This window comes from Buttiauxella sp. B2, assembly GCF_006376615.1.
Taxonomy (GTDB): Bacteria; Pseudomonadota; Gammaproteobacteria; order Enterobacterales; family Enterobacteriaceae; genus Buttiauxella.
Window position 1 is genome coordinate 173,015 of sequence record NZ_VEXQ01000005.1, and the last position, 57,671, is coordinate 230,685.

Consider the following 57,671-nt stretch of genomic DNA (forward strand, 5'->3'; position numbering starts at 1 on the left):
GAGGACTACACCTATCACTTCGAAAACGGCAACGATATGGTGCTCGGTTCCCATATGCTGGAAGTTTGCCCTTCTATCGCAGTGGCAGAAAAACCAATTCTCGATGTGCAGCATCTGGGGATTGGCGGCAAGGAAGATCCTGCACGGTTGATCTTCTCCACCAAAACCGGCCCTGCGCTCAATGCCAGCCTTATCGATCTCGGCGATCGTTTCCGCCTGCTGGTGAACTGTGTCGATACAGTCGAAGCACCGCATCAGTTGCCAAAACTACCTGTCGCTAATGCGTTGTGGAAAGCCCAGCCTGACCTGCCGACTGCATCTGAAGCGTGGATACTTGCAGGTGGTGCGCACCATACGGTGTTCAGCCAATCCCTGACGCTCGACGATATGCGCCTGTTCAGCGAACTGCATGGTATCGAGCTGACTGTTATCGACAACGAGACTCGCCTGCCTGCGTTTAAAGATTCTCTGCGCTGGAACGAGGTTTATTACAGCTTTAAACGCTAATTCCCCTGTCTTGTTTGTAGGGCGGGTAAGCGTCGCGCACCCGCCGGTAAGGTGAAAGTGGTGGATGGCGCTTATCCACCCTATAAGACCAAGGATCCAATATGTTAGAAGATCTGAAACGCCAGGTGCTGGAAGCTAATCTCGCATTACCCAAACATAATCTGGTGACACTCACCTGGGGTAATGTCAGCGCCGTTGATCGTGAACGCGGCGTGTTAATCATCAAACCTTCCGGTGTCGATTACAGCATCATGACCGCAGAAGATATGGTGGTGGTGAGTTTGGAAACCGGTGAAGTGGTTGAAGGCGATAAAAAACCCTCTTCCGATACTCCAACTCACCGCTTGCTGTATCTGCAATTTCCACACATCGGCGGCATTGTCCACACCCATTCCCGCCACGCAACTATTTGGGCGCAAGCTGGGCAATCAATCCCTGCAATGGGAACAACTCACGCAGATTACTTCTATGGCACCATTCCCTGCACTCGCAAAATGACCGATGAAGAGATCAATGGCGATTACGAATGGCAAACCGGCGAAGTAATTGTGAAAACTTTTGCTGAACGTGGAATAGATGCCGCACAAATGCCTGGCGTGTTAGTTCATTCCCACGGCCCATTTGCCTGGGGAAAAGATCCCGTCGATGCCGTACACAACGCTATCGTGTTGGAAGAAGTCGCCTATATGGGCATATTCTGCCGCCAACTCTCACCAGAATTACCTGATATGCAACAAACGCTACTGGATAAACATTATTTGCGTAAGCACGGTGCGAAGGCTTATTACGGGCAGTAAGCACTGTATATAAAAGCAGTAATCCCGCGCGAAGTGGTCTATAATCAGACCACTTTTCCATTTATGAGAACGCAGCGTGTCGCAAGCTCGTCAGGGGTTTCTGTTAACACGTCATTGGCGAGATTCCCCATTCGGTACTGAAGTAGAATTTTGGCTAGCAACGGACGATGGCCCAGTGAAAGTGTGCCTGCCGCGCCAGGAATCGGTAGCGTTTATCCCCCAATCCCAGCAATCCGAAGCTGCACGTCTGCTCGGCCGTGAAAGCCATTATCGCCTCACGCCGTTACCACTCAAAGATTTCCACCGTCAGCCTGTTTCCGGCCTTTATTGCCGCCAGCATCGTCAACTCATGCGCATCGAAAAACTGCTGCGTGATGGCGGTGTACGGGTTTATGAAGCGGATATTCGCCCGCCAGAACGTTTCTTGATGGAGCGTTTCATTACCGCTCCGGTCTGGTTTAGCGGTGAACCACAAAATAATGTTGTGATTGAAACCAAGCTGAAACCCGCACCGGACTATCGCCCACAGCTGAAATGGGTGTCATTGGATATCGAAACCAATCGCCACGGTGAGCTGTATTGCATCGGCCTGGAAGGTTGCGGGCAGCGTCACGTTTATATGCTTGGCCCGGAAAATGGCGATGCCAGCGGGCTGGATTTTACGCTGGAATATGTCGCCAGCCGCCCGCTGCTTTTAGAAAAACTTAATGCCTGGTTTGCCGAACATGACCCTGACGTGTTGATTGGCTGGAATGTGGTGCAATTCGACTTACGTGTGCTGCAGAAAATGGCTGATCGTTACCAAGTCCCGTTGCGTCTCGGGCGTGGTAACAGCTTGCTGGAATGGCGCGAGCACGGTTTTAAACAAGGAGTGTTCTTCGCGCAAGCTGCTGGCCGCGTGATTATTGATGGTATAGAGGCCTTGCGATCCGCATTCTGGAATTTCTCTTCTTTTTCTCTTGAGACAGTCTCACAGGAGCTGCTTGGTGAAGGCAAAGCAATTGATAATCCCTGGCAACGTATGGATGAAATTGACCGGCGCTTTGCCGAAGATAAACCAGCACTGGCGAGATACAACCTTAAAGACTGTGAGCTGGTGACACGGATTTTCCATAAAACGGAACTGATGCCGTTTCTGCTCGAACGGGCGACGGTCAATGGTTTGCCACTGGACAGGCACGGCGGGTCCGTCGCTGCATTTGGTCATCTTTATATACCGCGAATGCATCGAGCCGGTTACGTTGCACCAAACCTTGGAGAAGTGCCGCCACAAGCAAGCCCGGGCGGTTATGTGATGGATTCACGTCCTGGACTCTATGACTCGGTATTAGTGCTGGATTACAAAAGTCTTTATCCGTCGATTATTCGCACTTTTCTTATCGACCCGGTTGGCCTGGTAGAAGGTATGGCGCATCCGGAACCCGAACATGCCGTTGACGGTTTTCTTGGAGCGCATTTTTCCAGGACGACTCATTGTTTGCCTGAAATCGTCGGGCAAATCTGGTCAGGTCGCGACCAGGCAAAACGCCACAACAATAAGCCGTTGTCACAAGCATTGAAAATCATCATGAATGCCTTTTATGGTGTGCTGGGCACCAGTGCGTGCCGCTTCTTTGATCCTCGTCTTGCATCGTCGATAACCATGCGTGGGCATCAAATAATGCTGCAAACCAAAGCGTTGATTGAAGCTCAAGGCTTTGACGTGATTTATGGCGACACAGATTCCACGTTCGTCTGGCTTAAAAAATCACATTCGGAAGAAGATGCCGCACGTATCGGCCAGCGATTAGTCGCCCATGTGAATGAGTGGTGGAAAACCCATCTGCAAGAAACTCAGCAATTGGACAGCAAGCTTGAGCTTGAGTTTGAGTCGCACTTTTGCCGTTTCCTGATGCCAACGATTCGCGGCACGGTTGAGGGTTCCAAAAAGCGTTACGCCGGAATGATTCAGGAAAATGGTCGGCAAAGAATGGTGTTTAAAGGGCTGGAAACTGTGCGCACAGACTGGACTCCGCTAGCTCAAGCGTTCCAACAAACACTTTATTTACGCGTATTCCGCAAAGAGCCATATCAAGATTTTATTCGTGAAACCATCGCCAGTTTGATGGCCGGTGAACTGGATGAGCAGTTGATTTACCGTAAACGGCTGCGACGACCACTGAGTGAATATCAAAAAAATGTGCCACCGCATGTACGCGCTGCTCGCCTCGCGGATGAACATAATCAACGACTTGGCCGCCCAGCTCAGTATCAAAATCGTGGCACCATCAAGTATGTGATTACCACCAACGGCCCTGAGCCGGTGGATTATCAAGAATCACCGCTGGATTACGATCACTACCTGACTCGCCAACTCCAACCGGTGGCTGAAGGAATTTTGCCCTTCCTTGAGGATGACTTTGCTACACTAATGACAGGGCAGTTGGGGTTATTTTGAGAAACTCTAAATAATTCAAAGTGCAACCAGGCGGCAAGGGAACGAATCCCCTGGAGCTTACTAGAGTAAGTGACTAGGGTGAGTGAGTGCAGTCAACGCAGTTGCAATTTGAAGTATGACGAGTTGGTGACGAATGCGTTTCCTTCCAGTACCATAGCGCCCTCCTGAATCATCCTTAAATCTACTTTTGAGCTACCGCCCACTTTGCGCGCGGTCGTTTTACTATTGCCTGCAAATCTTAGTAACTGATAATAGAGCCGAAATCTTATGCCTTTTACACTTGGTCAACGTTGGATCAGCGATACAGAAAGCGAACTGGGACTGGGAACTGTGGTCGCTTTAGACCCACGAATGGTAACCCTGCTCTACCCTGCCACCGGTGAAAATCGCCTGTATGCCAGAAATGACTCGCCTATCACACGCGTGATGTTTAACCCGGGTGATACCGTCACCAGCCATGAAGGCTGGCAACTAAAAGTTGATGAAGTTAAAGAAGAAAATGGTTTGCTTGCCTACATCGGTACTCGTCTGGATACAGAAGAAGCCGGTACGATGCTGCGCGAAGTTTTCCTGGACAGCAAATTGGTGTTCAGTAAGCCACAAGACCGTCTTTTTGCCGGCCAGATTGACCGGATGGACCGTTTTGCCCTGCGTTACCGTTCCCGCGTTTACCAAAGCGAGCAGTATCGCCAGCCGTGGAGCGGCCTTCGCGGCATGCGCACCAGCCTGATTCCGCACCAGCTCAATATCGCCCATGATGTGGGCCGTCGCCATGCGCCACGTGTATTGCTGGCTGATGAAGTAGGTTTAGGTAAAACAATTGAAGCCGGGATGATTTTGCACCAGCAACTGCTGGCGGGTAGTGCTGAGCGCGTGCTAATTGTGGTGCCAGAAACCCTGCAACATCAGTGGTTAGTTGAAATGCTCCGCCGCTTCAACCTGCGTTTCGCCCTGTTCGATGACGAGCGCTACGCCGAAGCCCAGCACGACAGTGATAACCCATTCGAAACAGAACAACTGGTTATCTGCTCGCTGGATTTTGTGCGCCGTAGCAAACAACGTCTTGAGCATCTGTGTGATGCCGAATGGGATTTGATGGTGGTCGATGAAGCTCACCATCTGGTGTGGAGCGAAAAAGCGCCAAGCCGTGAATATCAGGCTATTGAACAACTCGCCGAACACATTCCAGGTATCTTGCTGTTAACCGCAACACCTGAACAGCTTGGTATGGAAAGCCACTTTGCGCGTTTGCGTTTGCTGGATCCAAGCCGCTTCCACGATTTCGAGCAATTTGTTGAAGAGCAGCAGCATTATCGTCCAGTGGCTGATGCCGTTGCACTGCTGCTGGCCGGTAATCACCTGACCAACGATCAGCTGAACATGCTAAGTGAACTGATTGGCGAGCAGGATATCGAGCCTCTGCTGCAAACCGCGAACAGTGACCGTGAAGGCAGCAATGCGGCGCGCCAGGAACTGATTTCCATGCTGATGGACCGCCACGGCACCAGCCGCGTGCTGTTCCGTAACACACGTAATGGTGTGAAAGGCTTCCCGAAACGCGAACTGCATACCATCCGTTTACCTCTGCCGATGCAATATCAAACTGCGATTAAAGTCTCCGGCATAATGGCGGCGCGTAAGTCGGTAGACGAGCGTGCTCGCGACATGCTCTACCCTGAGCAGATTTATCAAGAATTTGAAGGCGATAGCGGTACATGGTGGAACTTCGACCCACGCGTTGAATGGTTGATGAGCTACCTGACCAGCCACCGCTCTCATAAGGTGCTGGTGATTTGTGCGAAAGCCGCCACCGCATTGCAGCTTGAACAAGTGCTGCGTGAACGCGAAGGTATTCGTGCAGCCGTGTTCCATGAAGGCATGTCGATTATCGAACGTGACCGCGCCGCAGCCTGGTTTGCCGAAGAAGATACCGGTGCCCAGGTGCTGTTGTGCTCCGAGATTGGTTCTGAAGGACGTAACTTCCAGTTCGCCAGCAATCTGGTGATGTTCGATCTGCCGTTTAACCCGGATTTGCTGGAACAACGTATTGGCCGTCTGGACCGTATCGGCCAGGCGCACGATATTCAGATTCATGTTCCATATCTTGAGAAAACCGCACAGTCCGTGCTGGTGAAGTGGTTCCACGAAGGTCTGGATGCATTCGAGCACACTTGCCCAACCGGGCGTGCGATTTACGACAACGTGTATCCGCAACTGATTGAGTATCTGGCCGCGCCTGAAAATACAGACGGTTTCGATGCGCTTATCAAGCAATGCCGTGAACAGCATGATGCGCTAAAAATTCAGCTCGAACAGGGCCGTGACCGCCTGCTGGAAATCCACTCCAACGGTGGCGAAAAATCACAAGCGCTGGCTCAGGCTATTTCTGAGCAAGATAACGACACTAATCTGGTGAGTTTCGCACTAAACCTGTTCGATATCGTTGGCATTAATCAGGATGACCGTGGCGACAATATGGTGGTGTTAACACCAGGCGACCACATGCTGGTACCAGATTTCCCGGGCCTTCCTGAAGATGGTTGCACCATTACGTTTGAACGTGATGTCGCGCTGTCACGTGAAGATGCGCAATTTGTGACCTGGGAACACCCTATCATCCGTAATGGTCTGGATCTGATTCTTTCTGGCGATACCGGTAGCTGTGCGCTGTCTTTGTTGAAAAACAAAGCACTGCCAGTCGGAACGCTGTTGCTGGAGTTGGTGTATGTCGTGGAAGCCAAAGCGCCGAAACAGTTACAGCTCAATCGCTTCTTGCCGCCAACACCGGTTCGTATGTTGGTGGACAAAAATGGCACCAACCTTGCGGCTCAGGTCGAGTTTGAAAGCTTCAACCGCCAGCTCAGCACAGTGAATCGCCATACCGGTAGTAAGCTTGTGAATGCGGTTCAGTCTGACGTCCATGCCATTTTGCAACTGGCGGAAGAGAAAGTGGAAGCAGCAGCCCAGGTGTTGATTAAAGCTGCTCGTGAAGAAGCAGATGAGAAACTGAGTTCAGAACTTTCTCGCCTGGAAGCACTGAAAGCCGTTAACCCAAACATTCGTGATGATGAACTCGAAGCTATCGAAAGCAATCGTCAGCAAGTGTTGGAAAGCCTCGCGCAGGCTAACTGGCGACTGGACGCGTTGCGTCTGATTGTGGTGACACACCAGTAATGATTATGGAACCCTATAACCCGCCGACCGAGCCCTGGCTGGTCATCCTTTATCAGGATGAGCACATTATGGTAGTCAATAAACCTTCGGGTTTGTTGTCCGTACCAGGACGACTGGATGAGCATAAAGACAGTGTGATGACGCGTATACAGCGCGACTTCCCGCAGGCTGAATCTGTACATCGTCTGGATATGGCGACTAGCGGCGTAATTGCTGTTGCGCTGACCAAAGCTGCAGAACGTGAACTGAAGCGCCAGTTTCGTGAACGTGAGCCGAAGAAGCAATATGTGGCGCGGGTATGGGGTCATCCTCAGCCAGAAGAAGGTCTGGTGGATTTACCGCTAATTTGTGACTGGCCGAATCGGCCAAAGCAGAAAGTGTGTTATGAAACCGGGAAAGCGGCGCAAACGGAATATCAGGTTCTGGAGTATGCGGCAGATAACACCGCTCGGGTGCAGCTAAAACCGATTACCGGGCGCTCGCATCAATTACGTGTTCATATGTTGGCAATGGGTCACCCCATTCTGGGAGATCGCTTCTATGCGCCACCAGAAGCGCTGGCATTAGCGCCACGCTTACAGCTGCATGCCGAAATGCTGACCATTACTCATCCTGAGTATGGAACGCCAATGACGTTCCGCGCGCCTGCTGACTTCTAAAAAAAGCCTCTCAATCGAGAGGCTTTCCTATTATTTAAATCCTTTTGACGTCTTGATCAGATCATAAGCTTTCTGGATGTCCTGCGCCTTCTGCTTAGCCATCTCCATCATTTCTGGCGGCAAACCTTTCGCGACCAGTTTGTCAGGGTGATGCTCACTCATTAACTTACGGTACGCGCGCTTAATAGTGGTGGCATCATCACTACTTTTGACGCCCAGCACATTACAAGCATCTTCAAGCGTTGGTCCACGTTGTTGCTGAAAACCACCCTGCGATTGGTTGTAACCACCACCGAACTGCTGGCCGCCTTCCATCATGCGTAAGAATTGATCAAACTGGATGCGTGAAATACCCAGCTCTTCCGCAATAACGTACAGCACTTCCCGTTCATTAGGATGAAGCGAACCATCAGCAAATGCCGCCTGAATTTGAATTTCAAGAAACATCCGAATCAGGTCAAAACGCCCAAAACATACGCTGCGTAACTGACGCATTTTTTCACGAAGTGGGTAACCATTCTCTTTACCGACACGAAACGCATGCTGAGCCGCGCTGCGTGCATCACCATGTAATTGCATACGATCCATTAATAGCGATGCAATCTGGATATCCGCTTCCGTTACACGACCTTTTGATTTGGTCAGATGGCCCATCACTTCAAATGTGGTACTAAAGAACAGTGACTGACGTTGTTGCTGGTTAGAAAACCAGGATTGACGACGGCTGCGCACCTTGTCGATGGCATGGCCAATCAGTAATCCTATAACCACGCCCCAGAAGCCACCGCCCATAATAAGTGCTATTGCGACACCGAGTACTTTTCCCCAATACTGCATATACTCCCCAAATCGTCATGCCGTCGGCTAGAATTTGCTTTATCATACCCGTCATTGACAGCAGTGCCTAACGGCAGACTGCTGAACGGACAGGATTAACACTAGCGCTGTGGTGATGAGTACGTTAGTCTCAGAAAGTTTGCCGACGCTAAGCCATTGATGATGGAACAACGAATAACACGTATGAAAAAACGTATTCCCACCTTGCTGGCCACCTTGATTGGCGCAGCGCTGTATAGTCAACAAGGTATGGCTGCCGATCTTGCTTCGCAGTGCATGCTTGGTATCCCAAGTTACAACCGCCCATTGGTTGAAGGGGATACCAACAATCTACCTGTTACTATAAATGCCGATCACGCAAAAGGAAATTATCCTGACGATGCGGTGTTTAGTGGCAATGTTGATATACAGCAAGGCAATAGCCGTCTGCTAGCTGATGAGGTTCTGCTGCATCAGAAGCAGGTTGAAGGCCAACCCGATCCTGTTCGTACTGTCGATGCCGTTGGCAACGTACACTACGACGATAATCAAGTCATTCTAAAAGGCCCAAAAGCCTGGTCAAACCTGAATACCAAAGATACCAATGTTTGGAAAGGTGACTACCAAATGGTAGATCGCCAAGGGCGTGGTACTGCCGATTTGATGAAGCAACGTAGCGATAATCGCTACACCATTCTGGAAAATGGCACATTTACATCCTGTTTGCCGGGTTCGAATACCTGGAGCGTTGTGGGAAGTGAAGTAATTCAGGACCGGGAAGAAGAAGTCGCGGAAATCTGGAATGCCCGTTTTAAATTGGGCCCGGTTCCGGTCTTTTATAGCCCTTACTTGCAGTTACCTATTGGTGATAAACGCCGTTCAGGCTTCCTGATCCCAAATGCGAAGTACAGCTCTAATAACGGTCTTGAATTCACGCTACCGTATTACTGGAACATTGCACCAAACTTTGATGCCACGATCACCCCGCACTATATGGAGCAACGTGGCACGCAATGGCAGAACGAATTCCGTTACCTGACCAAAGCGGGTGCGGGCATCATGGAATTCGACTATCTGTTGTCAGATAGCGAATACAAAGATGACACGGCTAAAAATCCTGAAGGGGATGAACGACGCTGGTTGTTCTATTGGAACCATAGTGGTGTGATGGACCAGGTGTGGCGTTTTAATATCGACTACACCAAAGTCAGCGATCCAAGTTATTTTAATGACTTTTCCTCGCAATATGGTTCAAGCACCGACGGCTATGCTACGCAGAAATTTAGTGTTGGTTATGCTGTTGAAAACTTTGACGCTACTCTAGCGACAAAGCAGTTCCAGGTCTTTGATTCCCAAAGTGGAAATAACTCATACAGTGCGCAACCGCAACTTGACCTGAATTATTATCAAAATGATGTAGGGCCGTTTGATACGCGTATTTATGGCCAGGCAGTACATTTCACCAACGTGAGTAGTGACCAGCCAGAAGCTACCCGTCTTCATATTGAACCGGTTATTAGTCTGCCGCTGTCAAATGGCTGGGCAAGTCTGAATACCGAAGCCAAATTGATGGCGACGCATTACCAGCAGACCAATCTGGATACTTACAATGCAGCTAACCCGAACAATCAACTTGATGAATCGGTAAACCGTACCCTGCCGCAGTTCAAAATGGATGGTAAGCTGATATTTGACCGCGATATGGACTCTGCCGCAGGCTGGGCTCAAACGCTTGAACCACGCGTACAGTATCTGTATGTGCCATACCGCGATCAGAGCAACATCAACAATTACGACTCTGCACTGTTGCAGTCTGACTACAACGGTTTATTCCGTGACCGTTCTTACGGCGGTCTTGACCGTATCGCATCCGCCAACCAGGTAACGACCGGCGTAACCACGCGCATTTATGATGATGCAGCCGTTGAACGTTTTAACGTTTCGGTGGGTCAAATCTACTACTTCACGCAATCTCGTACTGGCGATGACACAATTAATGGTGAAAAAAGTGACCAAACAGGGTCAGTGGTATGGGCTGGTGACACTTATTGGCGCATGACGGACCGTTGGGGTTTACGGGGTGGCTTGCAGTACGATACGCGTCTGGATAACGTAGCGACCGGCAACGGTGTTATTGAATACCGCAAAGACAACGATCGTCTGGTGCAATTTAACTACCGTTACGCAAGCCCTGAATATATTGGCGCTACAGTTTCTAACATCAATATTGATGCACCTCAGTACAAAAATGGCATCTCGCAAGTAGGGATGACAGCAAGTTGGCCGATTGTTGATCGTTGGTCTGTCGTTGGTGCATATTACTACGACACCAAGGCGCAACAAGTCGCTGACTCCATGCTGGCAGTGCAGTACAACTCTTGCTGTTACGCTATTCGTGTTGGTTACGAACGCAAAATTAACGGCTGGGAAAACGACCAAAGCAAATACGATAACGTAATTGGCTTTAACGTCGAGTTACGTGGCCTGAGTTCCAACTACGGCCTGGGCACACAGCAAATGTTGCGTTCGAACATTCTGCCGTATCAGAGCTCGATGTAATTCACTTTGACTAGAATTAGCAACCCGCTTTGCGGCTAAGTAAAATGGAAAAAGTATGAAGAATTGGAGAACGCTGCTCCTCGGTATCGTCCTGGCGACGAATACCTCTTTCGCGGCCCCACAAGTGGTCGACAAAGTTGCAGCAGTAGTGAATAACGGTGTGGTACTGGAAAGTGATGTTGACGGCATGATGCAGTCAGTTAAAACGGGTGCCCAGCAAGCTGGCCAGCAACTTCCTGATGATGCAACTCTGCGCCACCAGGTTCTGGAACGTCTGATCATGGACCAGATTATCCTGCAGATGGGTCAGAAGATGGGCGTCAAAGTGACAGACGATCAGGTTGATAAAGCCATCGCAGATATCGCAGCCCAGAACAAGATGAGCATGGATCAGATGCGTAGCCGTCTGGCTTATGATGGCGTCAATTACAATTCTTACCGTGCTCAGATCCGTAAAGAAATGACGATTTCAGAAGTACGTAACAATGAAGTTCGCCGCCGCGTTTCTATATTGCCGCAAGAAGTCGAATCTCTTGCTCAGCAAGTGGGTAGCCAAAACGACAGCAGCACCGAACTTAACCTAAGCCACATTCTGATTCCATTACCGGAAAACCCAACCTCTACTCAAGTAGACGATGCGGAAAAACAAGCACGTGATATTACTTCACAAGCGCAAAACGGTGCAGATTTTGGCAAACTGGCAATCACCTACTCTGCTGACCAGCAAGCCCTGAAAGGCGGTCAAATGGGTTGGGGACGCATTCAAGAATTACCGTCTATTTTCGCTCAAGCTTTAACCACTGCGAAAAAAGGTGATGTCATTGGCCCGATTCGTTCAGGTGTCGGCTTCCACATTCTGAAAGTGAACGACCTGCGTGGCCAGAGTCAGAGTATTTCTGTGACTGAAGTCCACGCTCGCCATATTTTGCTGAAATCGTCCCCAATCATGAGTGACGATCAGGCACGCACTAAACTGGCGCAAATTGCTGCTGATATTAAAAGCGGTAAAACGACGTTTGCTGCCGCAGCAAAATCATTCTCGGAAGATCCTGGTTCAGCAAACCAGGGCGGCGATTTGGGCTGGGCGACTACCGACATCTACGATCCTGCTTTCCGTGATGCGCTGTCAAAAATGCACAAAGGTGAGTTGAGTGCACCTGTTCATTCCTCATTTGGCTGGCATTTGATTGAGCTTATGGATACTCGTAACGTTGATAAGACTGATGTTGCGCAAAAAGATCGTGCATACCGTATGCTGTTCAACCGTAAGTTCTCAGAAGAAGCGCAGACCTGGATGCAGGAACAACGAGCATCCGCTTACGTGAAAGTTATAGGTAGCAATGGTTAATATCCATCGAGTGGTCATCACTCCCGGCGAACCTGCCGGGATTGGCCCCGACCTGGTCATCGCGCTGGCGCAGCGCGATTGGCCCTTAGAACTGGTTGTCGCTGCTGCGCCAGAACTCATCCAGGAACGAGCTGCCCTCCTCGGCCTTCCTCTCAAGCTTAAAACGTATCAACCCGGTACACCCGCAACCCCGCAAACTGCTGGCACACTTACCGTTCTCCCCATCAAATTACGCACCCCTGTGATCCCAAGGCAGTTGGATGTGAAAAACAGCGAGTACGTAGTGGAAATGCTGGCTCGCGCTTGCGATGGCTGCATTAGTGGCGAATTTGCCGCACTTATTACTGGGCCAGTGCACAAAGGTATCATTAACGACGCTGGAATCCCGTTTATCGGCCATACCGAGTTTTTCGAAGAGCGATCTCACAGTAGAAAAGTCGTCATGATGTTGGCGACCGAAGAACTGCGCGTGGCGCTGGTGACAACACATCTGCCCTTAAAAGCCATTAGTGACGCAATAACGCCAGATTTATTACGCCAGATAATCACCATCCTGTATCATGACCTGCAAACCAAGTTTGGTATCGCGCAACCGCACGTGCTGGTTTGTGGCCTGAACCCCCATGCAGGGGAAGGTGGCCACATGGGCACTGAAGAGATTGATACTATCATTCCAGTACTGAATGAAATGCGTGGTCTGGGGATGAATCTTTCTGGCCCACTACCGGCAGATACACTGTTTCAGCCTAAGTATCTCGATAACGCCGACGCAGTACTGGCGATGTACCACGATCAAGGCTTGCCGGTACTCAAATACCAGGGCTTTGGCCGTGCGGTCAATATCACGCTAGGCTTACCTTTTATCCGCACTTCGGTTGACCATGGAACCGCGCTAGAACTAGCCGGTCAGGGGAAAGCCGAGGTCGGCAGTTTTATTACGGCGCTTAATCTCGCCATCAAAATGATTGTTAATACTCAATGAATACTCGTGTCCACCAGGGCCATTTAGCCCGTAAACGTTTTGGACAAAACTTCCTTAATGACCAGTTCGTTATCGACAGTATTGTCTCTGCTATTAATCCACTAAAAGGCCAGGCGATGGTTGAAATCGGCCCTGGCCTCGGTGCGTTAACCGAGCCTGTGGGTGAACGCCTGGATGAAATGACCGTCATCGAACTGGACCGCGATCTTGCAGCCCGTCTGCAAACGCACCCGTTCCTGGCTCCAAAGCTGACGATTTATCAGCAAGATGCTATGACGATGGATTTTGGAGAGCTTTCGCAAAAAATCGGCCAACCGTTGCGCGTATTTGGCAACCTGCCGTATAACATCTCCACGCCATTAATGTTCCATCTGTTTAGCTATACTGATGCCATTGCTGACATGCACTTTATGCTGCAAAAAGAGGTGGTAAACCGTTTAGTGGCTGGCCCTAACTGTAAAGCGTATGGTCGTTTAACCGTCATGGCGCAGTATTATTGTAATGTGATCCCAGTGCTTGAAGTGCCACCAACAGCCTTCACACCTGCACCAAAGGTTGACTCAGCCGTTGTGCGCCTGGTCCCACACGCAGTAATACCGAACCCAGTTAAAGACCTGCGTGTATTAAGCCGCATCACTACTGAAGCGTTTAATAAGCGCCGCAAAACGATTCGTAACAGCCTTGGTCATCTGTTCAGTGCAGAAGTGATGGCGGAGCTGGGAATCGATCCAACCTTGCGTGCTGAGAACATCTCAGTCGCACAGTATTGCCAACTGGCAAACTATTTGGCTGATAACCCGCAGCAGCCGAAGGAGAGTTAACGATGTTAAATTCGCCCCGCGTATGCATTCAGGTACAAAGCGTTTATATCGAATCACAGTCCTCCCCGGAGAACGAACGTTTCGTCTTTGCTTATACCGTCACCATCCGTAACCTGGGGCGAACACCGGTGCAATTGCTTGGCCGTTATTGGCTTATCACCAATGGTAACGGCCATGAAACTGAAGTTCAGGGTGAGGGCGTGATTGGCGTCCAGCCTCATATTGAACCGGGCAACGAATACAGCTACACAAGCGGTGCTGTTATTGAAACACCGCTTGGTACCATGCAAGGCCATTATGAAATGGTCGACTCTCAGGGCGATGCTTTCCGTGTCGCTATTCCCGTATTCCGTCTGGCTATCCCAGCCTTCATTCACTGATACGATGTCTACATACCTGATTGGTGACGTTCACGGTTGTTATGATGAACTGGTCGCCCTACTGCAACAGGTTGAATTTACACCTGGCAAAGATATTTTATGGCTTACGGGCGATCTCGTCGCGCGTGGACCTGGTTCGCTTGAAGTGCTGCGCTACGTGCGTGGGCTTGGTGATAGCGTGCGTATTGTGCTCGGCAATCATGATCTGCATTTACTGGCGGTTTATGCAGGCATTAGCCGCAATAAACCGAAAGATCGCGTATCTCAATTGCTTGAAGCACCTGATGCAGACGAACTGCTGAACTGGTTACGTCGCCAGCCTCTACTTCAGGTTGATGAAAAGAAAAAGCTAGTGATGGCTCACGCAGGTATTACACCACAATGGGATTTGAGCACCGCTTTAGCCTGTGCACGTGATGTCGAAGCGGTGTTATCAAGCGACAGCTATCCTTTATTCCTCGATGCCATGTATGGCGATATGCCAAATAACTGGTCACCAGAGCTCTCAGGGCTTGCTCGCTTGCGGTTTATTACTAATTCTCTGACCCGCATGCGTTATTGCTTCCCGAACGGGCAACTGGACATGTACTGCAAAGACACACCAGAAAGCGCACCTGCACCACTGAAGCCATGGTTTGCTATTCCAGGACCGGTGACGAATGAGTACTCCGTTATTTTCGGGCACTGGGCATCACTGGAAGGTAAAGGAACGCCAGAAGGGATCTATGGGCTGGATACCGGTTGCTGCTGGGGCGGTGAGTTAACCTGCTTGCGCTGGGAAGATAAAACTTATTTTGTTCAGCCATCAAATCGCCAGCAGGATGTTGGCGGTGGAGAAACGGCTATCGCTTCATAATAAAAAGCCCGGTTAACAAACCGGGCTTTTTATTTAACGACGCTCCAGAACTTCGAAGCAGTAACTGTGTGAGTTACTTTCGTCCGCATCATGGAATTCACTGAAAGTAGACTGCCATTCATCTGGTTCATAATCTGGGAAGTGCGTGTCCCCTTCTACTTCCGCATCAATATGCGTCAGATAAAGGCGCTGCGCCCTCGGCAGGAACTGTTCGTAAATACGTCCACCGCCAATCACCATAATCTCTTCCGCATCGCTACAGGCCTTAATAGCATCCTCAACGGATGAAACCCACTCAACACGCTCATCGGTGCCAGGTTTGCTGCTAATGACGATATTCTTGCGCCCTGGAAGCGGTCGACCGATAGATTCCCAAGTCAAACGCCCCATAACGACAGGTTTATTCAGTGTATTACGTTTAAACCAAGCCAGATCGGCAGGCAAGTCCCAGGGCATGGCGTTTTCCATGCCAATTACACGATCTACCGCTAATGCAGCAATCAGACTGATCATTCTATTAACCCAAGGGTGGTGAAAAAATTGCCGCCACTATACGGAAAGCGCATTCTTTCGTCGACTGTCCGCATGCCTGTCCGTGAGAATTTTTTTGTTCTGCTACTGTAAACACGTAACGTATTGCTTCCTGATACAGCAGGAACAATGAGTTAGCGTAAAAACGTCAAAAAGAGCGTAAAAAATTCTTAACCGGGCTGCCATCCACTATAAGTTTACGCAATTGCTGCGGTATAGTTCCTCTTTCTTCATCTCTGCCGGATAAAACCATGCTAGAAACCACGCTTTTCGTCGCTACCCTTGCCACTTTGGGAATGCTCTCTCCGGGGCCTGATTTCTTTCTGGTAATCAAGAATGCGGCTCGTTATCCACGCGCTGCGGCGATGATGACTTCATTGGGTGTCATTGGCGGCGTTGCCACGCACATGACTTATTGTGTCGCTGGTTTAGCAGTAGTGATCACGACCACACCGTGGTTGTTTGATGTCCTCAAATATGCCGGTGCCGCATATCTGATCTGGATTGGTTTACACGCGCTATTTTCTCGCGGCGGTAGCAAGATGGATGTCAGTAATGTTGAACGCCAGCAAACCACGCTTAAAAAAGCTTTCTTACAGGGTTACTTGTGCAACCTGCTGAACCCGAAAGCGACGCTCTTTTTCCTGTCTGTTTTCACTCAGGTATTAAGCGTGAACTCCGGTACTATGGAAAAACTCTGGTATGCAGGTGTGATTCTGATTCTGTCCGTAGTCTGGTGGCCGCTGTTGGTCGTATTGATTCAAAGCGAACCAGTTCGTCGTGGTCTGGCTAAGGCTCAAAAGATTGTCGATAAGCTATTGGGTGGAATGCTGATTGGGCTCGGAATTAAAGTTGCGTTGAGCTGATTTTTGGGCGGGATTGACCCGCCCATTGTTATTATTCTGCTAGTATCACGGGTGGATCATCAGCCAGTTTTCCCGAATGAATCCCCTCTTCCGTTCCTTGCCAGCCATGGTACTGGATCATCTTCAGATGTGGAAAATGCTCCTGCTGTTTTTGTGCTAAAATCACGTAACAGAAATGACAATTATCGCTTATATTTTAACCGCTCGATAACCTTAAGAAAAAATTATAACTCTGTGTTTTTCATAGAGACGACTTTAAAAAACATGATATTAAAGACATGTTGTTAATAACAGTATTGACACACGCATAAAAATGAGTAGATTAGATTTCAACGGCAGAGAAACTTAATTTGTCGTTGATATAGAAAGTGTTCAATATGTTCTTTAATAATATTGCGATAAAGGCCACGAAGTATTTTTTGTATGGGTTAATCAATGCGGGGAAAAAGTAACCGTCTCGCTTGATGATGCTTTAAGGCCACGTAGTCAGTAACGACAATCGCAAGGTGTGGACCAATGCGCGATGATGTAAGGCCATGATTTAATCTATATTGTTGCGAGTAAATTGAGTTAGTATTAGGCAGTAAATAGCGCAACAGCAGTCAGGCAACGCATCAAAAGTTTATATCGCGCCGGAAGATGTACTTGTTTAACCCGCTATGTTTTCAGGCAACCTGAATACCTGCGGAGTGTTCAACCGATAACTAATGGGAGGAGTTTTCATTTTTCAGTACCCAATATTATCAGTGATAAACGCGTACATTTAAGGTTGTACAAATAGCAGTACGAACCATTTAAGTGTATTAATGTTAAATTTTAGTTTAGTTGTAACGTAAAAGCCCTGGCATCTACCGTCAGGGCTTTTTTATTTATGCAGCAAACACATTGATAATAAAGACTCTATTGTTTGCCGTGTCGCAATCGAGGTTCATACCTCCAGAATGATGACCTGAACCCGGTCTCCCCCTTCTCTATAGACCAAACGATACCCATCTCCCGCAGGAGAGGTGATATGCAAAACCGAGGTTGTTTGGTGGCTCTTGTTAATTGTGGTGATTCGACGTGAACCGGTTCGTCGTGGTCTGGCTAAGGCACAAAAGATTGTCGATAAGCTATTGGGTGGAATGCTGATTGGGCTCGGAATTAAAGTTGCGTTGAACTGATTTTTGGGCGGGGTTGACCCGCCCATTGTTATTATTCTGCTGGTTTCACGGGTGGCTCATCAGCCAGTTTTCCCGAATGAATCCCCTCTTCCGTTCCCTGCCAGCCATGACGCTGGATCACGTTGAGATGCGCACGGTCTTCGTTGATCACCTCAGTCAGCCTCGCGCTGGTGCGTTTAAGCACATCTGCCCGTGATGTCCAGTCTGGCGCTGGCACCATTTCTTCCACCATCTGCGTATTGAAGCGGCGGAAATGATCGGCCCGTTCACGCGCTTCGTAGCTTCCCACACCTAAACCTTCCAGCGCCCTGCGCCCAACTTTCAACGCACCTTCAAAGGTTTCACGTTCTGGTTGTTCAACACCGGCAAGTCGCAGCCGAATGAAGTGGTCAAGATCACGTGCACGTGCAATCACTGTCAGATGTGGAAAATGCTCCTGTACCAGTTCTGCTAACTGCATATTGGCATCAGGGTCATCGATGGCATTGATCAACACCTCGGCTTTTGCCGCTCCGGCAGATTCCAGCAAATCCACGCGAGTTGCATCGCCATAAAAGACTTTAGTTCCAAACTTACGCAGCGTTTCAATGTGGTCAGGATCATGGTCGAGAACCACCATCTTCACACCGCTGGTTAGCAGCAAACGCCCGGCAATTTGTCCAAAACGCCCGAAACCTGCAATTATCACTCGCGGCTGTTCTTCGTCGATTTCATCCGCTTCGCGTGCCTGCTCTTTACCTGATTTTTCCAGACGATTTAGCATCACCAGCAACAGTGGCGTTGCCGCCATTGATAATGCAACGGCAAGGGTGAGCGATTTTGCCCAACTGTCGTCCAACACCTGTGCCATTTTCGCTGTTCCAAAAATAACAAAGGCAAACTCACTACCCTGCCCCAGTAGGACGGCAAACCAGCGCCGTTGTTTACGTGGCACATTAAGCGGTTTTGCTACGATCCATAACGTGATGATTTTAATCGCCAGGAAGCCGAACAGCAGCGCGATAATTCGCAGCGGATTTTGTTGTAGTGTTCCAAAATCTATCGACATCCCAACGCCAATGAAAAACAACCCTAACAGCAAGCCTTTGAAAGGTTCGATATCACTTTCCAGTGCATGACGATATTCCGAGCTTGCCAGTAGAACGCCTGCGAGAAACGCACCCATGGCCATTGAAAGCCCAGCTTCTTCCAGCAATAAACCAAAACCAAACACCATAAATAATGCCATGGCACTGAAGACTTCACGCAGGCCAGAGCGTGCAACAAATCGCAACAGCGGGCGCGTTACATAACGGCCTAAGAGTATGACTATCGCTAATGCACCCACCACTTTCAGCGCCGAAATAGAGAATGTGGCAAAGGTAGTCGTTGCGCCACTGCTGGCCAGTAATGGAATCATCGCCACCAGCGGGATAGCGGCAATGTCCTGGAATAGCAGTACGGCGAAGGCGCTACGCCCCATTTGCGAAACAGTCAGGTTGCGTTCGTTCATGGCTTGCATGGCTATGGCGGTTGAAGAAAGCGCCAACGTCAGGCCAATTAGCACGGCTACTTGCCAACGCAAACCGAGGAACATACAGAACAAACCTAGCAACAAACCACACGCCACCATTTGTAGCATGCCGCCGCCAAAGACTGACGCACGCAGCGTCCACAAACGTTGCGGATCAAGCTCCAGACCGATGACGAACAACATCAACACCACGCCAATTTCCGCAAAGTGCAGAATAGTTTCGGCATCGGTAACCAACCGTAATCCCCATGGGCCAATAATGCATCCTGCTATCAAGTATCCAAGCACCGAGCCTAGCCCAAGGCGAACCGCAATCGGCACAATTATCGCGGCTGAGCCGAGGTAGATCAGCGCCTGGATCATGCTGTGGCTATCCACGATTTGCCTCCTGCCAGTCGAGTAACCGCTGTTTGTACATTTCGGCTTGTACCTCGAGGGTGTTTTCGTCACAGACAAAAGTGAAATGGATGGTGAAGTGCGGCAACCAGTTCATACCGCAATACAATGCGGTAGCCTGCAGAGGCTGCCCGAGAACATCGAAACCAGGATGATTACCCAGCACGAAGTGGTTATCACCGCCTCCGGTCGTGACAGCCCACATCACGTTCTTACCGCACAGTGCCGTTCCGCCATGGCCATACGCCCAACCATGAGAAAGCACTTTATCGATCCACAGTTTCATCAGCGGAGGCATGCTGTACCACTGCATAGGATGCTGCCAGATAACCAAATCAGCGCGGCTTAATGCTTCCTGTTCGGCAACAATATCAATGCTGAAATCGGGGTATAACTCATAGAGCGAACGCACTTCCACGTCAGGCAAAAGCGAGGCCTGTTCGATCATTTTTCGGTTTGCATGAGAGTGTTGCGGGTAAGGATGTGCATAGATAATCAAAATCATAGTATTGCTTGTCCATATGCTTAGTCATCACAGTGTAGACGCTTAACAATAATCAGCCTACACGCGTGATTTACATCACAAAAAAAAGGCCCACCGAAGTGAGCCTTATTAAACTGAGCAACCAAAAATTATTTGGTTATCTGCGCGTGCATTTCCTGAACTGAAATCACTTTTTCAGTTGCATCAGCATTTAACGCCATCGCTGTCGCAAAACCACCGTTCAATGTGGTGTCGTAGTGCACTTTGTATTGCAGTGCGCTGCGGCGGATGAGTTTGGAATCCTCAATCGCCTGACGGCCAGCGGTAGTGTTGATGATATAGGTGTATTCGCCATTCTTGATACGGTCCTGAATGTGCGGACGACCTTCATGCACCTTGTTCACCAGACGTGGGTTAATGCCTGCTTCACCCAGCACAACAGCCGTACCGTGGGTTGCATCCAGTTCAAAGCCCTGCTTCAGCAGCTTGGCCGCAAGGTCCACGACGCGTTTTTTGTCGCCTTCACGCACTGACAGCAGCGCACGGCCTGGTTTACGCATGGTGGACTGGCTACCCAGCATCGCTTTCGAGAACGCTTCCGCAAAGGTGCGGCCCACGCCCATCACTTCACCGGTAGAGCGCATTTCAGGCCCTAACAGTGGGTCAACGCCTGGGAATTTGTTGAACGGCAGAACCACTTCTTTTACAGAGTAGTAAGGCGGGATGATTTCTTTCGTCATACCCTGCTCAACCAGCGTTTGCCCAACCATCACACGCGCGGCAACTTTCGCAAGCTGCATGCCCGTTGCTTTAGAAACAAATGGTACGGTACGCGCAGCACGAGGGTTCACTTCAATCAGGTAGACTTCGTTATCTTTCACCGCAAACTGCACGTTCATCAAACCGCGAACTTGCAGTTCGAAAGCCAGTTTTTGCACCTGTTGGCGCATCACATCCTGAATTTCCTGGCTCAATGTGTAAGCTGGCAGAGAACATGCGGAGTCACCGGAGTGAACGCCAGCCTGTTCAATGTGCTCCATGATGCCACCAATCAGCACGGTTTCACCATCGCAGATCGCGTCAACATCCACTTCTACCGCGTCGTCGAGGAAACGGTCCAGCAGTACTGGCGCGTCGTTCGAAACACTAACTGCAGTCTGGAAGTAACGACGTAAATCCACTTCGTCATAGACGATTTCCATCGCGCGGCCACCCAGTACATAGGATGGACGAACAACCAGCGGATAACCGATGTGCGCCGCTTTTTCTACGGCCATTTCGATAGTCGTAACAGTGGCGTTCGCAGGCTGTTTCAGCTTCAGGCGGTCAACTGCGTGCTGGAAACGCTCACGGTCTTCTGCACGGTCGATTGCGTCAGGGCTGGTGCCGATAATCGGTACGCCCGCGGCTTCCAGTTCACGAGCCAGCTTCAGTGGCGTCTGGCCGCCATACTGCACGATAACGCCTTTTGGTTTCTCAACACGGACGATTTCCAGCACATCTTCGAAGGTTACAGGCTCGAAGTACAGGCGGTCAGAAGTGTCGTAGTCGGTAGAAACGGTTTCCGGATTGCAGTTAACCATGATGGTTTCATAGCCATCTTCGCGCAGCGCCAGCGACGCGTGTACACAGCAGTAGTCAAATTCAATGCCCTGGCCGATACGGTTCGGCCCACCGCCCAATACCATGATTTTGTCACGGTCGTTGTTAGGGTTAGATTCGCACTCGTCTTCATACGTAGAGTACATGTACGCGGTATCAGTAGAGAATTCCGCAGCACAAGTATCAACACGCTTATAAACCGGATGCAGTTTGTATTGTTCGCGCAGTTTACGGATTTCTGATTCGCGAACGCCAGCCAGTTTAGCCAGGCGCGCATCAGCAAAGCCTTTACGCTTGAGCATACGCAGGAAGTCGTAGTCCAGACCGGTAATACCAATCTCTTCAACTTTTTCTTCCAGGCGAACCAGCTCTTCAATCTGTACCAGGAACCAGCGGTCGATGTTGGTCAGGTTGAATACGCCATCGACGGACAGGCCTGCACGGAATGCATCAGCAACGTACCAGATACGCTCTGCGCCAGCATCTTTCAGCTCACGGCGGATTTTGGTCAGCGCTTCCGGGTCATCCAGATTCACTTTCGGGTCAAAACCTGTCGCACCCACTTCCAGGCCACGCAATGCTTTTTGCAGTGATTCCTGCTGCGTGCGGCCAATCGCCATCACTTCACCCACAGATTTCATCTGTGTAGTCAGACGGTCATTCGCACCAACGAATTTCTCGAAGTTAAAACGTGGGATTTTGGTCACAACGTAGTCGATGGACGGCTCGAACGACGCAGGCGTTTTACCGCCGGTGATATCGTTCATCAGTTCATCAAGGGTGTAACCCACAGCCAGTTTGGCTGCTACTTTAGCAATCGGGAAGCCAGTTGCTTTTGATGCCAGTGCAGAAGAGCGCGACACACGCGGGTTCATCTCGATAACAATCAGACGACCAGTTTTCGGGTTAACCGAGAACTGCACGTTAGAACCACCAGTTTCCACGCCGATTTCACGCAGTACCGCCATCGAGGCGTTACGCATGATTTGATATTCTTTGTCGGTCAGCGTTTGGGCAGGAGCCACGGTGATGGAGTCACCAGTGTGGATGCCCATCGGGTCAAGGTTTTCGATGGAGCAAACGATGATGCAGTTGTCGTTTTTATCACGCACAACTTCCATCTCATACTCTTTCCAGCCAATCAGGGATTCGTCAATCAGCAGCTCTTTGGTTGGCGAAAGATCCAAGCCTCGTTCACAGATTTCTTCGAATTCTTCACGGTTATAAGCGATACCGCCACCGCTGCCGCCCATGGTAAATGAAGGGCGGATGATGCACGGATAACCCACGTCAGCCGCAACAGCCAGCGCTTCTTCCATGGTGTGTGCAATGCCAGAACGCGCAGTATCAAGACCGATTTTTTTCATCGCCACGTCGAAACGACGGCGATCTTCAGCTTTATCAATCGCATCGGCGGTAGCACCAATCATGGTGACGCCAAACTCGGCGAGTACGCCCTCACGTTCCAGTTCCAGCGCACAGTTCAGTGCAGTCTGGCCGCCCATGGTTGGCAGCACAGCGTCCGGACGCTCTTTCTCAATAATTTTGCGAACCACTTCCCAGTGAATCGGCTCGATGTAAGTGGCATCGGCCATTTCCGGGTCGGTCATAATTGTCGCTGGGTTGGAGTTCACCAGAATGACACGGTAGCCCTCTTCACGCAGCGCTTTACACGCCTGAGCACCGGAGTAGTCGAACTCACACGCCTGGCCGATAACAATCGGGCCTGCGCCGAGGATCAGGATGCTTTTTATATCTGTACGTTTTGGCATTTTCTTAGCTCCTGATACTTACTTGCTATTAAGAGTGGCGGTAGAACGATAGTGCTTAATCAATTCGATAAAGTGGTCAAACAACGGTGCTGCATCGTGCGGACCTGGACTCGCTTCTGGGTGCCCCTGGAAGCTAAATGCTGCTTTATCAGTACGATGAATACCTTGCAGCGTGCCATCGAACAGTGACTTGTGTGTTATGCGCAGGTTCGCCGGAAGTGTTGATTCTTCTACTGCAAAACCGTGGTTTTGAGCAGTAATCATCACGCAATCACGGTCGAGGTCTTTAACCGGGTGGTTGCCACCGTGGTGACCAAACTTCATCTTCACCGTTTTCGCGCCGCTCGCCAGAGCCAGCAACTGGTGACCCAGACAGATACCGAACACTGGCACATCTGTTTCAAGGAAAGATTTGATTGCACTGATCGCGTAATCGCACGGAGCCGGGTCACCAGGGCCGTTAGACAGGAAGATGCCGTCTGGATTTAACTTCAACACATCTTCTGCAGGCGTTTGCGCCGGCACGACAGTCAGGCGACAGCCGCGGTCAACTAACATACGCAGAATGTTACGTTTCACGCCGTAATCGTAAGCTACTACGTGGAACAGTAAATCTTCTTCTTTAGCCGCTTCTGGCAAATCGCCTTCAAGCGTCCAGCTCCCCTGTTGCCAGGCGTAAGATTCTTGCGTGGTCACTTCTTTAGCAAGGTCCATGCCGTTAAGGCCTGGGAATGCTTTCGCTTTTTCGAGCGCTAATGTGGCGTCCAGGTTGTCACCGGCAATAATGCAGCCGTTCTGCGCACCTTTCTCACGCAGAATGCGAGTCAGCTTACGGGTATCTATATCGGCGATGGCCACAATGTTATGGCGCTTGAGGTAAGAAGAAAGGTCTTCGGTATTGCGGTAGTTACTGGCAATCAGTGGTAGGTCACGGATAACGAGGCCTTGCGCATGTACCTGGGAGGATTCTTCATCAGCAGCATTGGTGCCGACATTACCGATATGAGGATAAGTAAGAGTGACTATCTGGCGGGAGTAGGAAGGATCAGTGAGGATTTCTTGATAACCGGTCATTGAGGTATTGAAAACGACTTCCCCAACAGCCTGACCCGATGCCCCGATGGCCCGACCGTGAAATTGGGTTCCGTCTTCCAGAACCAATATTGCTGACTTAATCAAAACACCCTCCAGAGAATAAACAGTCAATTTATTTGCATATTAATTCAAAACCATTTCATGAATCAATGCAAAACAGCCTGTCATTTGGATTTTTGACAAACGGCGGCATTCTAGTGAGCAGCCGCGGAAAAGTCTACCATAAGAGCAACTTTTTATGTGTTTTTTAGCGTTCTTATGGAAAAAAGATGAATTGACCGTTGAAATCAACAGCAAAGTTATAATGCGTAATCGGTTGCGGACCAGGATGAATAGGAAAATGGTGCCATGACGCATAAAAAGTGGACCGGATGGTCAAAATCAACAGCAAAACAACGAAACAACACCAGAAAAAGTAAATTTATGACGACTTTGAACAAAAAATAAAGAAAAGCACTTAAAAAAACAATAAATAAAAAGGGCAATAAAATATTGCCCTATCAATCAAACAATTATGATTGAAATAACCACATCACGATGGGTAATAACGTTTACAAACTATTGAGATCCAACACGTCACGCATGTCGTAAAGTCCATTTTTCATCGCACTAAGCCACAATGCCGATCTAACTGCGCCATTTGCAAAAGTCATACGACTGGATGCTTTATGGCTGATTTCAATACGCTCGCCGATGTCCGCAAACATCGCCGTATGTTCACCAATAATGTCGCCCGCACGCACTGTGGCAAAGCCAATAGTGCCTGGAATGCGCTCGCCGGTGTACCCTTCACGGGAATAGACCGCGCACTCTTTCAAATCTTTATCCATTGCCTGAGCAATAGCTTCACCCATTGCCAACGCGGTGCCAGAAGGTGCATCGACTTTATGACGATGATGCGCTTCGATTATCTCGATGTCGGTGTAGTCACCCATGACTTTGGCGGCTTTCTCCAGCAGCTTGAGCATCACATTAACCCCAACGCTAAAGTTGGCAGCAAACACAATCGGAACATCTACTGAAGCGTCTGTAATTGCCTGCTTACCCGCATCGTCAAAACCCGTCGTGCCAATCACCATGCCTTTACCGTGCTTACGGCAGAAAGCAAGGTGGTTCAGCGTGCCTTCAGGGCGCGTGAAATCGATGAACACATCGAAGTCATTGACTACTGCATCAAGGCTGTCACTTACGATGACACCCGTTTTCGCAACGCCCGCTAACTCGCCAGCATCACTTCCCACTAAGGATGAACCCGTACGCTCAAGCGCCGCACCCAGTTTTACGCCATCTAACTGCAATGCCGCCTGAATCAGTTGTCGCCCCATGCGACCACCCGCACCCGCGATTGCAACGCGGACTTGTGACTCATCCATATTTACTCTCTTTGATTAATCTGCACAGATAACATTCTCAGGTTAACCAGCCCGCTCGCAGGCCGCCACCCGAAAACACGGATAATAAGAAATTTATGACAAAACCCCGTAATTATCAGTAAAAGACATTATTCCCGTAATAAAAGCAGGCCATTGTCGATTCTGGTGATCTGCTTAACGCGTTTGTGATCCAAAACCACACGATTCTCGTACCACCAGTGTGGGCGGGAGTATTATTCGTTTCGGCGGCTCGTCATTACCCTGAATACGGCTATACAACAACTCACCGGCTTTACGACCAATCTCTTTGGCAGCAACCGAAACGGTGGTCAGAGCAGGCTGTACCAGCGATGCTTCGGTGATGTCGTCAAATCCTACCAGCGCAAAATCAACGCCTGGCTGGTGGCCCATTTTGCGTAGCGTCTGCATCACGCCCAACGCGACAATATCCTGATAACACACCGCCGCCGTGATTTCCGGGTAGCGACGGAACAAATTTTCGGCCACTCGCGCACCGTCACTTTGGCTGGCCAATGACGAAACCACCCACTCGCTATTTGGCTGAATACGATGTTCCAGCAATTTACTGCTGTAACCACCAATACGTTGCGCGCGGCTGATGGAGTTTTCACTACCGCCGATAAACGCGATATGGCGATGCCCCAGACGCAGCAAATGCTGTGTCGCCATTTGTGTGCCCAAAAAGTTATCAGTGCCGACGAAATCGAAATCCACGTCATCCATTGGGCGCACCACCATAATCGCCGGAATGTTGCGCCGTTTCAGGGTTTCAAAAAACAGCGGTGGTGTCTCCCTTGCCGCGCACAGCACCATCCCGCAGGCGTTATTGCGCATCAGAGAATCGACAAATTTTTGCTGCCGTTCGCCGGACTCTTCGCTATTTGCCAGAAACAGCAACAAGTCATGGCGTTCCATTTCCTGGCTCAGTCCAGCTGTCATTTCGCCGTAAAAAGGGTTGGTGATGTCGTGCAGCAACAGCCCCACTTGGTTGCTGGTGCGATTGCGTAAATTCGCCGCCGTCTGGTTGTAAACGTAGCCCAAATCATCCAGCGCTTTAAGTACGCGTTGACGGGTGGCATCAGAAATACGGCCTCGATTGTGCAAAACCATCGACACAGTTGCGGTTGATACAGCTGCCTGTTTAGCAACCTGGGCAAGGGTAACGGTGCTCATCGGCACTCCTCTGAATGGTGCGATTTTTCACAGATTAATCGAATAACCAAAAAATTGCATATTTCAATGTGAATGCCATCACAGATAACTCAAGTTTAAGCCACACCTTGTTAAAAATGGCGGGTTAATCGCGTTTACCACACTGTTCAAAATGGGTTAATCGATTAATCTTAATCTATCAGAAACAGGGAGAATACTATGCATCCGGCATCCTACGATAAGTATCCCGAAGTCCGCGTTTCGGGGTTTGACCATCAGGCATGGCAGGGATGGTCCGCCATAAAACAAGCCGTCAGTGAGCAACTCTCGTGCTCAGGTAAAACAGTACTGGTGATCGACTGTTACCCCGGCGTTCAGTTAGACACTCTGCACACGCAACTCATCACCCACCTTAACCCAGCGCTTATCATTAATGCCGAGTCAGCGCGATTAAGCGAGCAACACCTGCATGATTTGCTGGCTTATAACCTGACAGACGATCGCGTATTCGGTGTGCTTTCTTGCCACGAATTAACCGAGTTTTTCTGCCCGCAGACACTGGCCGCTGCACAGCAGGAAATCGCTGACATTAACGAAGGCCTGGTCGTGGTTTATGGCCCAGGCGCTGCACTTATCCATGCTGGCGACGTGCTGGTTTATGCCGACCTGGCTCGCTGGGAAATTCAGCAACGTTTTCGTCGGGGTGAATTAGGTAACTGGGGAGCGAATAATAACGATGAAGATATTCTGCGCCGCTACAAACGTGCTTTTTTCATTGAATGGCGCGTATTCGACCGCCATAAAACGCCACTTCTGAAGCGCGCTGATTTTCTGCTAGATACCAATAATCCGGATAAACCGGCAATGGTTAGCGGTGCAGCACTGCGCCACGGCCTGCAACAAACCACGCAACAACCCTTCCGGGTGGTGCCATTCTTCGACCCCGGTGTTTGGGGTGGGCAATGGATGAAAGACAAGTTTAATCTCGATCCCTCAAAGCCAAATTACGCATGGTGTTTTGACTGTGTGCCCGAGGAGAACAGCCTGTTACTGCGTTTTGGTAATGTGCGGATCGAGATCCCTTCTCAGGACTTGGTATTACTCTATCCTCGCCATTTACTTGGCGAACGCGTCCACGCCCGTTTTGGCGCTGAGTTCCCGATCCGTTTCGATTTCCTCGATACCATCGGTGGGCAGAATTTAAGTTTCCAGGTTCATCCGATTACTGAATACATCCAACAGCATTTTGGAATGCATTACACCCAGGATGAAAGCTATTACATGCTGGAAGCCGAACCCGGTGCGGAAGTTTATCTGGGGACGAAAACGGGAATCGATCCACAAGAAATGCTCGACTCTCTTGCTCGCGCCCAACGCGGTGAGAAAGCGTTTGATGATGAGAAATTTGTTAACCGCTTCCCTGCACGTAAACACGATCACTTCTTGATCCCTGCAGGCACAGTGCATTGTTCCGGCTCTGGCGCAATGGTTCTGGAAATCAGCGCCACTCCGTACATCTTCACCTTCAAATTATGGGACTGGGGCCGTTTGGGTCTGGATGGTTTGCCACGCCCAGTGCACCTTGAACATGGCGCACAGGTCATTGACTGGCAACGCGATACACAGTGGGTTACCGAACATCTGGTTAACCATTTTGAACCGATTGCCGAAGGTGACGGTTGGCGTGAGGAACGCACTGGTTTGCATGAGCGTGAGTTCATCGAAACCCGTCGCCATTGGTTTACTCAACCCGTAACACATCATACGCACGGTGGCGTGAACGTGCTGAATCTGGTGGAAGGTGCCGAGGCTCTGGTCGAAAGCCCAGGTGGCGCATTTGAACCTTTTGTCGTGCATTACGCCGAAACATTCATCATTCCAGCAGCCGTAGGGGAATATCGAATTTCACCTTATGGCAGCGGTAAAAATCAGCAACTCGCCACCATGAAAGCTTGGGTAAGGGGATAAATATGATCAACGTCATTCTGGCAACACACGGTTCACTGGCAGAGGCACTGCTGGCAAGTTCTCGCATGGTATACGGCGAACTGCCGCATGTTTTCCCCGTCATGCTGACTGAAAACAAAGGTATCAACAGTTTTGGAGATGAGTTTGCGGCAGTTCTGCAACAGGCAAGCAAAGGGGCCGATGGAGTGGTGGTGTTGTGCGATTTGCAAAGTGGTACGCCGTGGAACGTGGCTTGCCATCATGCCTTCAACCCTGAGACACAGCCACCGGTTACCGTGCTCGCAGGGGTCAACTTCCCCATGCTCCTTTTGAGCGATGAGATAAAAGATCTTCAGGATATCGAGCAAGCCACCACGCAATTACTGGCTAACACCCAGGACACGCTGGTACAGGCAATGCTTACTGAAACTGCACAGTCAGATGATTTCTAAGGGGCAACGATGAGCATTTCCTTTGTACGCATTGACGACCGGGTGATCCACGGCCAGTTGGTCACCCGCTGGGCAAAAGAGCTGCCGTGTGATGGCATCATCGCCATTGACGACGCCGTCGCCGCCGATCCTTTGCTCTCATCGGTGATGAAAGGCGCGGTTCAGGACATCAAAGTCTGGCTGTTTGATACCGCAACCGCGATTGAGAAATTGCCAAAAATAATCGCCAGCGAAAAGCGTTATTTCGTGATTGGCAAATCGCCCGTCACGCTAAAAAACATAGAAGAAGCAGGTATTAGCCTGCAAAACAGTAATCGAAAAATCAACGTTGGCCCGATGAGCGCACGAGCCACAACCACCACTATTGGCCCTAACCAGTCTGTGAACCCGGAAGAGGCAGCTGCGTTCGACTACCTCGTGCAGCACGGGCATCAGATTGAATTTCGTCTGGTGCCCGATGCCAGCAGCTACAGCTGGCAGGACGCTCGCCAAAAACTCAAATAAAGGAGTCCATTATGGCTTTCGAAGCAGCTTTAATCGGCATTCTGTGTTACCTCGGTGCGTTAAGCAGCCCTTGGCTGCTGGGGCTAACCGGCGGCTGGTATCTGATTACCCGCCCACTGGTTTCAGGGATGCTGGTAGGATTTATTCTCGGCGATGTGCAAACCGGGATTATCATTGGCGTGGCGGTTCAGGCCGTGTATATCGCGATGGTAACCCCCGGTGGTTCGATGCCTGCGGATCTTAACTTTGTTGCCTTCCCGGCTATCGCACTCGGTATTCTTTCCAATAAAGGCCCGGAAGTGGCCGTGGCATTGGCTGCAACAATCGGTATTGCAGGTACCGTGTTATTCAACGCCATGATGGTACTGAACTCCTGGTGGAACCACCGCGCGGATTTGGCGCTTGAGAAAGGCGACGAGCGCGGCGTATACCTCAACAGCGCTATTTGGCCGCAAGCTACCAATTTCGTGATGCGTTTTGTGCCAACGTTCATTGCGGTCTATTTCGGCGCGCAATACATCAATACTTTTATGGATAGCCTGCCGCACATCGTTCTGTCGACGATGAACGTGCTCGGCGGCATTCTGCCCGCTGTCGGTATTGCTATTCTGCTTAAGCAAATCATCAAAAACTACAGCATGTTGATCTACTTCCTGGTGGGGTTTATCTGCATCGTTTTCCTGAAACTGAACATGGTGGCGCTGGTGATCGTCGGGGCGCTGCTGGCGTTAATTCACTACAACTATAAACCCGAGCCGCAGGCTGAACGTGCAGCCTCCTCAACCACCACTGATGATGAGGATGAATTCTGATGGAAGAACGTAAACTCACTCGCCAGGATCTGCGCCGTTGCTGGCGCAGCTGGATGATGTACAACCTCTCCTCCATGAGCTTTGAACGTCTCGAATCTTTCGGTTTTTGTTTGAGCATGTTGCCGGTGGCGAAAAAGCTTTATCCCGACGAACAAGAGCGCAAAGAAATGCTCAAGCGCCATGCCTCGTTTTACAACACCGAGCCACAGCTTGGCGCGATTGTGAATGGGATGGTGCTGGGTCTTGAAGAGAAGCGAGCGAACGGTGAACCGATAGACGGCGAAACCATAAACACCCTGAAAGTGGGGCTGATGGGGCCAGTGGCAGGTATTGGTGATTCCATGATTCCGGGGATGCTGATACCAATCCTGCTCAGTATCGGCATGGCGCTTGCAGCAGGCGGCAATATCCTCGGGCCACTTTTCTACTGCGTAGCATGGCTTGCGATTATCATTCCTGGATCATGGTTCTTGTTCCTGAAGGGTTATCGCATGGGATCGACATCGGTTGAGATGTTGGTCAGCAGTAAATCGACGCGTTTGCGTGAAGCGTTGTCGTTACTGGGTGTGTTTGTGATGGGTGGCGTTGCGGCAAGTTACGTGAAACTGGGCACCGGGCTTGAGTTTGTCACCAAAGATGGCGTGAACATTCATGTGCAGCAAATGCTAGACGGGATCTTCCCGAATCTACTACCGCTGTTAGTGGTGATTGGCACGTGGTATTTGATGGCTAAACGTGGCGTTTCGCCGGTGAAAGCGATGTTGCTGTTACTGGTTCTGGCAGCGGCGGGTGTAGCGGTTGGGTTGTTTGCAGGCTGAATAATGCGCCCTCTCCTTCTAGAGGGCGAAAACCGTACCTAAAACCCTCTTCTGGGGGAGAGGGTTAGGGTGAGGGCGCACTTACCGCAAATTAAGCAGGTCTCTTCTTAGCTGTGCCAGCAGGTTTTCCGGCTCCAATCGGCGCCACCTTCGCTACAGCAGCAGATTTCCCGGCAACTTTTGGCGTAGGCTTCGGACCAGCAACAGGTTTGGTGCCAGTTGCTGGTGTTGCACGGCGCTGATGCGTCATTGGTGTATGCTTTGTCAGAGCCGGGCGTGCGCCACGGTTGTAACGACGCGCTTCACGCATTTCTTCAATTGTTGGTGAAGGCACCAGGCACTCGCGACGGCCACCAATCAGGTGCTTTTTACCCATCGCTTCCAGCGCTTCACGAATCAACGGCCAGTTAGCAGGATCGTGATAACGCAATAGCGCTTTATGCAAGCGGCGCTGGCGGTCACCTTTCGGCACCACAACGTCTTCACTTTTGTAGCTAATCTTACCCAGCGGGTTCTTGCCGGTGTAATACATGGTCGTAGAGTTCGCGAGCGGTGACGGATAGAAGTTTTGCACCTGATCCAAACGGAAGCGGTTTTTCTTCAGCCACAGCGCCAGATTCACCATATCTTCATCACGCGTACCAGGGTGTGCGGAGATAAAGTAAGGGATCAGATACTGCTCTTTACCGGCCTGTTTAGAGTAGGTATCAAACAGCTCTTTGAAGCGCTGATAGCTGCCCATTCCCGGCTTCATCATCTTAGACAGCGGCCCTTCTTCGGTGTGTTCCGGGGCAATCTTCAGATAACCACCGACGTGGTGCGTCGCCAGCTCTTTGATGTAACGCGGGTCTTCCACAGCAATGTCATAACGCACACCGGAAGCAATAAGGATCTTCTTGATGCCTTTCAGTTCGCGCGCACGACGGTATAAGTTAATCGTCGGCTCATGGTTAGTATCCATGTGCGGGCAAATGTCCGGGTAGACACAAGACAAACGGCGACAGGTTTGTTCTGCACGCGGTGACTTACAACGCAGCATGTACATGTTAGCCGTTGGGCCACCAAGATCCGAAACCACACCGGTAAAACCTGGAACGGTATCGCGCATGGCTTCGATTTCGCTGATTATCGAGTCTTCAGAACGGCTCTGAATAATGCGCCCTTCGTGCTCGGTAATAGAACAGAACGAGCAACCACCGAAACAGCCACGCATGATGTTTACCGAGAAGCGAATCATCTCATAAGCCGGGATGCGTGCCTTGCCATAGGCAGGGTGTGGAACACGCTTGTAAGGCAGAGCAAACACGCTGTCCATCTCTTCGGTAGACAGTGGGATAGCAGGCGGGTTGATCCAGATATAGCGATCGCCGTGTTTTTGCATCAATGCACGAGCACAACCTGGGTTGGTTTCGTGGTGCAAAATACGTGAAGCATGCGCGTACAGAACTTTGTCGTTTTTTACTTTTTCGAACGACGGCAGCAACACATAGGTTTTTTCCCACGGTTTCATCGGAGCAGGTTTCACCACGATAGCTTTCGCTTCGTCTACTGGCTGCTGCGGTTTACCGGTTTCTGCACACGGTAAATCTTCACCGTATGGATGTGGAATCGGGTCGATACGACCAGGCATATCCAGACGCGTAGAATCCACGCCAGACCAGCCCGGCATCGCTTCTTTACGCATCATTGCGGTGTTACGCACATCGCTGATTTCATCGATCGGTTCACCAGATGCCAGGCGATGAGCCACTTCCACAAGCGGACGTTCACCGTTGCCGAAAATCAGCATGTCGGCCTTGGCATCCACAAGTATTGAGCGACGAACGGTATCAGACCAGTAATCGTAATGCGCGGTACGGCGCAGACTCGCTTCAATGCCACCCAAAATGACTGGCACATCGCGCCAGGCTTCTTTACAGCGTTGGGTGTACGCAAGAGATGCACGGTCAGGGCGTTTGCCCGCTACGTTATCCGGCGTGTACGCATCGTCATGACGCAGTTTACGGTCAGCCGTGTAGCGGTTGATCATGGAGTCCATGTTGCCTGCAGTCACACCGAAAAACAGGTTCGGTTTGCCAAGGCGCATGAAGTCATCTTTCGTGTTCCAGTCCGGTTGGGCAATGATACCCACGCGGAAGCCCTGAGCTTCCAGCATACGGCCACAGATAGCCATACCAAAACTCGGATGGTCAACGTAGGCATCTCCGGTAACCAGAATGATGTCACAGCTGTCCCAGCCTAACTCGTCCATTTCCTTACGTGACATGGGTAAAAATGGTGCCGGGCCAAAACAGGCTGCCCAGTATTGTGGCCACGAAAAGAGTTCGCGATCGGGCTGGATCAAGCTAATAGAGCTCATAATGCTTCCGAAAAAATGAATAAAAATGATTTAAAAATAACCAAAGCCGGCGATTATACGCTGGTATGGGGGAAAAAATGAAGGGTTATTACAATGTTAAATTTATACGCCCTTTTATGACAAAAGGGCTATATACCCAAAATAATTCGAATTGCAGGAAGGCGGTGACGCAGTAAATCCCCAGGAGCTTACACAAGTAAGTGACTGGGGTGAGCGAGGAAAGCCAACGCACATGCAATTTGAAATATGAAGGGTAAAATTATGGTGCGGGTTGTACCAACAATTGCCCAATGGAACCACGGTCTGCCATTTCCAGCGTCTGGCTGGTATAGAGGAAGGGGAAATGCTCCCAGGAAGGTTGGCCGAAATAGACCAGTAACTCAACCTGCCCATCGACCCAAACCGTGTCTTTCCAGCCTCTGTCTTCACCAAACGGGGATGCGCCGTTAACGTTTTTAATCAGGAAACTCACACCTTCGATATGGAAAGATTGCGGCATATCGGAACGCACCGTCCAACGCTCCCAGGTGCCTTGCTGAGTCTGAATATCAATACGTTTCATGTCCCAGAGCTGACCGTTAATGCCAGGATCATCGCCAAGCGTAATTTCACGACTACGTGCCGGATTACCATTGATAATCTCGTCCGGTAACAGGCGCATTGGCAGCGTATCAGTCACCAGCGGTAACAGCCCTGTTGCACGCAACGTTAAGACTAGCGTAGAGACCAGAATGCTCGACGGCTCAAAGAAGCCGCGAATACGATCCATAATGCCTGCAGCTTCACCGCAGGTGATCGACACTTCTTTCCCATCGCTCATATCAACCAGAATTTCGCGACGCTCACCCGGGGCCAGTGAAAGTTGCTTCACGGAAACCGGAGCTGGGAGAAAACCCTGATCGCTGGATATCACAGCCATCGCACGACCATCGCTCATTTGCAGTAAATAGCGCCGTGAGTTCGAGGCGTTCAGTAAACGCAAACGCACCCAGCCGCGAGAGACCTCAACATATGGCCCCTGCACACCATTCACCAAAAGCGTATCACCCACAAATCCGCCGCTACCCGGTTCGACATATTCAGGCGCACCGAAGTTATCGAGGCGTTTATCCTGGATGATTACCGGGAAATCATCGACACCATAATGGTTCGGGATCGGGAGTGACTTGCTGACTTCATCTTCAATCAGCCACATACCTGCCAGGCCATTGTAGACCTGCTTTGCAGTACGATTAGGAGTGTTAGCGTGATACCAAAGTGTTGCCGCCTGCTGGCGAATTGGCAGAACTGGAGCCCAGTCTACGTTTGGCGACATCATACGCGCAGCACCGCCCATAAGGGGGCCTGGGACTTGTAAACCAGCAATCGTCATAGCGATATTTTCTTGTAGACGATTACTGTAAATCATCTTCACGTCATCGCCGCTCCATACGCGGATGGTCGGCCCGAGATAACGTCCGTTCAAACCCCAAACCGGAGCCTTAGCACCGCCGGTAAATGACCAGTGTGCCCGCTGTAACGTAAGGAACAAAGGCTGGCCACGACGAGACTCCAGTAAAGGAGGAACGGGTAAAGGTTGCTGCTGCCCTGCCGCGTTTGCCCTCAGTGGCACCGAGCCTGCACAAAGTGCGACTCCTGATGCCTGTATAAACTGACGCCGACTGAGTGACATAATTACTCCATGGAAAACTGACTAACGTGGGGCGGCACAAATAACCGTCATACTTCAAGTTGTGGGGGTGTTGGCTGCAACTCGAATTATTTAAGGTATACCGCCAAAATAAAGGCGATCAGCTCGCCTGATTTTTTTCAATTCGACCGGATGCTTCACGCTCCGCGACTTCTTTATCCAGCTCGTCGATTTTTGCCATCATAATTTCGCGGCAATCAGTGGCGAGTTTGCGCACCTGATCTTTACCGTAATGGCTGATATCAATCGGTGGCAACATTTCAACAATCACTAAACCGTTATTCCAGCGATTCAGTTTAATTTTATTACTGGTATTAGAAACACACACCGGAATAATTGGAACACCCGCTGCAATTGCGGCATGGAATGCGCCGGTTTTAAATGGCAGCAGGCCACGGCCACGGCTGCGCGTTCCTTCCGGGAACATCCAGACTGAAACATTGCGCTTTTTGATTTGAGCAACGACCTGGGAAATGGTGCTAAGGGCTTTCGCGCGATTATCGCGGTCGATAAGCATATTCCCGGTTAGCCAATAGATTTGGCCAAAAAATGGAATCCACAGCAGGCTTTTTTTCCCAACAGTAACTGTCGGTGGCTGCACAATACTCGCCGCCGTCACCATGTCGAAATTATTCTGGTGGTTACAGATATAAATCGCCGTCGGATGATTTTCAGCACCTGCCGGTAAACGGGTTTCTACTTTTAAACCAAAGACCGGAGCCATACGACCAAAAAGATGGCCAAACGTCGCAACATGGCGCGGGTTACGTGGGCTGAACAGGCAATAAATGCAGCCAAAAATGCACACCAGCAGGCAATAAATTATAACGATTATAAAACGTACAATGGATAGCATAACAACCTCAAAAACCAAAACCGCTGACAAGTATGACTTGCTTTAGCGTAAAACACACCGTTCTGGCGGCATTACCGCCGCCAGATTTCGATTACTCTTCGCTGTCACCCGCGCTGGCACGAAGTGGTGAATCCACTTCAACACGATCAATACGTTGTAGGCCACGCATCAATGTGCCGCGACGACCGCGCTCACCCGTTATTTTCTGAAGCTCTTCAGGACGGAGTTTAATTTTACGTTTGCCGACGTGCAAAGTGACGGTGCTTTGTGGTGGTAACACAAACAGATGTGCCAGTTTGTCTTCACCTTTTGCCGCTTCCGCAGAAGGAATAGAGATAATTTTATTCCCCTTCCCTTTTGAAAGCTGCGGCAAATCACCCACTGGGAACATCAACATGCGGCCGGCAGCGGTTATAGCCAGTAGCATGTCATCAACACTTGAGATCTCCATCGGCGGCATCACTTTCGCGTTTTCCGGCAATGAGATAAGCGTTTTACCCGCACGGTTACGCGCGACTAAATCGTTAAAGGTACAAACGAAACCGTAACCTGCGTCAGATGCCATCAGCAGTTTCTGGTCATCTGGCGCCATTAAAACGTGCTCAACAACTGCACCCGGCGGTGGCGTCAGTTTACCGGTCAACGGCTCACCTTGACCACGCGCAGAAGGCAGCGTAATTGGGTCAAGTGCGTAACTGCGTCCGGTGGAGTCGATAAATGCGACAGGCTGATTGCTCTTACCTTTAGCGCAACCCAGGAAACTGTCGCCCGCTTTGTAGTTAAGTCCTTGCGCATCGATATCATGGCCTTTGGCGCTACGCACCCAGCCCATTTGCGATAGCACAATGGTAACCGGCTCAGATGGAGTCATATCATGCTCGCTCATGGCTTTCGCTTCGCCACGTTCACGCAGAGGTGAACGACGATCGTCGCCATAAGCATCGGAGTCAGCCTGCAACTCTTTCTTCAACAAGGTATTCATTTTGCGTTCGGACGCCAGAATGCCCTGCAATTGGTCACGTTCTTTTTCCAGCTCACCTTGCTCGCCGCGAATCTTCACTTCTTCGAGTTTCGCGAGATGGCGCAATTTCAGCTCGAGGATAGACTCAGCCTGGGTTTCGCTTAATTCGAAGCGCGACATCAGCACCGGCTTCGGCTCATCCTCGGTACGAATGATATGAATCACTTCGTCGATATTGAGGAACGCCACCAGCAAACCTTCGAGGATATGCAGACGTTTGAGTACTTTTTCGAGACGATAGCTCAGGCGACGGCGTACCGTTTCACGACGATAAACCAGCCATTCAGTCAGGATTTCCAGCAGATTTTTCACTGATGGGCGGTGGTCCAGGCCGATCATATTGAGGTTCACACGGTAACTTTTCTCAAGATCGGTGGTGGCAAACAGGTGGTTCATGACCTGTTCTACGTCGATACGATTAGAACGTGGAACAATCACCAGACGCGTCGGGTTTTCGTGGTTCGACTCATCGCGCAAATCCTCAACCATCGGCAGCTTTTTAGCGCGCATTTGGTTAGCTATTTGCTCAAGAACACGCGCACCAGAAACCTGATGCGGCAACGCAGTAATGACCACATCGCCATCTTCTTTTTTCCACACTGCGCGCATGCGCACAGATCCACGGCCGTTCTGGTAGATTTTACGAATCTCATCACGCGGGGTGATGATTTCAGCTTCCGTTGGATAGTCCGGCCCCTGAACAATATCAAGCAGTTCATCGAGCGTGGTTTTCGGATGGTCAATTAAGGTGATGGCCGCTTTCGCCACTTCCCGCAAGTTATGCGGCGGAATGTCGGTTGCCATACCCACGGCAATGCCGGTAGTACCGTTGAGCAAAATATTCGGCAAACGCGCAGGCAGCATTTTCGGCTCCTGCATGGTGCCGTCAAAGTTAGGCACGTAATCAACCGTCCCTTGCCCTAACTCACCCAGCAAGACTTCCGCATATTTCGACAGGCGCGATTCGGTATAACGCATCGCGGCGAAGGATTTCGGATCATCCGGCGCACCCCAGTTCCCCTGCCCATCAACCAGCGGGTAACGATAAGAGAATGGCTGCGCCATCAACACCATGGCTTCATAGCAGGCGCTGTCGCCGTGCGGATGATATTTACCCAGCACATCACCCACCGTACGGGCTGATTTTTTGAATTTAGCGCTGGCGCTTAATCCCAACTCCGACATCGCATAGACGATACGGCGTTGTACGGGCTTTAAACCATCGCCAATGAACGGCAGTGCGCGGTCCATAATGACGTACATGGAATAGTTGAGATACGCATTTTCCGTGAATTCGTGCAGCGCAAGGCGTTCTGCACCATCATGAGTTAAATCACTCATTAATTATTCATCCTCAAACTGACGAGCCGAATGTGGCCACAAACGGCGTAATTGCCGCCGATAGTACCTTATCTGACAGTCGTAGTCACAGAGGAGTGAGTATCTTTAGGAAAGTGAAGAAGGAAGAAATGAGCCGCTATTTGCGGCTCATTTTGGGGAGTTATTTTACTTTAGTAATTTGTTTTACATCGATTTCAGCAGAGTTCCAGTCTTTGTCGACTTTCCCTTGAATTTCGACGGTATCTTGCGGAGTAATGGTCTGCCCATTCCAACGTTTTTGGTCAATTTCCACATTGATGGTGCCTGAAGCGTCACGGAAGATGTAGTTATCACCACCAATACGTTGCTCAATTTTACCGCGCAAGGTCACATAGGTATTATCAGATAAAGATTTCGCCTGTGCCGCAGTGGTGTTGCTACCGCTTGGGCCAACAAAACCACCCGTGGTTTGCGTGGTTTGTGCAGCTGGCGCATTAGGATCCGAGAATCCACCTTGTTGTGCAGCGATTGCAGGTGCTGCGGTAATAGCGAGAATAGTCAGAATAGCGGCTATTTTTTTCATTGTTAATTTTCCCTATATGAATGAATGTTTTCTGTGTGCTATTTAACGCTGTAGATCTTAACGCGATCTTAATTTTTCCGGACAAATACGATTTTTTTAATAAATTGCGGCCATCTCCGAAGCATCGTGTTTTTCCTCTGTACACGCCGAATCAAACGTTATTAACTTCCGATAAATGGACATTAAAGGGCAGCACCATGCGCGTATTACTCATTGAAGACGATAAGCTCATTGGTGACGGACTAAAAGCTGGGCTGACTAAAATGGGCTTTACCGTCGACTGGTTTACCGATGGCCTTCAAGGCCAGTCGGCGCTGAGCATGGCACCCTATGACGCGGCGGTACTGGATTTAAGCCTGCCGGGAATCGACGGGCTGGATATCCTAAAAACCTGGCGTCGTAGTGGCCGTACCGAACCGGTATTGATTCTAACCGCGCGTGACACACTTGAACAACGAGTGGAAGGATTACAGCTCGGTGCCGATGACTACTTATGTAAACCTTTTGCGTTAATAGAAGTTGCCACTCGGCTTCAGGTTTTAATTCGCCGTAACCATGGGCAGGTTCAATCGACCCTCAAACACGCAGGGGTCGAACTTGATCCAATTAAATTAACGGTCACCCTAAGCGGCGAACCGTTGCAGTTAACACCCAAAGAATTTGCCTTGCTGGAATTATTTATGCGTAACGCAGGACGCGTATTACCGCGCACGCTTATTGAAGAGAAGCTCTATAACTGGGATAACGATATTTCCAGAAATGCTCTGGAAGTTCATATCCACCATTTACGTCGAAAACTCGGCAGCGGGTTTATTCGCACGGTGCACGGTATTGGCTATACGTTGGGTGAAGAATGATCAAAACGCTACCCCAAAGTTTACGCGCCAGGCTTATTGCTGGGTTTATTTTACTGACGCTCGCAGCATGGATTGGCGCAAGCATCGCCGCCTGGCATCAAACCAGTAAAAGTCTCAACAAACTATTTGATACCCAACAAGTGCTGTTTGCCAAACGCCTGAGTGCGTTAGAGCTTGATGGCGTGCAAAGTGGTACACAGTTGCCGCGAACCAAAAGCCTGATCTCGCATTATCGCGGTAAACAAGATGACGACACTCTGGCCTTCGCTATTTACAGCAACCAAGGGCAATTGCTGCTCAACGATGGCGATAACGGCACGCACCTGACTTACCGCTATCAGCGCGACGGATTTGTGGATGGCAAAGTGATGGGCGATGACGATTTGTGGCGGATGGTGTGGGTTACCACGCCAGATGGAAAATACCGCATCGTTGTCGGCCAGGAATGGGAGTACCGTGAGGATTTGGCGCTGGATATTGTTTTGTCGCAGCTCACACCATGGTTGGTCACCCTACCGCTAATTCTGCTGATGCTAGTGTGGTTAGTCAGCCGTGCGCTCGCACCACTCCATAAACTGGCGTATCAATTACGCAACCGCAAACCTGACGACACAAGTGAACTACCGACACAAACGTTACCGCAAGAAGTGCGCCCATTGGTGGTTGCGCTTAACCAGCTATTCACCCGAACCGGGGAATTTATGCAGCGTGAGCGGCGTTTTACCTCTGATGCAGCGCACGAATTACGCAGCCCGCTTGCTGCGTTAAAAATACAAGCTGAAGTCGCACAACTGGCGCAAAACGACGAACCAGTACAAAATCATGCACTCAATAACCTAAGTGTCGGAATCGATCGTGCGACACGCCTGGTTGATCAGCTACTGACTATATCGCGCCTGGATACTTTAGCGGGTCTGGACGATGTGCAAGAGGTGGCCTTCCAACCATTACTGCAAAATGCAGTGATGGATATCTACCACGAGGCACAGCGCGAAGGTATTGATATTCGACTAGATATCCAGGACACGAGTGTTAAACGCCAGGGGCAACCGTTATTGCTGAGTTTAATGGTCAGAAACGTGCTGGATAATGCCGTGCGTTACAGTCCTCGCGGCAGCGTGGTGGATGTCGTTTTGCAAAGCCACGAAATAACGATTACCGATAACGGCCCCGGAGTCAGCCCAGAGTTTTTAACTTCACTTGGGGAGCGCTTCTTCCGCCCGCCTGGGCAGGAAAAAACCGGCAGTGGTCTGGGGTTATCCATTGTTCGGCGCATTGCCACTTTGCACGGTATGCAGACGCTATTTTTGAACACCACCAGCGGGGGATTCCAGGTGCGGATACGCTGGTAAAAACACACTCTATCATCGGATTATTGCGTTTTTAGCAAAAGTCTTTACCCGTTTGCGGCATTTTACTGTGACACACATCACGTTAAACTCCGTTTCAAACGCAATGATTCGAGGACTAACGATGAGCAACATCTTGATTATTAACGGTGCGAAAAAATTCGCCCATTCTAACGGCCAACTTAACGACACCCTGACTGACGTCGCGGAAAGCTTTTTGCGAGACCTCGGGCATGATGTTCAGGTCACTCGTACCGACAGCGAGTACGACGTAAAAGAAGAAGTCGAAAAATATCTGTGGGCCGATACTGTCATTTATCAAATGCCGGGCTGGTGGATGGGTGCACCGTGGACCATGAAAAAATACATTGATGATGTGTTCACTGAAGGCCATGGTTCACTGTATGCCAGCGATGGCCGTACCCGTTCTGACGCTGAGAAAAAATACGGTTCCGGCGGTCTTATCCAGGGTAAAACCTATATGCTTTCTCTGACCTGGAATGCTCCGCTGCAAGCTTTTGAGGACAAAGAGCAGTTCTTCCACGGCGTGGGGGTTGACGGTGTTTATCTGGCTTTCCACAAAGCCAACCAGTTCCTGGGTATGGAAGGTCTGCCGACGTTTATCGCAAATGATGTGATGAAAGTACCTGATGTTCCGCGTTTTATCGCAGAATACCGCGAGCATCTCGGCAAAATTTTTGCTTAACTGTTGGTCTGCTTACTAAAGGAGTTAGCCATGCTGACCGTAATTGCTGAAATTCGTACTCGTCCAGGTGCCCATCACCGCCAGGCGGTTTTAGACGCCTTCGCAAAAATTATTCCTACCGTGCTGCAAGAAGAAGGCTGCCATGGTTATGCGCCTCTGATCGATCATAACGCGCAAGTCGCATTCCAGACAGCCTCTCCTGATTCCGTATTTATGCTGGAAAAATGGGAGAGCGTTGCTCACCTGGAAGCTCATCTGCAAACGCAGCATATGAAAGATCACAGTGCTGCGGTAAAAGACGATGTGCTGGATATTCATATCCATATTCTGGAAGAAGCAATTAAGTAATTTGCTCGACCCAAAAATAAAGGGAGCGGTGTTTGCACCGGCTCCCTTTTTTATTCGAACCAATCTGAGTCAAATATATTTGTTGTTAGAATGCAGTGCGGCTACAGGAAATCCGCCTTGCGGAAAGCCTGCAATGCATCTTGTTTTTGCAGTTCAGTCATTGGGCGCAGCGGACGACGTGGATCACCTACATCAATTCCGTGAAGTTTCATAGCAACTTTCCCGGCCGCAACCCCACCGTATTGCACCAGAACGCGGATGATAGCGATAACTTTATCCATACACGCCGCTACATCTTGTTGGTCACCTCGGTTAAAACTATCAATCAGACGGTGATACAACGGAGCCGCGTAGTTGTAAGTACTACCAACTGCACCAACCGCACCACATGCCAGCCCTGCAGGCAAAAACTCATCCACACCAAACGGAATATCGAACTGACCGTTGTTAACGCGCACACAGCGTTGATATTCATACATATCGCTGGAGTTAAATTTCATACCAGTGAGGTTAGGAATACGGTCCGCAGCAACCTGAAGGAATTGCTCCATATCGAGATTCACACCAGACATGCCGGAATGGTAATAGTAAAAACCTTTAGATGGTGCAGCAGCAGCGTTGATGCGGCAGTATTCCACCAAGTCTTCAATGTTGCCCGGTTTGAAGAAGCATGGGCCAATCACTGAGGTAGCAAAGATATCCAAAGTTTCGGCGTGTCGGCTAAGTTCAAGGGAGTCGGCGATGCTAAGAGCACCAGTATGCAAGGTGATACTCAGTTTACCTGCGCTTGCGCTAACCCAACGTTCTGCAACTTTTTTACGTTCTTCAACCGAGCAATGAATGCCTTCGCCGGTCGTACCCAGAACATATGCCCCTTTAACACCTTGTTTGATCAGGTGTTCTGCAATTTGATCAATTACAGGATAATTGACACTTCCATCAGCGGTAAACGGTGTATGTGGCGCGGCGATTAAGCCAGTTAACTTTTCCATGCAAGCCTCTTCGGAGTTTTACTTCTAATTAATTTCACTAATGAAGTTTAACTCTATATTAAGGCGACAAACGGAGCGTTGCAACCACGTTCACATGGCTAAAAAGGCGTAATACGTTGAACTGTGATCAATGCCGCTATACCCAAAATAATTCGAGATTATTTAGCGATATTAAGTGCGTCCATAGTGCGTAATTTACTTTCGCGGGCTTGTTCTGGTGCGGCTTGTACCAGTAGCGTGTAGAGCAAATCCAGCACAAAGAGCTGTGCCGTTTTAGTCCCAATCGAATCGCCTTGTAGCATACCCTGCCGGTTGCCGTTAATCAGACTAAAGTCCGCGACTTCACTAAGTGGGGAACCCAGATTGTGGGTAAGAGCGACCGTTGTGGCACCCGCTTCTTTGGCAAGATTAAGTGCATGGACAGTTTCAGGAGAAGTACCGGTGTGGCTGATAGCAATGGCAACATCGCCCGCTTTTAATAACGTAGCCTGCATATACATAAAGTGATTATTGGTGACAGCGTCGACTCGCAAGCCAATACGCATCAGTTTATGTTTCATATCCTCGGCTGTAATTCCGGAGGAACCCACACCGAAGATATACACCGAATTGCTGTTTCGCAACGCGTTAACCACCTGAGTAACTTGCTCCATATCCAGCAAGTTCAGGGTTTCAGACAACACGTTGTTGATGGTGCTTTGCAGTTTTAAGCCGATGGTGTGCGCATCGTCCAGCTCACTGATTTCTGCATCCAACAACGGGCTGTTGTTATCCGAATCCGTCGTGGCTAACTCAATGGCCAAATCCATTTTAAAGTCCTGAAAACCTTTATAGCCCAGGGTGCGGCAGAAACGAATGACGGTAGCTTCGCCAGCCTGCGTTTCACGCGACAGTTCGGCAATAGATAGTTGAGTCACCTGTTGCGGAGAGGTCAAAATATAGTGTGCGATACGCTGTGCAACACGCGTCAGGCTATTTTGCATGGCACCCAGTGTGTCGAGGATTTTACCAGGTTTGAGGCGTAGGGCTTGAGGCTCCATAAATTTCCTGCTCTTTAGCGCGAAGGGTGGCGAAACGCCTGCAATAGTACATTGAAGTATGACGTTAAAAAAAGCGCGATGTAAGCATAGGGGGTATGCCTACATCGCGTCGTCAAAGAAAAACAGCTTTATTACTAAATATTATTGTGACGTTAAAACGCTAATTCACAGACAGCGGTAATGCACCTTGATCACCACCTTACTGATAGTTTGCGATGTTTCACTGATACAGCCTGGTTTGTGTGGTTCCCCTGGGAGGAATATCGCGAACATCTCCGGTTGCATATGCAATGTTTGGCACGGCGATACAACATCACAAAGCAGATAGTCATCGTCTTCATGGTAAATATCTGGCTCGACTGCAGCACCTTTCGGGCCAAAATCGATACGTTCCTCACCACGCAGTAGCACTTGAACATCCAGATATTCGCGGTGTTGCTCATAGCGTTTGCTTTGAGGTTCGGTGGTATCAAACGTCATGACATTCATAAAGATGTCGTCACCGTCTATTTCATGTCGCCCCGCACTTAAGGTTTCGGGATGAAGTGCCAGCGCCTGTTTTATGATGGCAAGCAACTGGGGTGCAATGCCGGTCTGTGCGTTGAGTTCTGAAATTCGTCCTAAAATCATGATGTCACCTTTTACTCACCTGTTTCATCAAGCGTCAATGGCGGCGCTGAAGCAAATAATGGCGCGAAGATAACGCCGCTGATAACCACACTCAGCGAGCCAATTACGCCGTAGAAGAAGAAGTTCAAGTCCGTGGCATAGCGAGCAGCTAGCACAGCAACGATACTGACTACGATACCAAGTGCAGCACTGCCCGCATTTGCACGTTTGCAGAAAATGCCCAGCATAAACAGACCGGTCATTGGGCCACCCATCAAACCAATCAGGCTATTAAATGCATCCCAAATTTCTGATTCATCAGCCATCACCAGCCACACGGTCGCAGCGCTGCTGAATACTCCGGCAATAAGAATGATAAGCTTCGCCATCCGCATACTGTTTTCAGGCGTTCTTTTTTTGTGGCTGAGACGCTGATAAATATCAGAGTTGAAGCAACTGGAGATACTGTTCAGGCTGCTTGAAATACTAGACTGAGCGGCAGCAAAAATAGCCGCGATAATCAGACCGGCAATGCCCGGTGGCATTTCTGTAACCACGAACAGCGGTAAAATACCGCCGATGTTAAAGCCCGCAGGCAACAGATTTGGATTTTGTTGATAGTAAACAAACAGTGCAGATCCGATGGCAAAGAAGAAGATTGGAACAATGGCAACGAGCTTGGCGTTGGTCAGCAGCGTCTTTTTCGTTTCCTCAATAGAGTCCGTCACGATATAGCGCTGAACCACGTCCTGGCTTGCAGTGAATTGCTGAATATTGGCAAACAGGAAACCAATCATCAGAACTGGCACCGTACTCTCCGTCCAGCTCCAGCGGAACTGTGAGGCCGGGAAGAATTTATCAGCATGTTGAGTCACGGTGAAAATCTCACCGACCCCGCCCTGAACTTTGAAGCAAATCACCACGAAAATCAGCACCGCACTACCAGACAGCAGCAACCCCTGAATCACGTCAGTCCAGATTACCCCCTCAATACCGCCCATCCAGGTATAAATGATGCACATCACGCTAATCAGCAGTACCAAAACCACAGGGTCAATGCCGATAAATGGGCGCAGCGCCAACACGGTTAAGAACGTAATAATCGCGATGCGACCGATGTGAAACATCATAAATGAGATGCTGGCGAATAAGCGGCTGCGAACATCGAAACGTGCTTCAAGATATTCGTAGGCTGAAGTAACTTTTAGCTTACGGAAGAACGGAATATAGAAATAAAAGACCAACGGCAATATGGCGATAGCCAGATATTGGCCGAGGATAAATGTCCAGTCAGAAGTAAATGCTTTGGCTGGAATCGACATAAACGTAATCGAACTTAGCGTAGTAGCAAATACGCTGACACCCGCAGCCCAACCAGGAATACGACCACCGCCACGGAAATAATCATCCGCCGTTTTTTGTCGCTTTGAAAAATAAACACCAACTAACATCATGGCCAGTAAATAGCCAAATAGAACGAGGTAATTAAATATGCCAAAAGAATGAGTCGTCATGACACTTTCCTGCTTATATTTTTAGTAGGGATAAGGTAACCGTCTGAATTTGTTTTCTTATTAACGATCAGACTGCGTAATGTTCAGACCAGAGGGCAGCTCCCATTAACCCTGCATCATGTTGATAATGAGCGGAATAAATAGGGACGTGGAATGCCGCGGGTAGCGTTGATAAGTGTTGTTCCACCTGTTGACGGTAGCCCTGAGCAAGCCCGACACTGCCACCTAATACGATGCATTCGGTATCCAGCAAGGCTTTAAGATTGGCAATCAATTGGCAAATCGCCTGCGCTGAACGCGCGACGAGTTGTTGAGCTTGTGAATGACCGGACTGTGCCTCGGCAAAAATCTCACGGGCATTTTTGCCTTCAAGGTCTTGCAGTGCACCTGCGGCAATGGCGCGCCCTGATGCGATGGCCTCGATGCAGCCAACACGCCCGCAACCGCACCGTGGGCCATTTGGATCGGCCTGGATGTGTCCAATATGGCCTGCAAATGCACGAGGGCCAGTTAACAACTCGCCGTTGACGACGATGCCGCCACCGACGCCAGTGGAAACCGTGATAAATGTGATGTGTTTAAATTGGGTAGATAAATAGCAATATTCTGCCCACGCGGCAGCCTGAGCATCATTAAGAACAACACACGGTAACCCAGTAAGATTTTCAACAGTGGCCTGCAGCGGAAATTGATTAAGCCCGCCAAGGTTATCTGGATTGAGCGCAGTAAGAATTCCCTTATCAATAATTCCCGTAGAGGCAATCGCAACCCGTTGCGCTTTCCCCTGATAAGGTTCCACTAATTCCGCTAAAGCCTGTTTCAACGCTTCAGGCATAGCATTTGAAGGATTTGGGATTTCCATCCGTTGCAAAACTTCATGCTGTGCGTTGATAAGCGCCGCGGCCAGTTTGGTGCCGCCGATATCAATGGCAAGTGTGTTCATGGTGTTCTCCGGTTTAACGCTTAACCGCATGGCTAAACCACTGGCAAATATGTTCGATTCGGGTAATTGCAGAGCCGACGGTAACGGCCCAGGCACCGTGGTCGATGGCCTGCGCTGCCAGCTCAGGAGAGTTGTAACGCCCCTCGGCAATGACACGACAACCCGCATTGCTTAACTCAGACACCATCATCAAATCCGGTCCTTCCGGCGTAACCGCAGTGGTGTAACCCGACATCGTCGTGCCAATAAACTCGACACCTTTATGTTGGCAACTAAGGCCTTCTTCTACGGTTGAGCTATCCGCCATCGCCAGCAATCCGTGATGACGAATGCGCGCAAGCAATTCATCAATGGCAACCGGGCGCGGGCGGAACGTGGCGTCAAAAGCAATAATGTCGGCACCAGCTTTCGCCAGCGCATCAACATCATGCAGGAATGGGGTGATACGTACCGGGGAATCTTCCAGATCGCGTTTAATAATCCCAATGATGGGAACACTGATGAGTGGGCGTACCGCTTGCAGGTTTTCTATTCCTTCAATTCGGATAGCAACCGCGCCCGCAGAAACAGCGGCTTGAGCCATTGCAGCAACGATATCAGGCTTGTCCATTGGGCTGCCTGGTACGGGTTGGCAAGACACAATAAGTCCACCGCACTCACCTACGCTTTGTTCTAGTTTGGCTAATAATGACATTCTGCTCCGCCTTGCATACCTTAATGAAGTTTAACTCCAAAAAAGAATAGCGGATGGAGTATTACTATTTCAAGCGACAAACGGGAAAAATGTGAAGATAGTCATAACGCGCGATAGGCAATCCTGTGTTCAGTGAAGAGCTTTATGCGCGCAGAGGGCATTGTGACTGCATTTCTGTGGAAGGAAGTGAAAAAAATGGAGGTGAAAAATGAGAACAGGCATTCCGTACCGGGGTATTCAGAAAATGTGATCAACTTTATCCAACCATTGATCACATTTCCCCGGAAGTGGGATTAGACGTCGAGATCCGCCATATCACCTTTATCTTGCAGCCAATTACGACGATCTTCTGAACGTTTCTTCGCCAGCAACATATCCATAATTGCCATTGTTTTGTCGTTGTCTTCATCGTCGATGGTGAGCTGCACCAGGCGGCGTGTATTGGGATCAAGCGTGGTTTCACGTAATTGCAGTGGGTTCATCTCACCCAGCCCTTTAAAGCGCTGAACGTTCGGTTTCCCTTTCTTACGTTTAAGTTGCTCAAGCACGCCCGCTTTTTCTTCTTCGTCCAGCGCGTAGTAAACCTCTTTACCAAGGTCGATACGGTATAACGGCGGCATGGCGACATAAACGTGTCCACCTCTTACCAGCGAACGGAAGTGGCGTACAAACAGTGCACACAACAATGTGGCGATGTGCAAACCATCCGAGTCCGCATCCGCAAGGATACAAACTTTCCCGTAACGCAGTTGGCTCAGATCTTCGCTATCAGGATCGATACCGATCGCCACAGAAATATCGTGCACTTCTTGTGAAGCCAGCACTTCGTCAGACGAGACTTCCCAGGTGTTAAGGATCTTACCTTTAAGCGGCATGATCGCTTGGTATTCGCGGTCGCGGGCCTGTTTAGCAGAACCGCCTGCGGAATCCCCTTCTACCAGGAACAATTCTGTACGGCTCAAATCTTGCGCGGAGCAGTCTGCCAGTTTGCCAGGTAATGCCGGGCCACTGGTCAGCTTTTTACGCACAACTTTTTTGGCCGCACGCATACGGCGTTGGGCGCTGGAAATGGCCAGCTCTGCCAGTTGTTCTGCAATCTGAATGTTCTGGTTCAGCCACAAGCTGAATGCGTCTTTCACCACACCGGAAACGAATGCTGCGCACTGGCGCGATGACAAGCGTTCTTTGGTTTGCCCGGCAAACTGTGGATCCTGCATTTTCACAGAAAGCACGTACGCGCAACGTTCCCAGATATCTTCAGCCGAGAGTTTTACGCCACGCGGCAGAATGTTGCGGTATTCGCAAAACTCACGCATCGCATCAAGCAGACCCTGGCGCAAACCATTAACATGCGTGCCGCCCTGCATGGTTGGGATCAGGTTGACGTAGCTTTCAGTCAGCAGTTCGCCACCTTCCGGAAGCCATAATAATGCCCAATCGACCTGTTCAACGTCACCGGCAAAATTGCCAACAAAAGGTTTTTCTGGAAGCGTAGGCAGGCCGTTTACCGCTTCGCACAGATAGTCTTGCAGACCATCCTGATAACACCAACGCTGCTCGGTATTGTTAACTTTGTCGGTAAAGGTGATTTCCACACCCGGACAAAGCACCGCTTTAGCTTTCAGCAAATGACTTAAACGAGAAACTGAAAAACGTGGACTGTCAAAGAACGAGGTATCTGGCCAGAAGTGAACACTGGTGCCGGTATTACGTTTACCACAGGTTCCGACTACGGCCAGTTCTTGTACTTTGTCGCCGTTTTCAAAAGCAATGCTATAAACCTGCGCATCACGGCGCACTGTGACTTCAACGCGTTTGGACAAGGCGTTGACGACTGAAATACCTACGCCGTGCAAGCCGCCGGAAAACTGGTAGTTTTTGTTGGAGAATTTACCGCCCGCGTGTAGACGGCAAAGAATGAGTTCTACAGCGGGAACGCCTTCTTCCGGGTGAATATCTACCGGCATACCGCGTCCGTCATCGATGACTTCTAATGACTGATCGGCATGGAGAATAACATCCACACGCTTCGCATGGCCTGCCAGCGCTTCATCCACGCTGTTATCAATGACTTCCTGGCCCAAATGGTTTGGACGGGTGGTGTCGGTGTACATCCCCGGACGGCGGCGAACAGGCTCAAGCCCGGTGAGTACCTCAATGGCATCGGCGTTATAACTGGATTGCGTCATGGTTTATTCGTTCAGATAGCGAAACAGGAATTCGACATCAGGCCTAATGCAGGCCAAGGAAGCCGACGATCTGTGTGAAATAATCTTCGAAGCCCACAAAGGCGTGATTACCACCGGTTTCAACCGTCTGGCGACAGGAGGTGTAGTACGCCACCGCCTGGCGGTAATCAAGCACTTCGTCACCCGTTTGTTGCAACAACCAGATAAGATCTGGCGCTTCCAACGGGTCAACTTGCATGACTTTAAGATCGTAAATATGGCGAGACTCTAGCACATATTGCTGCCCGGTGTAGGGGTTCTCGTTGGCGCCCAGGTAATCGGCCAGCAATTCAAAAGGCCGTACCGCCGGGTTAACGACGACTGCTGGCAGCATAAAACATTGTGATAACCAGGTGGCGTAATAGCCGCCTAAAGACGAGCCCACAACGCCCAGCGGTTCACCGCCATGTTCCAGCACCAGCGACTCCAGCAACTCGGCCGCTTCCGCGGGATACGGGGGGAGTTCAGGCACTACCATGTTGATATCTTGATGATTCTGCGCAAGCCACGCTTGCAAACTGGTAGCCTTTGCTGAACGCGGTGAACTGTTGAAGCCGTGTAAATATAGTAATGTTGACATCAATACCCTTCTGAAGCGGTATCAGGGTTGAATACCGCACCTTTCAGGCGGCAAACCTCAGTGGTCACTTCGCCGTTTGGACCAAGTTCCAACCAACGCCAGCCTGGTTCAATGGTATCAAGTGTGAAATTGGCACAGTGCGGCTTGAATTGTACGCAAGTTGACGGCGTTGCCAGCATACGTCGGCCATTCCAGTCGAGATCTAACTCCTGGTGAATATGTCCACACACCAGTGTTTTCACTTTCGGGAATTTTTGCAGGACGTTATCAAGCTCTTGCGCGTTACGCAGGCTATGTTGGTCCAACCAACTACAGCCAGCCGGTACAGGGTGATGATGTAGCAGCAAAAGCGTGTGCCTTTCTGATGTGGCAGCGAGCTTTCGCTCCAGCCAGTCGAGCTGGTAGTCGCTCAGTTCACCATGTGGGACACCGAATACCTGGCTGTCCAGCATCAAAATCTGCCAGTTTTCACCGAGGAAAACCTGCTTCGCCGGAGAAATTCCGGCTTCCAACAGCGAGCTAAACATCGCCGGCTGGAAATCGTGATTACCCGGTAGCCAAACGCAAGGCGCAGGGATCTCCGCAATGCCTTCAACAAAATGTTGGTAGGCCTGCACACTATGATCTTGGGCTAGATCCCCAGTTGCAACGATGAGATCGTAGTGACGCTGCTCAGCGAGGATGGCATCAATAACAGCCTGATAGCTCATCCAGGTATTGATACCAAGCAGCGTTTCGTTCTTTCCAGAGAACAGGTGGGTATCTGTAATTTGCAGGATCCTGATCTGGCCCCCACCGGCCACAGGAAGATTTAACAGGCTTTCCAAATGGTGTCCTTAGGTTTCACCCTCACTAACAAACCGGAACCGCCATCGCTCCATGCGCCAAACAATATCGCAGCCAATCGGCTAGAAACTGGTTAATTTGATGCTTTTCATCGCGTTGATGCAACTTTTTATTAGGATAATCATAACGCGCTTTGAAACGAAAGATCTGCTGACTTGAACACACTTCCGCGACCATGGCGTCATGATAAAGCCTGACCGACATCGACGGTAGACTCCAATAGCTTATAGCCGGGGCAGTTTGTTCGATTTGTACAAGCGTAGTGTAACGGGTCGACTCAAGGATAGTGAGTCGATATTGTGCGCTACTGACCTGATACGTCACTTTTTCACCCGCCTCGTCATTACGCGGGAGCAGCCGTCTTAGTTGTGCGAAATTGGTTTCGCACAAGCGCATCATTTCAGGGAAGTCAGGTGTGTAGCGCTTCATGTTTAGTTGTTCCACTCTGCTCTTAATTTCTCATAATGCAATTGCAGCCAAAGCAAGGCGATGACTGAAGCTGCGTTGTCGATTTTCCCTTCTTCTACTAACTGATAAGCCCGATCCCGGCTCACGACATGAACTCGAATATCTTCGTTTTCATCTGCCAGGCCATGAATACCCTGCGCATTTGTCGCATCCACTTCCCCAACCAGAATTGAAAGACGCTCACTGGTTCCACCTGGGCTTGCCAGATAGTTGATAACCGGTTTAGTGCGACCCACAACCAGCCCAGCCTCTTCAACTGCTTCGCGGCGCGCTACGTCTTCGACGCTTTCACCTTCTTCAATCATCCCGGCAACCAGTTCGAGCAACCACGGGCTGTCGCTTGTGTCATATGCCGCAATCCGAATCTGTTCTATTAGTACAACTTCGTCGCGCACAGGGTCATAGGGTAGCAGCACTGCGGCGTGCCCGCGTTCTAAAATTTCACGTCGAACTTCACCACTCATTTCGCCATTAAACAAGCGATGGCGGAATCGATAAAGATCCAGCGAAAAAAAACCGCTATAAAGCGTTTCCCGTGCAATAATTTCAACATCGTTTTTACCTAACGTGACAAGTTGAGAGTTTTGCTTAGTCATGGTGGTTTCCTGATTTTTTATGGTTATGAAATGCGTAATTTCAAGCCAGTGTGACTGCCGTTTCTTTTTCTATATGGTAGATTGATGAAAATTAAGGGCAGATGGCACATTACGCCAAGCCGCCCAGCTGGCAGATTCTGCTAGAATCGGCGATCATTTTCGGCTCTTGTCAGCGCTAACAAACAATTTCTGCTTCACAACAAGGAATGCAAATGAAGAAACTGCTCCCAATTCTTATCGGTCTGAGCCTAACGGGTTTCAGTGCCATGAGCCAGGCAGAAAACCTGATGCAGGTTTATCAGCAGGCACGTTTAAGCAACCCGGACTTGCGTAAATCCGCTGCTGACCGTGATGCCGCATTCGAAAAAATTAACGAAGCACGCAGCCCGTTGCTGCCTCAGCTCGGCCTTGGCGCAGATTACGAATACAGCAATGGTTTCAGTGATGCTAACGGCATCGACTCAAAAGTGGGCAGTGCGTCGTTGTCATTGACCCAGACCATTTTTGATATGTCGAAATGGCGTCAGCTGACCCTGCAAGAAAAATCTGCGGGCATTCAAGATGTAACCTATCAGACAGATCAGCAAACTCTGATCCTAAATACAGCGACAGCCTATTTTAATGTGCTGAGTGCGATTGATGCGCTCTCCTTCACCGAAGCACAGAAACAGGCGATTTATCGTCAGTTAGATCAAACCACTCAGCGCTTTAACGTAGGCCTGGTTGCCATTACCGACGTGCAAAACGCCCGTGCACAATACGATAACGTATTAGCGAACGAAGTGACTGCACGGAATAATCTGGATAACGCGGTAGAAACGCTGCGCCAGGTCACCGGTAATTACTATCCATCCCTTGCATCGCTGAATGTTGACGGCTTTAAAACCAGCAAACCTGATAACGTTAATAATCTGCTGAAAAATGCAGAGAAAAGTAACCTGGCATTGCTGCAAGCACGCCTGTCTCAGGACTTAGCTCGTGAGCAAATTCGCTATGCCGAAACCGGTCACATGCCTATCGTTGGCTTAACCGCTTCTACAGGTGTTTCTGACACCAAATACAGTGGTTCAAAAACGAATAGTAGCCAGTTCAACGATAACGATAATGGTCAGAACAAAATCGGCATTAATTTCTCACTGCCGTTGTATCAGGGTGGCCAGGTCAACTCTCAGGTGAAACAAGCGCAATACAACTTTGTGGGTGCCAGTGAGCAACTGGAAGGCGCACATCGTAGCGTGGTGCAGAATGTACGTTCATCGTTTAACAACATGAATGCTTCTATCAGTACTATTAACGCGTACAAACAAGCAGTTGTGTCTGCGCAAAGTTCTTTGGATGCCATGGAAGCCGGTTATTCAGTAGGGACTCGTACCATCGTTGATGTGTTGGATGCGACCACTACGCTGTATAACGCAAAACAACAGCTCTCCAGCGCACGTTATAACTACCTGATTAACCAGCTTAATATTAAGCAAGCATTGGGTACGCTTAACGAACAAGACTTGGTTGCGCTAAACAGTACACTGGGTAAACCTGTGTCGACTACTGCGGACAGCGTTGCGCCAGAAACGCCTGACCAAAATGCTCGTGCAGATGGTTATACGGGCGATACCGCAGAAACGACTGCGGCTGCAACACCTGCAAAAGCGACTCCAGCTTCAGCAACTAGCACGAAATCAGCTAACCCATTCGGTAACTGATCATAGTTTGAGGGGGCGTGGCAACATGCCCCCGTCACAACTTGCGCCTTTTAACGTAAGGCAACGTAAAGATCCCCCTGCAAACGCCCGTCATCGCTTTAATTTCAACCATTCATCCCCTATTCTAAGCACAACATAAGCTTTACTCCTTTGGGCTCAGGACAGATAAATGAAACGGACAAAAACTATAAACCACGCATCGTTCCGCAAAAACTGGGGCGCTCGCCATTTAACGCCAGTTGCTTTGGCGGTTACCGCTGTGTTTATGCTCGCTGGTTGTGAACAAAATGATGAAACAGTCTCCATGTATCAAAATGCGGATGACTGCTCACAAGCCAACCCAGGCAAAAGTGCCGAATGTACGACAGCCTTCAATAACGCGCTGAAAGAAGCAGAACGTACCGCTCCGAAATACGCATCACGCGAAGAATGTATCGCTGAGTTTGGTGAAGGCCAATGCCAGCAAGCACCTGCTCAGGCTGGCATGACGGGTGAACAAGCCCAGGCGCAGCCACAACAGAGTGGTAGCTTCTGGATGCCTCTGATGGCTGGTTACATGATGGGTCGCCTGATGGGTGGCGGTGCGGGCTTTGCGCAGCAGCCACTGTTCTCCTCAAAGAACCCAGCAAGCCCAGCTTACGGTAAATATGCCGATGCCAGTGGTAAGAGCTACGGAGCCGCTACACCAGGCCGTACGACAACCGTACCGAAAACAGCCATGGCGCCAAAACCCGCAACAACCAGCACGGTAACCCGTGGCGGTTTCGGTGATTCTGTTGCTAAGCAATCAACCATGCAGCGCAGCAGCGCAACAGGTTCTTCTCGCTCCATGGGTGGCTAAGCATTATGGAAAGAATCGCAATTACTGAGCGCCCGGACTGGCGCGAAAAAGCCACAGAATACGGTTTCAATTTTCACACCATGTATGGCGAACCGTACTGGTGTGAAGATGCTTATTACAAGTTGACTCTCCCTCAGGTTGAACGCCTGGAAGATGTCACTGCTGAACTTCACCAGATGTGCCTGAAGGTTGTCGAGAAAGTGGTGAGCAGCGATGAGCTGTTAGCTAAATTCCGTATTCCTAAGCACACCTGGGAGTTTGTGCGTCAGTCATGGCGTACTCAGCAACCCTCACTTTACTCTCGTCTGGATATCGCATGGGACGGTGTTGGTGAGCCAAAACTGCTCGAGAATAATGCCGATACACCGACTTCTTTATACGAAGCTGCTTTTTTCCAGTGGATCTGGCTTGAAGATCAGACTCAAGCTGGGAATCTGCCAGCGGGCAGCGATCAATTCAACAGCCTGCAAGAAAAGCTAATTGAGCGTTTTGCTGAGTTAAAGCAACAACATGGCTTCAACTTGCTGCATTTTGCTTGCTGCCAGGACACTGTAGAAGATCGCGGTACGGTTCAGTATCTGCAGGATTGCGCAGCGGAAGCCGAAATAGCGAGCGAATTCTTGTACATGGAAGAAATTGGTCTGGGTGAAAGAGGCCAATTTACTGATTTGCAGGATCAAGTTATCAGTAACCTGTTCAAGCTCTATCCATGGGAATTCATGCTGCGTGAAGTGTTCTCCACCAAGCTCGAAGATGCTGGCGTTCGCTGGCTGGAGCCGGCCTGGAAGAGCATTATTTCCAACAAAGCATTGCTGCCAATGCTTTGGGAAATGTTCCCGGACCATCCAAACTTGCTGCCTGCTTATTTTGCCGAAGATAACTATCCAGCAATGGAGAAGTATGTCGTTAAGCCAATCTTCTCCCGTGAAGGGGCAAACGTGAAGATCATCGAAAACGGCGAAGAAGTTGCGCGTGTCGATGGCCCATACGGTGAAGAAGGCATGATCGTTCAGCAGTTCTATCAATTGCCAAAATTTGGTGACAGCTATGTCGTGCTTGGTAGCTGGCTTATCAACGATCAACCGGCAGGGATTGGTATTCGTGAGGATCGTGAGTTAATTACTCAGGATCTTTCACGCTTCTACCCGCACGTGTTTGTAGAGTAAATCCTGTTCCCCTTCTCCGCTGAAGAAGGGGAACTCGCTTTACCCAATCTGCACCGAAAGCATACTCAACGACCCCATCTCTATTCCATCAACTGGTAGCGTTATCGCTTCTTTGCCATCCCACGCTCCCAGAACATAGAGCAAAGGTAAATAATGATCGGCCGTAGGGTTAGATAACGAGCCGCCTTCATGTTGCAAATAGTTCACCAACGGGTGCTCGGCGACAGGGCCATGCCAGGTGAGATTATCTTTCACGTATTGGTTAAATGACTCAGCCCAGGGGTACGGCGTGTTTTCACCATGCCAGCGTGCGGTTCGCAGGTTATGTACCACGTTACCGCTGGCAATCAGCATAATGCCCTGGTCACGCAGTGACGCCAGCTTACGGCCAATTTCAAAATGCCAGGCAGCTGGTTTAGTGCTGTCGATACTGAGCTGCACCATTGGAATATCAGCATCCGGATACATCTTAATCAGAACGCCCCAGGAGCCGTGGTCAAACCCCCAGGCTTCTTTATCCTGCATCAC

At 49.9% G+C, this 57,671-nt stretch carries 49 protein-coding genes and 1 pseudogene (2 of these 50 running past the window's edge); 25 read left to right on the forward strand and 25 right to left on the reverse strand.

Features of this window, described 5'->3' with window-relative positions; genetic code table 11:
* The 5 genes from araA to rluA all read left to right on the forward strand — a co-directional run.
* A protein-coding gene (gene araA, locus FH968_RS08565) for an L-arabinose isomerase (protein ID WP_139878723.1) crosses the window boundary here: on the forward strand, positions 1-507 show its 3' end. 996 nt of this gene lie to the left of the window's left edge; the window shows 507 of its 1,503 coding nt (coding positions 997-1,503); the start codon falls outside the window, past its left edge; the stop codon is at positions 505-507.
* Between the two features lie 101 nt (positions 508-608).
* Positions 609-1,304: an L-ribulose-5-phosphate 4-epimerase gene (araD, locus tag FH968_RS08570; protein WP_139878724.1), complete on the forward strand. Its 696-nt coding sequence runs from the start codon at positions 609-611 to the stop codon at positions 1,302-1,304.
* A 76-nt stretch (positions 1,305-1,380) separates the two neighbouring features.
* On the forward strand, positions 1,381-3,741 hold the full coding sequence (polB, locus tag FH968_RS08575) for a DNA polymerase II (protein ID WP_139878725.1): 2,361 nt from the start codon (positions 1,381-1,383) through the stop codon (positions 3,739-3,741).
* A 267-nt stretch (positions 3,742-4,008) separates the two neighbouring features.
* Positions 4,009-6,915 (forward strand): RNA polymerase-associated protein RapA, encoded by a 2,907-nt coding sequence (gene rapA / locus FH968_RS08580; protein ID WP_139878726.1) that lies wholly within the window; start codon positions 4,009-4,011, stop codon positions 6,913-6,915.
* Positions 6,915-7,574: a bifunctional tRNA pseudouridine(32) synthase/23S rRNA pseudouridine(746) synthase RluA gene (gene rluA, locus FH968_RS08585; RefSeq protein WP_139878727.1), complete on the forward strand. Its 660-nt coding sequence runs from the start codon at positions 6,915-6,917 to the stop codon at positions 7,572-7,574. Before rapA ends, rluA begins: the two co-directional genes overlap by 1 nt.
* A gap of 30 nt (positions 7,575-7,604) precedes the next feature.
* Here the strand turns inward: rluA and djlA are convergent, their stop codons facing one another.
* Positions 7,605-8,411, reverse strand: coding sequence for a co-chaperone DjlA (djlA, locus tag FH968_RS08590; RefSeq protein ID WP_139878728.1), 807 nt, complete (start codon positions 8,409-8,411; stop codon positions 7,605-7,607).
* A gap of 183 nt (positions 8,412-8,594) precedes the next feature.
* Here djlA and lptD point away from each other — a divergent pair, with 183 nt between their 5' ends.
* Genes lptD through apaH form a run of 6 tightly spaced genes read left to right on the forward strand, consistent with a single transcriptional unit; the run spans position 8,595 to position 15,336 of the window.
* Entirely contained in the window at positions 8,595-10,949 is a 2,355-nt protein-coding gene (gene lptD, locus FH968_RS08595; protein WP_139878729.1) for an LPS assembly protein LptD, read from the forward strand.
* A 55-nt stretch (positions 10,950-11,004) separates the two neighbouring features.
* Positions 11,005-12,297, forward strand: coding sequence for a peptidylprolyl isomerase SurA (surA, locus tag FH968_RS08600; RefSeq protein WP_139878730.1), 1,293 nt, complete (start codon positions 11,005-11,007; stop codon positions 12,295-12,297).
* A complete protein-coding gene (pdxA, locus tag FH968_RS08605) occupies positions 12,290-13,279 on the forward strand; it encodes a 4-hydroxythreonine-4-phosphate dehydrogenase PdxA (protein WP_139878731.1) in 990 nt (329 codons plus the stop codon). The genes surA and pdxA overlap by 8 nt, the downstream gene beginning before the upstream one ends.
* Positions 13,276-14,100: a 16S rRNA (adenine(1518)-N(6)/adenine(1519)-N(6))-dimethyltransferase RsmA gene (gene rsmA / locus FH968_RS08610; RefSeq protein ID WP_139878732.1), complete on the forward strand. Its 825-nt coding sequence runs from the start codon at positions 13,276-13,278 to the stop codon at positions 14,098-14,100. Before pdxA ends, rsmA begins: the two co-directional genes overlap by 4 nt.
* 2 nt (positions 14,101-14,102) lie before the next feature.
* A complete protein-coding gene (gene apaG / locus FH968_RS08615; RefSeq protein ID WP_064560838.1) occupies positions 14,103-14,480 on the forward strand; it encodes a Co2+/Mg2+ efflux protein ApaG in 378 nt (125 codons plus the stop codon).
* 4 nt (positions 14,481-14,484) lie between these two features.
* Entirely contained in the window at positions 14,485-15,336 is an 852-nt protein-coding gene (apaH, locus tag FH968_RS08620; RefSeq protein WP_139878733.1) for a bis(5'-nucleosyl)-tetraphosphatase (symmetrical) ApaH, read from the forward strand.
* A gap of 33 nt (positions 15,337-15,369) precedes the next feature.
* On the opposite strand, the gene folA is transcribed toward apaH, so the two are convergent.
* On the reverse strand, positions 15,370-15,849 hold the full coding sequence (folA, locus tag FH968_RS08625; protein WP_139878734.1) for a type 3 dihydrofolate reductase: 480 nt from the start codon (positions 15,847-15,849) through the stop codon (positions 15,370-15,372).
* Positions 15,850-16,118: 269 nt separating this feature from the next.
* On the opposite strand from folA, the gene FH968_RS08630 reads away from it, so the two are divergent.
* Together FH968_RS08630 and FH968_RS08635 are read left to right on the forward strand one after the other, a co-directional pair.
* Positions 16,119-16,733: a LysE family transporter gene (locus FH968_RS08630; protein WP_139878735.1), complete on the forward strand. Its 615-nt coding sequence runs from the start codon at positions 16,119-16,121 to the stop codon at positions 16,731-16,733.
* Positions 16,734-17,764: 1,031 nt separating this feature from the next.
* Positions 17,765-17,896, forward strand: a pseudogene (locus FH968_RS08635) (LysE family translocator); the annotation flags it as partial.
* 31 nt (positions 17,897-17,927) lie between these two features.
* On the opposite strand, the gene kefC reads toward FH968_RS08635, so the two are convergent.
* The 6 genes from kefC to FH968_RS08665 all read right to left on the reverse strand — a co-directional run bounded on the left by kefC (position 17,928) and on the right by FH968_RS08665 (position 27,325).
* The gene (gene kefC, locus FH968_RS08640) at positions 17,928-19,787 is read right to left on the reverse strand and encodes a glutathione-regulated potassium-efflux system protein KefC (RefSeq protein WP_189389034.1); all 1,860 of its coding nucleotides are present in this window, start codon (positions 19,785-19,787) and stop codon (positions 17,928-17,930) included.
* Positions 19,780-20,310: a glutathione-regulated potassium-efflux system oxidoreductase KefF gene (kefF, locus tag FH968_RS08645; protein ID WP_139878736.1), complete on the reverse strand. Its 531-nt coding sequence runs from the start codon at positions 20,308-20,310 to the stop codon at positions 19,780-19,782. Before kefF ends, kefC begins: the two co-directional genes overlap by 8 nt.
* Before the next feature lie 128 nt (positions 20,311-20,438).
* Positions 20,439-23,663: a carbamoyl-phosphate synthase large subunit gene (gene carB, locus FH968_RS08650; RefSeq protein WP_139878737.1), complete on the reverse strand. Its 3,225-nt coding sequence runs from the start codon at positions 23,661-23,663 to the stop codon at positions 20,439-20,441.
* An 18-nt stretch (positions 23,664-23,681) separates the two neighbouring features.
* Complete coding sequence (gene carA, locus FH968_RS08655) at positions 23,682-24,842, reverse strand: glutamine-hydrolyzing carbamoyl-phosphate synthase small subunit (protein WP_139878738.1); 1,161 nt, start codon at positions 24,840-24,842, stop codon at positions 23,682-23,684.
* A gap of 467 nt (positions 24,843-25,309) precedes the next feature.
* Positions 25,310-26,131, reverse strand: a complete 822-nt coding sequence (dapB, locus tag FH968_RS08660; RefSeq protein ID WP_139878739.1) for a 4-hydroxy-tetrahydrodipicolinate reductase — start codon at positions 26,129-26,131, stop codon at positions 25,310-25,312.
* 174 nt (positions 26,132-26,305) lie between these two features.
* Entirely contained in the window at positions 26,306-27,325 is a 1,020-nt protein-coding gene (locus tag FH968_RS08665) for a LacI family DNA-binding transcriptional regulator (RefSeq protein ID WP_139878740.1), read from the reverse strand.
* Between the two features lie 198 nt (positions 27,326-27,523).
* Between FH968_RS08665 and FH968_RS08670 the strand changes: the two genes are divergently transcribed.
* The 5 genes from FH968_RS08670 to FH968_RS08690 are packed head-to-tail and all read left to right on the forward strand — an operon-like array spanning position 27,524 to position 31,837.
* Positions 27,524-29,272 (forward strand): class I mannose-6-phosphate isomerase, encoded by a 1,749-nt coding sequence (locus FH968_RS08670; protein ID WP_139878741.1) that lies wholly within the window; start codon positions 27,524-27,526, stop codon positions 29,270-29,272.
* A 2-nt stretch (positions 29,273-29,274) separates the two neighbouring features.
* Positions 29,275-29,703: a PTS sugar transporter subunit IIA gene (locus tag FH968_RS08675; RefSeq protein ID WP_139878742.1), complete on the forward strand. Its 429-nt coding sequence runs from the start codon at positions 29,275-29,277 to the stop codon at positions 29,701-29,703.
* A gap of 9 nt (positions 29,704-29,712) precedes the next feature.
* Positions 29,713-30,207 (forward strand): PTS sugar transporter subunit IIB, encoded by a 495-nt coding sequence (locus FH968_RS08680; protein WP_139878743.1) that lies wholly within the window; start codon positions 29,713-29,715, stop codon positions 30,205-30,207.
* An 11-nt stretch (positions 30,208-30,218) separates the two neighbouring features.
* On the forward strand, positions 30,219-31,019 hold the full coding sequence (locus FH968_RS08685) for a PTS sugar transporter subunit IIC (protein ID WP_139878744.1): 801 nt from the start codon (positions 30,219-30,221) through the stop codon (positions 31,017-31,019).
* The gene (locus tag FH968_RS08690; RefSeq protein ID WP_139878745.1) at positions 31,019-31,837 is read left to right on the forward strand and encodes a PTS system mannose/fructose/sorbose family transporter subunit IID; all 819 of its coding nucleotides are present in this window, start codon (positions 31,019-31,021) and stop codon (positions 31,835-31,837) included. Before FH968_RS08685 ends, FH968_RS08690 begins: the two co-directional genes overlap by 1 nt.
* Positions 31,838-31,928: 91 nt before the next feature.
* Here FH968_RS08690 and FH968_RS08695 read toward each other — a convergent pair whose 3' ends face one another.
* From FH968_RS08695 to FH968_RS08715, 5 genes are all read right to left on the reverse strand, one after another.
* A complete protein-coding gene (locus tag FH968_RS08695) occupies positions 31,929-34,196 on the reverse strand; it encodes a YgiQ family radical SAM protein (RefSeq protein WP_223271304.1) in 2,268 nt (755 codons plus the stop codon).
* Between the two features lie 259 nt (positions 34,197-34,455).
* The gene (ftsP, locus tag FH968_RS08700; RefSeq protein ID WP_139878746.1) at positions 34,456-35,868 is read right to left on the reverse strand and encodes a cell division protein FtsP; all 1,413 of its coding nucleotides are present in this window, start codon (positions 35,866-35,868) and stop codon (positions 34,456-34,458) included.
* A 118-nt stretch (positions 35,869-35,986) separates the two neighbouring features.
* Entirely contained in the window at positions 35,987-36,742 is a 756-nt protein-coding gene (locus FH968_RS08705) for a 1-acylglycerol-3-phosphate O-acyltransferase (protein WP_139878747.1), read from the reverse strand.
* Between the two features lie 91 nt (positions 36,743-36,833).
* The gene (parC, locus tag FH968_RS08710) at positions 36,834-39,104 is read right to left on the reverse strand and encodes a DNA topoisomerase IV subunit A (RefSeq protein WP_139878748.1); all 2,271 of its coding nucleotides are present in this window, start codon (positions 39,102-39,104) and stop codon (positions 36,834-36,836) included.
* 160 nt (positions 39,105-39,264) lie between these two features.
* Entirely contained in the window at positions 39,265-39,666 is a 402-nt protein-coding gene (locus FH968_RS08715) for a YgiW/YdeI family stress tolerance OB fold protein (RefSeq protein WP_139878749.1), read from the reverse strand.
* A gap of 197 nt (positions 39,667-39,863) precedes the next feature.
* Here FH968_RS08715 and qseB point away from each other — a divergent pair, with 197 nt between their 5' ends.
* The 4 genes from qseB (at position 39,864) to FH968_RS08735 (ending at position 42,926) form a co-directional block, all read left to right on the forward strand.
* The gene (gene qseB, locus FH968_RS08720) at positions 39,864-40,523 is read left to right on the forward strand and encodes a quorum sensing response regulator transcription factor QseB (protein WP_139878750.1); all 660 of its coding nucleotides are present in this window, start codon (positions 39,864-39,866) and stop codon (positions 40,521-40,523) included.
* A complete protein-coding gene (qseC, locus tag FH968_RS08725) occupies positions 40,520-41,875 on the forward strand; it encodes a quorum sensing histidine kinase QseC (protein WP_189389037.1) in 1,356 nt (451 codons plus the stop codon). The genes qseB and qseC overlap by 4 nt, the downstream gene beginning before the upstream one ends.
* Before the next feature lie 121 nt (positions 41,876-41,996).
* Positions 41,997-42,578 (forward strand): NAD(P)H-dependent oxidoreductase, encoded by a 582-nt coding sequence (locus tag FH968_RS08730; RefSeq protein ID WP_139878751.1) that lies wholly within the window; start codon positions 41,997-41,999, stop codon positions 42,576-42,578.
* Positions 42,579-42,608: 30 nt separating this feature from the next.
* Positions 42,609-42,926: a putative quinol monooxygenase gene (locus FH968_RS08735; RefSeq protein WP_139878752.1), complete on the forward strand. Its 318-nt coding sequence runs from the start codon at positions 42,609-42,611 to the stop codon at positions 42,924-42,926.
* Positions 42,927-43,027: 101 nt separating this feature from the next.
* Here the strand turns inward: FH968_RS08735 and FH968_RS08740 are convergent, their stop codons facing one another.
* The 11 genes from FH968_RS08740 to nudF form a co-directional block, all read right to left on the reverse strand.
* Positions 43,028-43,918 (reverse strand): dihydrodipicolinate synthase family protein, encoded by an 891-nt coding sequence (locus FH968_RS08740; protein WP_139878753.1) that lies wholly within the window; start codon positions 43,916-43,918, stop codon positions 43,028-43,030.
* 158 nt (positions 43,919-44,076) lie between these two features.
* The gene (locus tag FH968_RS08745) at positions 44,077-44,958 is read right to left on the reverse strand and encodes a MurR/RpiR family transcriptional regulator (RefSeq protein WP_139878754.1); all 882 of its coding nucleotides are present in this window, start codon (positions 44,956-44,958) and stop codon (positions 44,077-44,079) included.
* Between the two features lie 165 nt (positions 44,959-45,123).
* Positions 45,124-45,588: an N-acetylneuraminate anomerase gene (gene nanQ, locus FH968_RS08750; RefSeq protein ID WP_139878755.1), complete on the reverse strand. Its 465-nt coding sequence runs from the start codon at positions 45,586-45,588 to the stop codon at positions 45,124-45,126.
* Positions 45,589-45,599: 11 nt separating this feature from the next.
* Positions 45,600-47,081 carry a sodium:solute symporter gene (locus FH968_RS08755; RefSeq protein ID WP_139878756.1) on the reverse strand — a complete coding sequence of 494 codons (1,482 nt, stop codon included), beginning with the start codon at positions 47,079-47,081 and terminating at the stop codon, positions 45,600-45,602.
* Between the two features lie 67 nt (positions 47,082-47,148).
* Positions 47,149-48,024 (reverse strand): N-acetylmannosamine kinase, encoded by an 876-nt coding sequence (locus tag FH968_RS08760; protein WP_139878757.1) that lies wholly within the window; start codon positions 48,022-48,024, stop codon positions 47,149-47,151.
* A 13-nt stretch (positions 48,025-48,037) separates the two neighbouring features.
* Positions 48,038-48,718 carry an N-acetylmannosamine-6-phosphate 2-epimerase gene (locus FH968_RS08765; protein WP_139878758.1) on the reverse strand — a complete coding sequence of 227 codons (681 nt, stop codon included), beginning with the start codon at positions 48,716-48,718 and terminating at the stop codon, positions 48,038-48,040.
* 293 nt (positions 48,719-49,011) lie between these two features.
* A complete protein-coding gene (parE, locus tag FH968_RS08770; protein ID WP_139878759.1) occupies positions 49,012-50,907 on the reverse strand; it encodes a DNA topoisomerase IV subunit B in 1,896 nt (631 codons plus the stop codon).
* A 43-nt stretch (positions 50,908-50,950) separates the two neighbouring features.
* Positions 50,951-51,526 carry an esterase YqiA gene (gene yqiA / locus FH968_RS08775; RefSeq protein WP_139878760.1) on the reverse strand — a complete coding sequence of 192 codons (576 nt, stop codon included), beginning with the start codon at positions 51,524-51,526 and terminating at the stop codon, positions 50,951-50,953.
* Positions 51,526-52,353, reverse strand: a complete 828-nt coding sequence (gene cpdA / locus FH968_RS08780) for a 3',5'-cyclic-AMP phosphodiesterase (protein ID WP_139878761.1) — start codon at positions 52,351-52,353, stop codon at positions 51,526-51,528. The genes yqiA and cpdA overlap by 1 nt, the downstream gene beginning before the upstream one ends.
* Positions 52,354-52,378: 25 nt before the next feature.
* Positions 52,379-52,801 (reverse strand): DUF1249 family protein, encoded by a 423-nt coding sequence (locus FH968_RS08785; protein WP_139878762.1) that lies wholly within the window; start codon positions 52,799-52,801, stop codon positions 52,379-52,381.
* A 2-nt stretch (positions 52,802-52,803) separates the two neighbouring features.
* Positions 52,804-53,436 carry an ADP-ribose diphosphatase gene (nudF, locus tag FH968_RS08790; protein ID WP_139878763.1) on the reverse strand — a complete coding sequence of 211 codons (633 nt, stop codon included), beginning with the start codon at positions 53,434-53,436 and terminating at the stop codon, positions 52,804-52,806.
* Between the two features lie 212 nt (positions 53,437-53,648).
* Here nudF and tolC point away from each other — a divergent pair, with 212 nt between their 5' ends.
* The 3 genes from tolC (at position 53,649) to FH968_RS08805 (ending at position 57,143) form a co-directional block, all read left to right on the forward strand.
* Positions 53,649-55,136, forward strand: a complete 1,488-nt coding sequence (gene tolC, locus FH968_RS08795; protein WP_139878764.1) for an outer membrane channel protein TolC — start codon at positions 53,649-53,651, stop codon at positions 55,134-55,136.
* 169 nt (positions 55,137-55,305) lie between these two features.
* On the forward strand, positions 55,306-55,977 hold the full coding sequence (locus FH968_RS08800; RefSeq protein ID WP_139878765.1) for a DUF1190 family protein: 672 nt from the start codon (positions 55,306-55,308) through the stop codon (positions 55,975-55,977).
* Between the two features lie 5 nt (positions 55,978-55,982).
* Complete coding sequence (locus FH968_RS08805) at positions 55,983-57,143, forward strand: glutathionylspermidine synthase family protein (RefSeq protein ID WP_139878766.1); 1,161 nt, start codon at positions 55,983-55,985, stop codon at positions 57,141-57,143.
* A gap of 39 nt (positions 57,144-57,182) precedes the next feature.
* Here FH968_RS08805 and ygiD read toward each other — a convergent pair whose 3' ends face one another.
* On the reverse strand, positions 57,183-57,671 hold the 3' portion of the coding sequence (gene ygiD, locus FH968_RS08810; RefSeq protein WP_139878767.1) for a 4,5-DOPA dioxygenase extradiol. Its footprint extends 300 nt past the window's final position; 489 of the gene's 789 nt are visible here — the last part of the coding sequence; its start codon lies beyond the right edge, outside the window — the gene reads right to left on this strand; the stop codon is at positions 57,183-57,185.

Excerpts from the sequence above, each read along its gene's own strand:
- araD (WP_139878724.1), top strand. The coding sequence starts at position 609 with ATGTTAGAAGATCTGAAACGCCAGGTGCTGGAAGCTAATCTCGCATTA.
- rapA (WP_139878726.1), top strand. The coding sequence starts at position 4,009 with ATGCCTTTTACACTTGGTCAACGTTGGATCAGCGATACAGAAAGCGAA.
- rluA (WP_139878727.1), top strand. The coding sequence starts at position 6,915 with ATGATTATGGAACCCTATAACCCGCCGACCGAGCCCTGGCTGGTCATC.
- djlA (WP_139878728.1), bottom strand. The coding sequence starts at position 8,411 with ATGCAGTATTGGGGAAAAGTACTCGGTGTCGCAATAGCACTTATTATG.
- lptD (WP_139878729.1), top strand. The coding sequence starts at position 8,595 with ATGAAAAAACGTATTCCCACCTTGCTGGCCACCTTGATTGGCGCAGCG.
- surA (WP_139878730.1), top strand. The coding sequence starts at position 11,005 with ATGAAGAATTGGAGAACGCTGCTCCTCGGTATCGTCCTGGCGACGAAT.
- pdxA (WP_139878731.1), top strand. The coding sequence starts at position 12,290 with ATGGTTAATATCCATCGAGTGGTCATCACTCCCGGCGAACCTGCCGGG.
- rsmA (WP_139878732.1), top strand. The coding sequence starts at position 13,276 with ATGAATACTCGTGTCCACCAGGGCCATTTAGCCCGTAAACGTTTTGGA.
- apaG (WP_064560838.1), top strand. The coding sequence starts at position 14,103 with ATGTTAAATTCGCCCCGCGTATGCATTCAGGTACAAAGCGTTTATATC.
- apaH (WP_139878733.1), top strand. The coding sequence starts at position 14,485 with ATGTCTACATACCTGATTGGTGACGTTCACGGTTGTTATGATGAACTG.
- folA (WP_139878734.1), bottom strand. The coding sequence starts at position 15,849 with ATGATCAGTCTGATTGCTGCATTAGCGGTAGATCGTGTAATTGGCATG.
- FH968_RS08630 (WP_139878735.1), top strand. The coding sequence starts at position 16,119 with ATGCTAGAAACCACGCTTTTCGTCGCTACCCTTGCCACTTTGGGAATG.
- kefF (WP_139878736.1), bottom strand. The coding sequence starts at position 20,310 with ATGATTTTGATTATCTATGCACATCCTTACCCGCAACACTCTCATGCA.
- carB (WP_139878737.1), bottom strand. The coding sequence starts at position 23,663 with ATGCCAAAACGTACAGATATAAAAAGCATCCTGATCCTCGGCGCAGGC.
- dapB (WP_139878739.1), bottom strand. The coding sequence starts at position 26,131 with ATGGATGAGTCACAAGTCCGCGTTGCAATCGCGGGTGCGGGTGGTCGC.
- FH968_RS08665 (WP_139878740.1), bottom strand. The coding sequence starts at position 27,325 with ATGAGCACCGTTACCCTTGCCCAGGTTGCTAAACAGGCAGCTGTATCA.
- FH968_RS08670 (WP_139878741.1), top strand. The coding sequence starts at position 27,524 with ATGCATCCGGCATCCTACGATAAGTATCCCGAAGTCCGCGTTTCGGGG.
- FH968_RS08675 (WP_139878742.1), top strand. The coding sequence starts at position 29,275 with ATGATCAACGTCATTCTGGCAACACACGGTTCACTGGCAGAGGCACTG.
- FH968_RS08680 (WP_139878743.1), top strand. The coding sequence starts at position 29,713 with ATGAGCATTTCCTTTGTACGCATTGACGACCGGGTGATCCACGGCCAG.
- FH968_RS08685 (WP_139878744.1), top strand. The coding sequence starts at position 30,219 with ATGGCTTTCGAAGCAGCTTTAATCGGCATTCTGTGTTACCTCGGTGCG.
- FH968_RS08690 (WP_139878745.1), top strand. The coding sequence starts at position 31,019 with ATGGAAGAACGTAAACTCACTCGCCAGGATCTGCGCCGTTGCTGGCGC.
- FH968_RS08695 (WP_223271304.1), bottom strand. The coding sequence starts at position 34,196 with ATGAGCTCTATTAGCTTGATCCAGCCCGATCGCGAACTCTTTTCGTGG.
- ftsP (WP_139878746.1), bottom strand. The coding sequence starts at position 35,868 with ATGTCACTCAGTCGGCGTCAGTTTATACAGGCATCAGGAGTCGCACTT.
- FH968_RS08705 (WP_139878747.1), bottom strand. The coding sequence starts at position 36,742 with ATGCTATCCATTGTACGTTTTATAATCGTTATAATTTATTGCCTGCTG.
- parC (WP_139878748.1), bottom strand. The coding sequence starts at position 39,104 with ATGAGTGATTTAACTCATGATGGTGCAGAACGCCTTGCGCTGCACGAA.
- FH968_RS08715 (WP_139878749.1), bottom strand. The coding sequence starts at position 39,666 with ATGAAAAAAATAGCCGCTATTCTGACTATTCTCGCTATTACCGCAGCA.
- qseB (WP_139878750.1), top strand. The coding sequence starts at position 39,864 with ATGCGCGTATTACTCATTGAAGACGATAAGCTCATTGGTGACGGACTA.
- qseC (WP_189389037.1), top strand. The coding sequence starts at position 40,520 with ATGATCAAAACGCTACCCCAAAGTTTACGCGCCAGGCTTATTGCTGGG.
- FH968_RS08730 (WP_139878751.1), top strand. The coding sequence starts at position 41,997 with ATGAGCAACATCTTGATTATTAACGGTGCGAAAAAATTCGCCCATTCT.
- FH968_RS08735 (WP_139878752.1), top strand. The coding sequence starts at position 42,609 with ATGCTGACCGTAATTGCTGAAATTCGTACTCGTCCAGGTGCCCATCAC.
- FH968_RS08740 (WP_139878753.1), bottom strand. The coding sequence starts at position 43,918 with ATGGAAAAGTTAACTGGCTTAATCGCCGCGCCACATACACCGTTTACC.
- FH968_RS08745 (WP_139878754.1), bottom strand. The coding sequence starts at position 44,958 with ATGGAGCCTCAAGCCCTACGCCTCAAACCTGGTAAAATCCTCGACACA.
- nanQ (WP_139878755.1), bottom strand. The coding sequence starts at position 45,588 with ATGATTTTAGGACGAATTTCAGAACTCAACGCACAGACCGGCATTGCA.
- FH968_RS08755 (WP_139878756.1), bottom strand. The coding sequence starts at position 47,081 with ATGACGACTCATTCTTTTGGCATATTTAATTACCTCGTTCTATTTGGC.
- FH968_RS08760 (WP_139878757.1), bottom strand. The coding sequence starts at position 48,024 with ATGAACACACTTGCCATTGATATCGGCGGCACCAAACTGGCCGCGGCG.
- FH968_RS08765 (WP_139878758.1), bottom strand. The coding sequence starts at position 48,718 with ATGTCATTATTAGCCAAACTAGAACAAAGCGTAGGTGAGTGCGGTGGA.
- parE (WP_139878759.1), bottom strand. The coding sequence starts at position 50,907 with ATGACGCAATCCAGTTATAACGCCGATGCCATTGAGGTACTCACCGGG.
- yqiA (WP_139878760.1), bottom strand. The coding sequence starts at position 51,526 with ATGTCAACATTACTATATTTACACGGCTTCAACAGTTCACCGCGTTCA.
- FH968_RS08785 (WP_139878762.1), bottom strand. The coding sequence starts at position 52,801 with ATGAAGCGCTACACACCTGACTTCCCTGAAATGATGCGCTTGTGCGAA.
- nudF (WP_139878763.1), bottom strand. The coding sequence starts at position 53,436 with ATGACTAAGCAAAACTCTCAACTTGTCACGTTAGGTAAAAACGATGTT.
- tolC (WP_139878764.1), top strand. The coding sequence starts at position 53,649 with ATGAAGAAACTGCTCCCAATTCTTATCGGTCTGAGCCTAACGGGTTTC.
- FH968_RS08800 (WP_139878765.1), top strand. The coding sequence starts at position 55,306 with ATGAAACGGACAAAAACTATAAACCACGCATCGTTCCGCAAAAACTGG.
- FH968_RS08805 (WP_139878766.1), top strand. The coding sequence starts at position 55,983 with ATGGAAAGAATCGCAATTACTGAGCGCCCGGACTGGCGCGAAAAAGCC.